Here is a 57,671-nt window from a genome sequence, read left to right on the forward strand (position 1 = left end):
GAGAGTACACTTTTCTTTTTTTTATTTGCAGCCGGTTTTCTGGTTACAGGTCTCCGAACGGCAGGTTTTCTGGCAACAGGCGTTTTATTTAATGGGGTTCTTTTCTCTGGCGGCATTTGATCGGTTTCCGGATGCAAATTTGTAAAAAATTACCCGATATTTTCTGCCGAACTTTTTTTAGTTTTTTAATGGATATTGAATTCAGATGATCAATTAATACATTACCTTTTACTATTTTTACGGCATCTAAAATAGCTAATGTTCAAACTCATTTTTAATACCTACAAAAGCTCCTTTAGCGGGTTGAGCAGAGAAACCTGGCTGCTGAGTTTTGTGATAATGTTCAACAGATTCGGCAGTATGTCTGTACCCTTTATGGGTTTGTTTGTTACCCAAAGCTTACATAGATCGGTAACGGATGCAGGTTTAATCATTATTTTATTTGGAGTTGGCTCGGTACTTGGCTCGGCAACGGGCGGTAAATTAACCGATATGATTGGCTTTCGCCCGGTACAGGTTTTATCATCCGTTGTAAGCGGCCTACTATTTATTTTATTTTCTACCCTTACTCATTTTTATAGTTTATGTGCCCTCGCAGTTGTGATTAGCTTTTTTTCTGAAGCTTTCCGCCCGGCTAATTTTACCGCAGTGGCACACTACGCCGCAGAAGGTACATTAACGCGATCGTACTCTTTAAACAGGTTAGCTACAAACATGGGCTGGTCTATAGGGATTAGTTTTGCAGGTATTATTGCTTCCATCAACTACAGGCTGCTTTTCGTGGTAGAAGGGGTGGTAAGTATTATTGTGGGTTTGTTAATCCTCTCATTTTTACCGCAAGTGAAAGGTTTTATTAAAAAAGCCAAAGAAACTGCACATAATATGGTTATTATGAAACCATGGAACGATGCTTTCTATGTAAAGTTTATTCTCCTCACCACCGTATTTATTACCTGTGCTTTTTTAATGTTCAGGATTGTACCCGTGTTTTTTAAACAAGAATGGCATATTGATGAATTTGCAATAGGTCTTATCATTGGCATCAACGGGGCCGTTATTGCCTTGTTTGAAATGGTGATGATCAATAAAATTGAAGCAAAAAGATCGCCCATATTTTTCATCATCATTGGTGCTATACTATTTTCCACTGCTTATCTCTTATTAAGTACCCCGCTAAGTTTTCATATTTTGATGGCAATACTAACTATTGTGGTTTTTACCTGCGGAGAAATGCTCACATTACCATTCATCAATACGATTGTAATTAGCAGAAGTAACGCACACAACAGGGGTTTATATGCCGCAGGATATACCTTAAGTTGGTCGTTTGCACAGCTGGCCGGGCCATATCTGGGATTTTTAGTGGCAGAAAACCTGGGTTACAATTGGCTTTGGATAGGAATTGCCTGCATGCTTTTACTGTGTGCCTGGGGATTTAATACACTAAATAAAAAGCAGGCTGAAATTTTGTTAGCAAAAAGCAAAGTTCAGCTGGAAACTGAATAAATTTCCAGCCGAACAGCAATTATTTTACTTGTTGGGCTTTAACACCCTCATTTGTAATTTTTACCGGAAGAATATTCCCATTAGCATCAAAATTCATTTCATCAATACAGGTAACACGGTGGTTTCCATCAGTTTCCGTTAACGGGCGACGGTGGTAAACGATATAATATTTTCCTTTTTTCTCATTGATAATTATAGAATGGTGACCTGCGCCGGTAGCAATTGCGGCATCTTGTTTTAAAATTTTACCCACTCTTTTAAATGGTCCAAAAGGTGAATCGCCAACAGCATAAGCTACAGAGTAATCCGGACCAGTCCAGCCGCCCTCGCTCCACATAAAATAGTATTTGCCATTTCTAATGAACATATATGGCCCTTCAACATAATTATCAGGTGTAATTTCTTTAAAGGTTTTTCCATCTTCAAAAGGCACAAAACCATTAAAATCCTTATTTAATTTGGCGATGTTACAATGTTTCCAGCCTCCATAAATTAAGTAATACTGACCATCTTTGTCTTTAAACACAAACTGATCAATCGGCTGTGCACCATTGTAAAACTTATCAACCAAAGGTTTCCCTAAATGGTCTTCATATGGTCCTTCCGGTTTATCAGCAACAGCAACGCCAATCCCTCCTACCTCATTATCGCTTTGAATATCATTTGCACCGAAAAACAGGTAATATTTTTTGTCTTTTTGTACTATTGCGGGTGCCCACATCGCTTTATTGGCCCATTTTACGGCTGCCGTATCTAAAATATGGGGATGTTTTTTCCATTTTACTAAATCGTCAGACGAAAAGGCATCTAAAAACACCTGTTCCTTGTATTTTGCAGAATAAGTAGGATAAACCCAATATTTATTATTGAAAATGGCAGCATCGGGATCTGCATACCAGCCGGGAAAGATTGGATTGCCAGATTGGTTAATCGTTTTAGTATCCTGAGCAAAAGAAGCAAGCCCTGATAAAAGTAAAAGTGAAGAGAATAGGTATTTCATGGTACCAATTTAGAAAAAAATAGCTATTAAAAAAATTTAGGTTATTCTATTTCCAGATGCAAAGAGATAGATATGATCTTCGACTACGCTCAGACTGATCATAAACGTTAAAATTATTTAGTTGTATAGGAAAGCAAAACCCGTAGCAATTCAGTTAAAGCAGTCCTACCCTTCGTTTCAAATCCCCGGCCTTATGCTTCGGCCAGCGGGTTTAACACTACGGTGAGGTTTAGGTTGCAGGGCTACCATTACTAATCAGGGCTGCAGGATGCATAATTAGCCCATCGCAATAACAAGCCTTTCAAAAAAGAACTACACTTTATCTAATAAACCCGACAAAGCTAAATAGCCCGGAATGGAGCGCAGCGAAATGAGGACTATAAGCGATGGCGGGACTACAGTACCTATAAAAAACAGAACCGCTCGTTTTCAAAAAAAATCGTCACCTCGACTGAAGTGTTGGCGAAATGGAGAGATCTGCTGAAAATAGATTTCTCGACTACGTTGCACTCCGCTCGAAATGACGATCTGTTGCGTCAGAACGCATAAATTAATCAAGCTTATTTACTCAGTTCTGCGAAATATTTATGGAACAAAGGCAAAGTTTCTATTCCTTTATAATAATTGTAAATATCATATTTCTCATTTGGCGAGTGTAAAGCATCGCTATCTAAACCGAAGCCAAAAAGTACCGATTTAATACCTAAAACATCTTCGAACAGTGCCACAATAGGAATACTTCCTCCACCGCGCGTAGGGATTGCTTTTTTACCAAAGCTATCTTCAATTGCTTTTTCTGCTGCCTGGTAAGCAACGCTGTCTGTTGGGGTTACTACAGGTTCGCCGCCATGGTGAGGGGTAACTTTAACTTTAACATTTTTAGGGGCAATGCTTTCAAAATGTTTGGTGAATATTTCTGCAATTTCTTCTGAACTTTGGTGAGGAACCAAACGCATCGAAATTTTTGCATTTGCTTTACTTGGCAATACGGTTTTGGCGCCTTTGCCAATATATCCACTCCATATTCCATTCACTTCCAATGTTGGGCGGGTTCCTGTACGCTCTAAAGTAGAATATCCTTTTTCTCCCCATACCTCATCAATATCAAGATCTTTTTTGTATTCAGCTTCATCGTAAGGTGCAGAATTTAATGCTTTTTTCTCCTCATCAGTTAATTCTAATACTTTATCATAAAATGCAGGAATTGTAATGTGGTTGTTTTCATCGTGTAAGGAAGCAATCATTTTGCAAAGTATAGTAGCCGGATTGGCCACAGCACCACCATATACACCTGAGTGTAAATCGCGGTTCGGGCCAACAACTTCTACCTCCATATAAGCCAAACCACGCAAACCGGTTTCAATAGATGGATGATCCATGCTGATCATTGAGGTATCAGAAATTAAAACCACATCAGCCTTTAAACGTGCAGCATTATCTTTTACAAAAATGCCAAGATTTGCAGAACCTACCTCCTCTTCGCCCTCAATCATAAATTTAACGTTGCAAGCCAGGGTATTGGTTTCCATCATCAGTTCAAATGCTTTTACATGCATATAAAACTGTCCTTTATCATCGCAAGCACCGCGTGCATAAATTTTGCCATCGCGTACAGTAGGTTCAAAAGGTGGTGTGTGCCAAAGTTCTAACGGATCGGCCGGTTGAACATCATAGTGGCCATATATTAATACAGTGGGTAATGAAGCATCTATAATTTTTTCTCCGTAAACAATAGGATATCCTGCAGTCGGACAAATTTCAACGTTATCAGCACCAGCATCTTTTAATTTCTGTGCAACATAATCGGCAGTTTTTAAAACATCTCCTTTATATTTCGGATCAGCACTAACCGATGGAAAACGCAATAACTCAAACAGTTCATCTAAAAAACGTTGTTTGTGCGTTTCTACATAATTTTTAATCTCTTGCATAACAAAATGAATTTGGACAAATATAGGCTTTACCAAATAAATGGCACAGTAAGTATTTACAAATTATCCGGGCCAGGGCGTAAAACTCAGCTAATAATCAAACAGTTAAAATGTTTATTTATTTTTTGCCATAGCTAAAAACCAACCCTTAATTTTTTAAAATTAAAACCGTCTTTTAACCGATACAAAAAAATAATTTAATGTTTGTAAAAAAGAATGTTGCAGCACCATTTCTATTTACTTTTTTGTAAATTGCGCCCCATAACAGATATCCTTAAATCCTGTAAGAAAGAATTTTAACAATGAAGTTTAGCGCAAAAGTATTTTTATCTCTGCTGCTGCTTCTGTTTGTCCGTACTTCTGCTTTCGCCCAGGCTCCAAATCCAACTCGGGTAAGTTGCCCCGAAGCCGCCCAATATTACGCTAAAGACAGTATTAACATTGTAACTTTTGGTGCCAGCACGGTAGAAGGTGTAAATGGAGTTGGTTTCCAAACCATGCTTCAGAATAATTTTTTAAACTGTTATACCAATAAGGTAGTCGATATTACCAATCACGGTATCGGTGGTCAAACTACTTTTCAGGGTTTACTCAGAATTGATAACGCAATAGCCAACAGAACAGGTTTTATTGTAATTGATATGGGCATAAACGATGCGTTGTCTATTGCCGCAGGTAAAGGCAGCTTGGCCCAAACGGTTTCGAACATGCGCGTTTTTATCACCTCCAGTTTAAAACAGAAGTTAGTTCCAATTATATGTACCCTTCAGTTTGTAGACGATAGAACAAATAAGAGTTATGTTGCGGTTAATACCAATATCAGGAACATTAACGCCGCCTACAGAAAATTGGCCACTGAATACAAAATTTACCTTGCAGATGTAAATGCCGCAATGAGACGCGATTTTACGCTGTATCAGGATGCCTTCCACCCCAATGCACGGGGCTACCGGTTAGTTAGTTACGTAATTTTTGATGCCGTTAACAAAGCTATTTTTGATAAGTTTTTAAAGTTTACCGTTTCTCAAAACTATCCTAACCCTGCGGCAATGCAAACGTTTATTGATGTGGTTTTGCCTGAATCGGACAAACTTAACATACAGATTTACGACATGATGGGCCGATTGGTTAAAACGGTTGTAAATGAATACCTCAATACCGGAAAACACACCTTAGAAATCAATACTTCAACCTTTGTACCGGGTATATATTTTTTCAAAATATCTTCTGATTCCGGCCAGTATAATACAGCAAAAAAGTTTATTGTAGCGCGGTAACAAAAGATTTAAATAATTGTCTACACAGTAGATTAATATGTTTTTATATCTTTAACCATGTCTGCAGCGTCCTTATTTACCAATGAAACCATTGATCTCGATCAACTACCAAAATATGAAGAGATAACGCTTAAAAAGCCGCATCCGGATTACTGGAAAATCATTTGCATTAACTTGCTAATCTTTTTCGGCATCCTGGGCATGGGTACAACTGCATTACTTCTACTTTTTAAAGAAATAAGGCCAAATGCAGTGTGGATAATCCCCGCTTATATCGTTCTGGTTGTTATTTCCTTTCTGCTTTTCCGTTTAAGCTTTAAAAAAAGGGGTTATGCAATGCGTAAGCACGATGTAATTTATAAAAATGGGATCATTGCAGAATCTACAACGATTGTTCCGTTAAACAGAATTCAGCATATTGAATTAAATGAAGGTATTTTTTCAAGAGCATACAAATTAGGATCGCTACAACTGTTTACGGCAGGTGGCCAAAGCGGCCATATCCGCATTTCAGGCATCGCCATTGATGAAGCCCGAAGCATTAGGGATTTATTGCTGAAAAAACTCGATCTGCTCGAAAAACCATTACCAGAAACTGAAGCATAATGGATAACGACTTTAGTAAACCACAACGCGAATCGGCATTTGGCATTATTATAATGGGTGCCCATACTTTTTTACAGATAGCTAAAGGAACCTTTTTTGTATTTGTTGCAGCCTTTATTAAATTACCAACCTCTACTTTTATATACCTTTTGCTGGGCATTGCTTTTATCATGCTGGTGAGTGCATTTTTTGCCTATTTATGGTACCTAAAGTTTACTTTCTTTTTAGATAAAGAAAAACAGGAATTTGTAGTGAACAAAGGGATTTTTAGCCGCGACCAGGTAATTATTCAGCTTGATAAAATACAGCAGGTTAATATTAATCAAAACATTTTGCAAAAAATTATTGGAATTTATGGCCTTAAATAGATACTGCGGGTGCTCACGGAGATGAAGTAAGCATAAGAGCTATCGACGAAATTTCTGCCTATAACCTTAAAGAACATCTTTTAAACCGAAAAGAAGAGGCAGAAACACAGTTGGAAGTAGCGCAAGACAAGAATTTAACCGCAGAAGTACCGTTTTTAAAAATCAGTGCGTGGACTTTGTTAAAGGTAGGCCTAACTTCTAATTATGGCCAAAGCATGGGATTGCTGATTGCCTTTTTTTATACAGTTATATATGAAGGCAGGCAGGTACTCGATGCTTTTAAAATTAATAAAGATGAAATTCAGAGCACTGTAACAGGCATGTTAACTATAGTAACGGTATTTATTTTAATTGCCTGCCTTTTAGTTGTGTTACTTTTGATTAACCTGATAAGAACATTTTATAAATATTTCGAACTCGAAATTAGCCAGCATAAAAACACCCTCCTACTTTCATCAGGCTTAATTGCTAAGAAAAATACGATCATTAGCCCCGATAAAGTTCAGATAACAAAATATAGTCAGAATTATTTCCAGGAAAAGATGAATATGCTGAACATGAGTTTAAGGCAGGCTCATTTTGGTCAAAGTAAAAAAGGACACGAAATGCAGGGAAATACACTGGAAATTCCTGGCTGTAACCCTACTGAGCGGGATGAACTGTTAAAAATGATTTTAGGTGAAGCACAATTACATGGAAAAACTTTTATTCCCGATTGGCGCTTTCTAAATTTACCAATTTTCTTTAAACTGGTATTGCCCGTAAGCATATTCCTGATCATTGCGTTTAATGTACCCGAAATAAAGCCCTATATAGGCATTGCCATTGCTTATTTGGCAATTGGTATATTAATGATCTACATCAGTTACAAAAGGCACCGGCTTGCAGTAAACCAAGATTTTATTATCAAAAAGAGTGGCATTTGGGATATTTCCAACGAAATTGTAAAGCCAGATAAAATTCAGGCCATTACCACTTTTCAATTTCCCTGGCATAAAGGTGTAGATGTAGGTCACCTATCACTACACACCGCTGCCGGCCAAATTCATTTTAAATATGGCAATTACACAGAAATTAAATTATTGGTAAATTATTGGTTGTATCAGGTAGAAAGCAGAAACGAAAATTGGATGTAAATCCTCACCAATAATAGCATTAAATGAAGCGTAGCGGAAAATTTTAACGCTACGCTTCAGCATAATTATTTTCAGCAATTACAGTATCATAATCCCTTTGATGTTTCCTGCTTGCTTATAAACAGCAATCACCTCATCGGCATTTTGCATTTGCTTTTTTACTGTAATCGATACATATTTACCGGTTTTTGAAGGTTGTTCAATAAACTCATCATCAGGTAAAATTGCACGTAGTTCCTGGATCTTGTCCAAACCACCAGTAATTATAAATTTAAAATTGTAAATACCAGGAAACTGCTCAACACTTTCCAATTTCTCTTTTAAATTGGCATAAATATCTGTATTTGCCCCTTCCGGGATATCAGAAAACTCAATATCCTTATTCATTTTTTTCTCGTCCATTTCTAAAAACATATCAAATTCTATACCCAAATAAATAGGATGTAATTCTGACAGCCTATCACGTTTTGATAACCTGAGAATATAGAAATTAGCAATAATCGACAGAAAATATCTTAATAGTGTTTAATCAACTCCCCATTGCATGAAAATTATATTTTGTGACCGTTTTTCTTGTGACCAAAAAAACTGTCACAAGAAAATGTGACACAAAAAATTTTGTAAGTTTTTTTGTTTGCCAATAGGTTGTAAATCTTTTTCCGATGCCAATCCTTGCATCCTTGCCTATGTAGCAAAACCAGTCTGCAATAATTACAGCAGGCTGGTTCGGTTTAAAACTAATTACTAACAACTTTGGCAAAAAGCCACAGGAATTGTTATTTTTGAACCTCAAAAAAACAGGAGCCGATTTGGATTATTTAGCAGGATTAAACCCACAACAAAGAGCAGCAGTAGAGAACACAAAAGGACCGGTAATGATTGTTGCGGGTGCGGGTTCGGGCAAAACCAGGGTAATTACGTTTCGTGTTGCCCACCTCATTCAAACCGGCACAGATCCTTTTAACATTCTGGTTTTAACCTTTACCAATAAAGCGAGTAAGGATATGCGCGAGCGTATTAGTAAAGTGGTTGGTGCCGAGGCGAAAAACATTTGGATGGGAACTTTTCACTCTGTTTTTGCAAAAATTTTACGCGTAGAGGCTGAAAAAATCGGTTATCCAAACAATTTTACCATTTATGATACCGATGATAGTAAAAGTGTAATCCGTGCAATTTTGAAAGAAATGCAGCTGGATGATAAATTATACGCCGCGAATTTTGTTTTTAACAGAATTTCATCGGCCAAAAATAATCTAATTTCATGGGGAGAATACCAGGCTAACGACCAGATACAGGCAGAAGATATTCAGAATAAACGCCCTTTAATTGGCCAGATTTACGAAACTTATGCCAAACGTTGTTTCAGGGCAGGTGCGATGGATTTTGATGATTTGCTTTTTAAAACGAACATCCTTTTAAAAGAGCATCCGGATGTATTGAATAAATACCAGCAGAAATTTAAATACCTGATGGTGGATGAGTACCAGGATACCAACTTTTCGCAATATACCATTGTAAAAAAACTGGCTGCCGCTTATCAGAATATCTGTGTTGTGGGTGATGATGCACAAAGTATTTATGCTTTCCGTGGGGCCAATATCCAGAACATTTTAAATTTTGAGCGCGATTATCCTGATTTAAAGGTTTATAAATTAGAGCAGAATTACCGTTCTACCCAAAATATTGTGGATGCAGCGAGCAGTATCATCGCGAATAACAAAAATCAGCTCGAAAAAAATGTTTTTTCTGATAACGAACCTGGCGACCGCATTAAAGTATCGAGGGCTTTTACAGATAACGAAGAGGGAAAGCTGGTTGCCGAAGCCATTATTCAGGAAAGGAGCACAAAAGGCTATCAACACAACGATTTTGCCATTTTATACCGTACCAATGCACAAAGCAGGGCTATGGAGGAAGGATTACGCAAATTAAATATTCCATATCGTATATATGGCGGCCAATCTTTCTACCAACGTAAGGAGATTAAGGATTTAATTGCCTATTTCCGTTTAACATTTAATCCTAAAGATGAAGAAGCCATAAAAAGGGTAATCAACTACCCAAAACGTGGTATTGGAGATACTTCTATTGATAAGATTATTGTTGCTGCAGATCAAAATGGCAAAACCATGTGGGATGTAATTTCGAACGCGCACGAATATGTTGATGGCCGTTTAGCAAACCAGCTTAACGATTTTGCCATGATGGTACAAAGTTTTCAGGCAGAAGCGAAAAAGCTCGACGCCTACGATACCGCTTTGTTTATTGCGCAGCATGCTGGTATTTTGAAAGAACTCTATACCGATGATAGCGTTGAAGGACGCGCGCGATACGAAAATATCCAGGAGTTATTAAACGGTATTAAAGAATTTGCAGAGCGTGAAGATATCGAAGAAAAAGGACTGGATATTTTTATGCAGGATGTTGCCCTTTTAACTAACGATGATAAAGATGGCGACAAAAATAAAGATACCGTTTCTTTAATGACGATCCACTCGGCTAAAGGTTTGGAGTTTAAAAATGTATTTATAGTAGGTTTGGAAGAAAACCTGTTCCCTTCTCAAATGTCGTTAACCAACCGGACAGATTTAGAAGAGGAACGCCGTTTATTTTATGTGGCCATTACCCGTGCCGAGGTAAAACTAACCCTTACTTATGCTACCTCGCGTTACCGTTGGGGAACATTAACCAATTGCGAACCAAGCCGTTTTATTAATGAAATAAGTCCGAAATTTTTAGAGTTAGATGTTAAACCAGCCAAATCTACCAGTTTTGAAGGCAGTTTTGATGATGAACGGAAATCATGGACATCGCAGCCTCGCGATTTCATTAGCAAACCAAAGCCAGCTGCAGGTGCAACTGCATCTGCTCCACCAGTACGACCAAAAACAACGTCCTTATTGGCAAAGGCACACGTACCCACCCCTGGTTTTACACCATCACAGGCACACGAATTTCAAGGCGGTATGGAAGTGGAACACGAAAAATTCGGTTTCGGTAAAATCATCAGTTTAGAAGGTACTTTACCAGATGTTAAGGCAACCGTATTTTTTCAGGGTTTGGGCAACAAGCAATTGCTGCTTAAATTTGCAAAACTAATGATTGTAAAATAGCCTTTTTTACCACAAAGGCACCAAGTACATTAAGAATTTCTTCGCTAATCTTTGTGATCTTTGTGTCTTTGTGGTTTATATGAAAAACCTGGGCAACCTACCCTATTCGCTTTTCTCTTTGCATACTTTGCGGTTTAAATTACCCTGGTTAAAACTTGAAAAACCATAAAATTATCCTTAATATTGGTTTCGGTTCTCCCGATCACAAACCATGCAACTTACCAGATTAGAGATTAAAGGTTTTAAGAGCTTTGGCGATAAAGTGACCATCAATTTTAATGAAGGGGTTACCGCTATTGTTGGTCCTAATGGTTGCGGAAAATCCAATGTAATTGATGCGATGCGTTGGGTTTTGGGTGAACAGAGTACCAAAGCCTTACGTTCTGAAAAGATGGAGAACATCATTTTCAATGGTACAAAAAACCGTAAGCAGGCTCAGCTTGCTGAGGTTTCGTTAAGTTTTGACAACACCAAAAATATTCTTCCCACTGCCTATTCGCAAGTTACCGTTACCCGTAAACTTTATAGAAATGGCGATAGTGAATACCGTTTAAACGATGTTCAGTGCAGGTTGAAAGACATTACCGACTTATTTTTAGATACTGGAATCGGCTCTGATAGTTATTCGATCATTGAGCTTAAAATGGTAGATGAAATTATTACCAATAAAGAACACAGTCGCCGTTCGCTGTTTGAAGAAGCATCGGGCATCTCTAAGTATAAATTACGTAAAAAACAGACTTTCAGTAAGTTAAAAGATACTGAAACAGATCTTGAACGTGTTGAAGATTTGCTTTTTGAGATTGAAAAAAACCTTAAAACTTTAGAAAACCAAGCCCGCAAAGCAGAACGTTATTATAAATTAAAAGAGCAATACCGCGAGTTGAGTGTTCAATTGGCTACACACCGGATTGCATTTTTCCGCACCGATTTAAACGCTTTAGAAATCCAGGAGCAAAACCAACAGGTAAACCGCACCGAACTCAATGCTAAAATAGATACTGGTGAAGCTGAGCTGCAAAAGCTTAAATTGGGAAGCATCAATCAGGAAAAAAATCTCTCTGTACAACAAAAGGCTACAAACGAGTTTGTTTCTAAAATCCGTGCTTACGAAAGCGAAAAAAAGGTAAAAAATGAGCAGATGCGTTTTTTACAGGAAAAGGAAACGCGTTCATCTGGCGAACTCGAAAAAGATAAGAACCAGGTTAACCACATTAAATACAACATCAAACGTTTAAACGAAGAGGTAGTAACAGAAACCGAGGTTTTTAACAAACTTGAATCTGATTTAAAAAGCTTAAAAACTACACTTAATACGTTACGCGAACAACAGCAAACTGAAAAAAACAGGATTGATAACCTGATAAAATCTGTTAACGAACTTCAAAACCAAGTGTATCAATCACAAAAAGAGATTGATATCCTGAATATTCAAAAAGATGCTTTGGTACAGGAAACCAACCGAAATGTTGATGATACAGAAACCAAAACATTAGAATTAAAAGCATTTGACCATGCTTTGGCCGAATTAGATATACAGGTGAGAGAAAAGCAGGCCACAATTAAAAACCTCACCGAGGCCGAAGAAATTTTAAAAGAAAAACTCGCCGCTTCAGAAATCAATTTAAGTTCGAACAAAGAAAAACTGGCTACCGAAAACCGGAAAAAGGATGCCAAACAAAATGAATATAACCTCACCAAATCATTGGTTGATAGCTTGGAAGGCTTTCCGGAATCTATCCGTTTTTTAAAGAAAAACAATGCATTTGCTAAAAGTGCCTTGCTCCTTTCGGATATTTTATTTTGTAATGAAGATTACCGCATAGCCATTGAAAATTACCTCGAACCGGTAATGAACCATTATGTGGTAGATCAGTATAGCGATGCTGTTCAGGCGATTAACCTTTTAACCGATGCCAGCCGTGGACGGGCTAATTTTTTCATTTTAGAAAATGTGCCGGATAAAAATCCTGTTATTGGTACTCATGAAGGTTTGATATCAGCTTTATCAGTAATAGAAGTCGACAAAAAGTACCAGAACCTTTGTAATTTGTTGTTACAAAACGTATATATAGCTGTAGCCGACCAAGAAAACCTATTTAAAACAACGCCTACCGATACTTTAACCATTTTGGCCAAAAATGGGAAATATGCACAAACTAAATTTACTTTGGCAGGTGGTTCTGTAGGGTTATTTGAGGGAAAAAGGATTGGAAGGGCTAAAAATTTAGAAAATCTCGCTAAGGAAATTAAGGCTTCAGAAGTTTTGATCAACCAATACAATACGGCAATTAAAACCGAAACTGATCATATTTTTGATTTAAAAGAGGCTTCAAAAATTAATCAGATCAGTGCTTTGCAACAAGAAATGAACCGTTTAAATAACGAACACATTTCGGTTCAAACCCGCCGCGATCAATACCAGGAATTTATCACCACCAGTGAAAACCGCAAGACAGATATTGCGCAAAAAATAGTTTCTATTGAAAAAGCATTATCAGAAAAGTTGCCCGCACTGGTTCAATTGCAAAAAGACCAGCAGGAAGCACACGTAAATTTGCAGGAACAACAACTTAATTATCAGGAAATTGCCGATCAGGTGAATGAAAGTGCAGGTAAATACAATCAGGATAATATCCGTTTTCACCAGCAACAAAATAAGTTATCAGGCTTAGAAAAAGATTTGGATTACCGTTTTGTACAGGAAGAAGCGTTAAACAAGCGCATTGCCCAAAATGATAAAGAATTACAGGAAGCACTCATCCAGATTACGGCAACATTACAACATACCGATCTTACCGACGATACACTTTTAGAAATGTATCAACAACGTGAAGAAATGGAAAAAGGGCTTGCTGAAGCAGAACAAGCATATTTTACAAGTAAAGGAAGCATTAACGAGGTGGAAAACGACCTGACTAATATCCGTAAAAACCGCGAGGAAACCGATTTCTTACTTACAGAAATAAAGGATAAGAAAAATGCTTTAAAAATTGATCTGAATGCGTTAAAAGAACGTTTGGCTGTTGAATTTAACATAGACATTAACGATCTTTTAGATACCGATACCGAAATAGAAGCTTTAGAGAGTGAATTCGATCTCCGCCAGAAAGTTGAGAAAATGAAACGGCAGTTAGACGAATTTGGTGCCATCAACTCTATGGCAATGGAGGCCTTTAAGGAAATGGAAGAACGATATACTTTTATTCAAAATCAGAAGAAAGATCTTAATGCTGCTAAAACGGATCTTTTGCAAACCATAAAAGAGATAGACGACACTGCTAAAGATAAATTTATGCAGGCCTTTACCCAGGCCCGTGAACATTTTATTGTGGTTTTCCGCTCATTGTTTAATGAAGAAGATAGCTGCGACCTGATTTTATCGGACATTAACAATCCTTTAGAAGCTGATATTGATATTATTGCCCGTCCGAAAGGTAAAAGACCGCTATCCATCAACCAGTTATCTGGCGGAGAAAAAACGCTTACTGCCACAGCGTTATTGTTTTCGCTTTACCTGCTAAAACCTGCTCCATTCTGTATTTTTGATGAGGTTGATGCGCCATTGGATGATACCAACATCGATAAATTCAATAATATCATCCGAAAATTCTCCGATCAATCGCAATTTATCATCGTTTCGCACAACAAACGGACCATTGCCAGCACCGATATCATTTATGGCGTAACCATGGTAGAACAAGGCGTTTCGAGAGTTGTAGCGGTTGATTTAAGGGAAGTGGCGGCGTAAAAGCTTAAAAGTTAAACCTGAAAGACCAAAGCAAAACCTACCATTTCTTCTATTGCGATAAGGCTTTTTAAGCCGATAAGCTGTCCCGGCACAAACTTTTATTAGTTTTTTTTATTAGAAATGAAAGCAACAGCTTTTCTCGGTCTTCAGCCCTGCTGTACACTATAGTCCCGACTTTTTGTCGGGAGCTGCCGTTTCCATCAGGTTTAAAAACGCAATGCTGTTCATTTAACAGTGTTTGAATAGCATAATGAAAAATGTATATTTGTTATAACAACTTAAGGATATGTTAGCTACAGTTAAAGGATATTACGAAAAAGGAAAGATAACGTTGAAAGAAAAAGCACCTGTACAAACAAAAACAGAGGTTATTGTTACCTTTCTTACAGATGAACAACCAGCTATCTTAAAAAGAATTCCGGGTGCGCTGAAAGGTAAAATATCAATCCCAGAAAATTTTAACGATCCTCTAGATGATTTAAAAGAGTACATGTAATGGCATATAATTACTATCTTTTAGATACTCATTGCTTACTTTGGTTTCAGGAAAACAGTGCAAAAATCCCAAAAAAAGTTTTGGATATTATTCAAAACATAAAAAATATCGTTTACTTTAGTCAAATTAGTTCATTCGAAATCTCAATAAAACAATCTCTTGGTAAACTTCCCCACTTCAGTGTAACTGTTGAGGACATTTATAATCAAGCACTTTTAGATGGTTTTACTTTTTTATCAATTGAAAATTCCCCAATTTTCAATTATAATAACGTCCCATTGTTGAATGTGCACAGAGATCCATTTGATCGGTTAATAATTTCTTCAGCGATATGAAAAGATGCTATCTTATTATCCGCCGATGAAAAATTCAAGTTGTATCCAACTATTTTAAAATTGTTTTGGCAGTAATCTATTATAACTATGAAAATTCTATATATCATTCCCTTAGCTATTATGCTAAGCAGCTGTTCATCAGTAAAAAATCAAAACACAGCAGTTTCAGGCAAACTAGATACCCAACTGCTAAAAGATGTGGAAGTATTATCTTCTGATGCTTACCAGGGTCGAAAAACAGGTACTAAAGGAGCAGAAATGGCGCGGGCCTATATTATAGAGCGGTTTCAGAAATTAGGTTTAAAATCATATCCTCAACATGTAAATTACGCACAGGAGTTTACTTTTAACGGAAGATCTGGTGCAAAGGTAAACGGAACCAATATTATCGGATACATACCGGGTAAAAGTAGCAATGTTATAGTGGTATCTGCACATTATGATCATTTGGGCGTAGTAAAAGACGAAGTTTTTAACGGCGCTGATGATAATGCATCCGGAACTGCAGGATTATTAAAAATTGCAGCCTATTTTGCCAAAAACAAACCCAACAACACGATCATTTTCGCCTCTTTCGATGCCGAAGAAATGGGCTTACAGGGTGCAAAGGCATTTGTTTCCAATCCTCCGGTAAACATCAATACAATTGCTGTTGATTTGAACATGGATATGATTAGCCATAGTGATAAAGGTGAACTCTATGTCTGCGGGACTTTCAAATATCCGGATTTAAAGAAGTATGTAGATACGACTAAAACCAACATTAAATTACTTTTCGGTCATGATGATCCAAAACAAGGCCATGATGACTGGACCAACCAGAGCGATCATGGTGCATTTAACGCTAAAAACATTCCTTTTTTATATTTCGGTGTAGAAGACCATAAAGATTACCACAAAGCTACTGACGAATATTCGACAATCACTAAACCCTTTTTTAGTAATGCCGCTGCCGCCGTACTCGATGTGGTAAAAAATATTGATAAACAAACAGGTCTACAGCAGTTATTAAAGGATAAAATGATTATGATGGATAATCCAAGAAAGTCGGAAAAGTTTTAATTTTCTGAGCGTTGCAGCGTTTAAATTCGTGTGCCAATATAAATGGAATTCATGTTGGTAAAATCGAGCTGGCATCAAATCAAATTGAAACAGCGCATTAATTATTGCGGAACGTAAACCACATATTTAGTTTCAAAGAAATCTTCCTCAAAATAAGCTGAAAGTGGATATAATTCTGCTTTCAGTTTAGATTCTTTAATTTCTTCAGCTAAATCACCACCCTTTAGGTACAAAATTCCATTAGAAATCGCATTTAATGAATCTTTTTTAAATTTACCTTGTATCCATGGATAAAATTCGCCTAAACGTGTAACCGCTCGTGATACAATAAAATTAAATTTCTCCTTAATCTGCTCTGCCCTTAAATGATCAGCCCTTAAATTTTCCAAACCCAGGGCCGAAGCCACTTCTTTCACAACTTTAATTTTTTTTCCGATAGAATCCACTAGGTAAAATTCTGTTTCAGGAAACAGAATGGCTAAAGGAATGCCTGGGAACCCTCCTCCTGTACCTACATCTAAAACCGATTCGCCCGCTTTGAAAGTGCAAACTTTCGCAATCCCTAATGAGTGTAACACATGGCGTTCATATAACTCTTCAATATCTTTTCTTGAAATTACATTGATCTGTGCATTCCAAAAGCTATATAATTCAAACAGTTGCGAAAACTGTGCAATCTGTTTTTCGCTTAAATCTGGGAAATATTTTAAAACGATATCGGGCTTTACATCAAGCATATTGTAGTTACTAAAGATTATTGAATTATTTCCAGTTTACTTTTTTCTTGCCAAACATGGCTAAAAATCCATTCAAAGTTAAAAATAAGAACAAAAGTATATCTAAAATCGGGAACCACCAACGTAAATCGCCATAGTTTAAGCGTTTTAGCAGTTTTGGGTAGATAAAACACCTGATGATGATACTCAATCCAAGAATTCCAAGGGCAATGTATTGTGCTTCGCGACTAAAAAACATACCTGCCGCAAAGAAAGCGTAAAATAAAAATTGGAACACTATCTGCAGACTTAAAATAAACTTATGCTTTGATTTATATAATTTACCCGCTCCGAAATGACGCTTTTTCTGCCTTAAATAACCTCCCCAGGTATTATTGGGTACGCTCCAAACATGGCTATCTTTGTTTATACGGATTTCCGTATTGTATTTATTGGCGTGTGCATTTACAAACAAATCATCATCTCCGGAAGGGATATGCATATGTGCGGCAAAGCCTTTATTCTTAAAAAAAAGCGATTTTTTATAGGCCATGTTTCGTCCTACACCCATATAAGGCATTCCCTTTAAAGCAAACGATAAATAATTAACAGCTGTAAAAAAGGTTTCAAAACGGATCAATGCATTTAAAAGGCTTCTTTTTTTCATGTAAGGCGAATAGCCCAAAATAATTTCAGTATTTTCATCTGCCGATGGTTGCATATCCAATAACCAACGTTGAGAAGCTGGCTCACAGTCTGCATCCGTAAAAACCAGCCAATCATACTTAGCAGCCTTTATGCCCATGGTTACCGCGAACTTTTTACCGGCAATAAATTTATCGTTATCTAAAATTTTAACCACTTTAAGGTTACTGTATTTTTTTTCCAGCTGCTCTAAAAACTCTTCTGTTCCATCCCATGAGCGATCGTTAACCACCACAACTTCAAATTCGGGGTAATCCTGGTTAAAGAGCGAAGGCAGATACTGTTCTAAATTTTTAATTTCATTTCGGGCACAAACGATTACACTTATCGGTTTTCGGGCTGATAATGGAACCTCTTCGATACTTACGGTGGCCAATCTTAAATGAACAAAAAGTACAAAATACAGCTGAACCAAAAGGCAAAAAGCCAATATAGAGAGCAGAGTAATTTCAAGCGGAGTTAATATCACGATGGTTAAATAAATAGGCGCAAATTTCTCATTTTTAATCTGTAAAACACTTTTATGTGGATAAAAAATTAAACAAAATAATGCCCTCAATTTTTGCTATTTTTGGCAGATTTTCGACGAGAAAAAACACATATAAACCATTTACCATCAAAAAAAAGTATTTGATGTGAAGTAGCTCCAATTTACAACTGGAGGAAAATAAATAGAAACAGATGAAATTTAGTTTACAGGCTAACGATCCTTTATCAAAAGCCAGGGCCGGAACAGTAACAACTGCGCATGGCGAAATACAAACCCCTATTTTTATGCCTGTGGGCACTGCCGGAACAGTAAAAGCGGTGCATCAACGCGAACTTAAGGAGGATATTGACGCAAAAATTATTCTTGGCAATACCTATCACTTATATTTAAGACCAGGATTGGAAATTCTTGAAAAAGCGGGTGGCCTACACAAATTTATAGGCTGGGACCGTCCGATTTTAACAGATAGCGGAGGTTACCAGGTTTATTCTTTAAGTAAAGTGCGTAAGATTAAGGAGGAAGGCGTTACTTTTCATTCTCACATTGATGGATCAAAACATCTTTTTACGCCCGAATATGCAATGGATATTCAACGTACCATTGGTGCTGATATCATTATGGCTTTTGATGAATGTACGCCTTATCCGTGCGATTATACTTATGCTGCTCAATCGATTAAAATGACGCACCGTTGGTTAAAACGCTGCTGTGAACGCTTTGATAGTACCGAGCCTAAATATGGTTTCGATCAAACACTTTTTCCGATCGTTCAAGGTTCTGTATATAAGGATTTACGCATAAAATCTGCAGAATTTATTGCCAGTATGGATCGTGAAGGGAATGCGATTGGCGGTTTATCTGTAGGTGAGCCTGCGGAAGAAATGTATGCCATGACAGAAGTGGTATGCAATATATTACCGGAAGAAAAACCACGTTATTTAATGGGTGTGGGTACACCGATCAATATTTTAGAGAATATAGCGTTGGGCATTGATATGTTCGATTGTGTAATGCCAACAAGAAATGCAAGAAACGGAATGCTTTTTACCCGGAATGGCATTATAAACATCAGAAATAAAAAATGGGAGAATGATTTTTCTCCATTAGATGCGGAGAGCGATCTTCATGTTGATTTAGTAACCAGTAAAGCTTATTTAAGACATTTAGTGCACAGTAAGGAGATGCTTGGCGCACAAATTGCTACCTTACATAACTTACACTTCTACTTATGGTTGGTAAAACAGGCCAGAGAGAAGATTATTGCAGGTGAATTTTACGAGTGGAAAAACAAAATGGTTAAAATATTAGGCAATAAGCTATAAAATGAGTCTGTTAAAAGGGAAAATAAAAATCATCGATCAATACATTATCGGTAAATACCTGGGTACATTTATTTATACCCTGGCCATTTTCGTAATCATTATTGTTGTATTCGATCTATCCGAAAAGATGGATGATTTTATGAAAAGCGGATTAAGTTTTTGGGGAATTCTTTCCAAATACTATGCTGGTTCCATTCCTTTTTACGTGAATATGCTTTCACCACTGATCAATTTTATTGCTGTAATTTTTTTTACGGCAAAGATGGCCGATCAAACTGAAATTGTTCCGATTTTAAGTGGTGGAGTGAGTTTTAATCGTTTCTTATTCCCTTATCTGGTATCAGCAACAATAATTTTCTCTGCCAATTTATTATCCAATTTATACATTTTACCGTATACAAATACCTTAAAAAATCGTTTCGAAAACACCTATGTTAAACGGAACGATCCTTCTACAAAGTCGAACATCCACATGAAACTGGATGATAAAACGTATATCTACATTGATAATTTTGACAACAAAACAAATTCTGGATATCGTTTTTCTTTAGACAATTTCAATGGCGATATCTTAACTAAAAAAATTATAGCCGAAAACATTAAATGGGATTCACTTAAACGCAAGTGGCAATTAAGCAATTACTCGATCCGCAAGATTGACGGGCTTAAGGAAACGATGATTTACGGTAACGGAAAACTGAAAGATACCATTCTGGACATGCGACCTGATGATTTTTCTGCTTACGACAATGTGGTTCAGAACTTAACTACAAAAGAACTGACAGAGAAGATCAGAAAAGAAAAAATCCGAGGAACAGGTGTAATGAATGATCTTCAATTTGAAAAATACAAGCGGTACCTGCATCCACTTTCGGCTTTCGTGCTAACCCTTATTGGGGTAGCTTTATCATCACGTAAAGTACGTGGCGGCGTTGGAGTATCATTAGGAATAGGAATCTTCATAAGCTTCGCTTATATCGTGTTTAATCAGTTTACACAGATGTTTTCTACCAAAGGTGGATTACCTCCTTTTGCCGCTGTAATAATGCCTACGCTATTCTTTGGTCTTTTAGGTTTTTACCTGCTCAGAAAAGCACCAAAATAACAATGGAAGCAACGAAAAAGAATTTATTAATCCTTCACCTTACCGTTTTTGTTTGGGGCTTTACCGGCGTATTGGGCAAAGTTATTTCCATTGATGCTGTACCCATGGTATGGTATCGTGTATTGATTGCAACCACTACCCTTTTTGCATGGTTTTTAATTACCAAGAAAAACATCAAGATTACCAAAAAACAATTTTTCCAGTTCTTCTTAACTGGCGGAATTGTAGCCATCCACTGGATATTTTTCTTCCATGCCATTAAAGTTTCTACCGTTTCTGTTACTTTGGTATGCCTTTCTTCATTCACATTGTTTACTGCGATATTAGAACCGCTGATTAAAAAACAACCTATCCAAATGGGCGATATCTTAATCGGTTTGTTGATTATTTTAGGCATTTATATGATTTTTAAATTTGAAGGTCAATATACTTTAGGGATCATTTTCGGTTTGCTGGCCGCAGTAGCTTCAAGTTTATTTTCGACCATAAATTCTACATTGGTACAAAAAAGCGAACCTGCTATTATTGGATTTTACGAGCTGGTTGGTGCGCTTTTCTGGATTACTTTATACCGTTTATACGACGGTACTTTACTGCATACGCACTTTAATCTGAGCACAAAAAATTGGTTCTATCTTATCCTTCTTGGTACGCTCTGCACATCAGTTGCCTACGTTGCTGGTGTTGCTGTAATGCGTACATTATCGGCCTTTAGAGTTGCGCTTATTACCAACCTTGAACCAGTTTATGGAATTATACTGGCCTTTATTTTCTTTCAAAACAAGGAGCAAATGACGGGTGGTTTTTATATCGGGGCAACTATCATTTTGGCTTCAATTTTCTTATATCCGATCTATAAAAAAAGAAAAAATCAACTGTAAACAAATCCTTCCAAAACACTATAAATTTTTATAAGAGTCATTTAATCTTTCTTAAAATAATTCAGGAAAATTACTACTTGTAATGTAAGTGATATAGACGGGATTCCTGTTTAACTAAAATCATTACTATAAATTTAGTATCAATTTTTCAATAATGATTTGCCAAAAGAACCTTGAAATTTCACTATTCTTCTTGATTAGAACCATCTAACATAGAGATTAAAAAGCATTTTATAAATAAGTTAAAAGCATTAACACAGGGCAAATAAAAGGCTTTAATATTTAATATAATCAGCAATCAAACAATTGCTAAAAAGCTAGTAATATTCCATACGCAATACACTATATTGATTACAGAATTTACTTCAATAGCAGAACTATTAAACTCACAAAAAGAGTATAAATATCAATTCACATTCTTAATTATTCATCTCAATTTGACACCAAATTCACTTAACCAACCAAGCATCATAAATTGGTTAAGTTATGAATCCTCTTTCAATCAACAACCGCATTTCGGGCAATAATTAATTTAACAAATCCTAACATTTTCCGTTTATAATTCCATTAACAAAGAAAAAATTAAGAAGAAAACTATCATGAGACTAAATATAAAAACAATGAAGATTAAAAAGTATTGCAATATTTTAAGTGTGAATCTTTAGATAATTTATAAAGAAAATTAAGATGGAAAACCTCCTTAAAACTCATCTTATAAAACTTTAAATCCAAGCCAAAATAAGCGCTAGAAAAAATAATCATCTTCAATAAATAGAGATACAAAGAAAGCTCCAAGGAAATGAAAAATATCGTAAAATTTTACCTAAAACAAACTTCATATTCATCTATTAATTTCGTTTGAAAACAAACAATTATAGTGTAAGAAAAAGGTTATTAAACCACTAAAATAAATGACAAAAAACACTCTATAATTGATACCAGAATATGTGAATAATTTGGCTCTATAGAATATTAAAATGCGCAGAATTAAGCTCCAAACCAAATGAAACAAAAGCAAATTTCAAGTAAAAAATATCTAGAATAATCACTCTACTTTTTATCTGGATTTATAGTGTTATAAAGCATCCGATTTTCGTATTATAAAATATCATCAATAAAATAACAGCGCATCTTAATCCATCCTCAGAAATTTTTGCGATGAAAAAGCAACTAAAAATATTAAAGAAATTAGCTATTCCCGACTCAATTCATCTTAAAATATTCAGGATATTGAGTGACGAAAACCTACATTTTAGCTTATTCTCATAGGCAAAACGCAAAAAGACTCCCAATTTTTGATTTTTGGTCAATTCACACTTTTTTAGTCGAAAACCCCTTTTAAATAACATTCAGAGCACTTTTTTATGTCAAAATAAAAATCTCTGTAAAACCTGAAGAATACATACTTATTCATGAATATCGTCAGGAAATGCAGTTATAAGTCTGAAAAAATACAAATAAGGGCGCCAACCATCTTAAAAAAACATACAAATTAGAGCTAAGAGTCTCAATTTAACTCAAGAAATTAAGCTTAAAAATCAACTTTTTGGCTGAAGACACATGCTATTTACAGCAAATAATCTTGTGCTTTCAAGGTTTAAAATTTATTAGAAAAAGAAAATTTTTGATATCTCAGCGCAAAATTTAATAAAATTGAGATCTAAATGATCACGTTATAATATAGACATTTTGTCATAAAAATCTACTTTTAGGTATAGGTCAGGAATTTCTAGCGTAAGATTTTTATGAAAATTTGGTGTAGAAATACACACACAAAACTTGTTTCTGTAAAGCCAAAAACGCCTTAAATTCTAGTCTCCAAGAGAGTGGTTCTTCCCCTTAAAACTCCAATCAATTTTAGATTAGCTTAAGAAATTAATAATGATGAAAAGCGGACTATCCATTCAAATTTCTTCAAGTCTTTAAACCCTTAAGCAAGTTGTTAAAAACTATACAGATTTTTAAAAAGACAATAAATTATTCAGAGAAAATCGATTAATAAGTGTAAATTAAATCAATAAAATTAGCAGCTTAAAAAAAATTAATTAAAGCCTCAATCCTCATAAAAATCAACAAAAAATAAGGTTAAAAACAATAAATATTGATATTTAAGTAAATCATATTATTAACTAATAATCAATACATTAAATATTAATAGTTAAATTAAATATCTACCAAAACAAAGATCAGCAAATTTTAAAAAACTAAATATTTTAGCAAAGAATTTAGATGAATTTAAATAAATCAAACAAAAAATTAATTATCAAGTACTTAAGTGCATTTACATTAAGTTTCACATCACTATCAGTTTTCGGGCAAATTTTCAGCACTGCACAAAACCCACTTAGTGTAAAATGGAACTACATTTCATCAGGAGGCTTCAAAATCATCTATCCTCAAGAATTAGAGAAAGAAGCCCAGAGAATGGCCAATACCCTACCCTTCATCTACCTTAAAATAGGGTTTGGACTAAGGCAGCAAAAAACCACTATTCCGCTCTTGTTACAGAACCGCGGCACCCAGGCAAACGGCTTTGTTCAGCTCGCACCTAAGAAGTCTGAATTCTATGCTACCCCACCTCAGTTTTTCGATAGTCAGGATTGGCTGAACAACCTCGCTGTACATGAACTTAGGCACATTGCCCAGTTTGACAAATTGACAGAAACGCAAGCGCACCCCTTCCCCGAGCTGGTATACTTTGCTTATTTTGGCGCGGGCATCCCAACCTGGTTTTTTGAAGGGGATGCTGTGGTTAACGAAACTGCCCTTACCCATTCGGGCAGAGGCCGACAACCAAACTGGATCATGCCTTACCGAACTTCCGTTTTAGAAGGAAAAAAATTTTCGTACAGTAAAGCTTATTTTGGTTCGAACAAGGATGTAACGCCAGGCTATTACCAAACAGGATATTTGATGGTTTCAGATATGAAGGAAAAATATGGTCAGTTCATTTCAGACAGTTTACTTGGAGATATCCGAAAGAGGCCGTTAAGACTTTACCCATTCTCCGGGAGCTTAAAAAAATTTACAGAACAAAATACCAGGCAATATTTTCTTTCTACCCAAAATAAGCTCGCAGAAAAATGGAAAATACAGCAGGAAAAATCTATACCAGAAAACTATGAAAGTTTGAATAAACAACCTGCTTTAGCTACTGATTATTTTCTTCCGGTAAGGTTAAATAAAAACCAGATTTTAGCATTGAAAGAAAGCAAGACTGATACACGTTATTTTGTTATCATTAATGAAGATAAATCGGAACAAAAATTATTCGGAATCGGCTATCAGGAACAACCTTGGTTTAGCTTAAAAAATAACATTTTGGTTTGGGATGAAATCCGTTACGACCCAAGATATAAACAGCGCAGTTATAGCGTAATCTGTTCGTATAATTTGCAGCCAAAAAAATTCAAAAAATTAAGCAGTAAGAGTAGGCTCTTCTCTCCCAGCCTTTCTAATGATGGAACAAAAATCATAGCAGCAAAAGTAGAGCTGAACAATCAATTTAACCTGGTAGAAATAGATGCCAGCTCCGGAAAGATTTTAAAAACTTTTCCAAATCCAACAAATGAAATTTTGCAAACGCCATCCTTTGATCAATCGGGAAATAAAATCGCCTACATCAGCGTTACTGAAAAAGGAAAGAGTTTGTGGTTGATCGATGGTGATCAAAAATCGGAGTTGATTTCGAACAGCAGACAACAATTAAGCCGACCGGTTTTTATCGGAAACAAAATTGTTTTTAATGCGCATTTTAACGGCATTGATAACATTTATGAAATTGATCCTGATTCAAAAAAAATCAATGCACTTAGCGCAGCTAAATATGGTGCATTTAATCCTTCCGAAAGCATGGAGGGGAAAATCGTTTTCAACAATTATAAAATCAACGGTTATGAAATTGCGGAAGCAGCACTAAGCGAAAAACCGGTTGGTGAAAATAACTTTATAGATTTTTCTGAAGCAGCAGAAAAGCAGGAAAATGTTGGAAATGTTTTTAATCAGATTCCCGAGAGCACCTACCAGTCTAAACGCTACCATCAGGCATTAAACTTGTTTAGTTTTCATAGCATTATTCCTGTTATCGATAATGAATATCTTTTCGGGCTGGAGCTTCAATCGAACAATCTGCTCAACACTATGGATTTTTACACAGGGGCAAAATACCACCGCGATTTAAAACGTTTTGAGTACACTGCAGATATCAGCTATAAGGCACTTTACCCTGTACTAAGCCTGTTATACCGCAACCGACCGAAAAGAACGTTCTACCGCGCTAAAAATGTGATACAGCAGGGCGATTGGAGAGAGAACTATGTTAAGCTTAATGCATCACTTCCACTTTCATTTAATGCAAGGAATGAGAATTATGCTTTTACCTTAAATGCAGCAACCAGTTTTACACAAAGGTACCTGCCGGAAAACATGCCTGCCAATTTTATCCGCGAACTTAAATTTCCACTGGAATATAATTTTACTTTTAACCATAGCGTGCGAACCACCGAGCGAGACATTGCTCCGAAATGGGCACAAGTGTTAAGGGCAACCTACAACCACCAACCGTTTGATAAAAATTTAAAAGGAGAGATTTTAGCTCTCGAAAGTTTCTTTTACTTTCCGGGGATCGCCAAAAACCATTCGTTTCTAGCTAGCTTCAATTACCAAAAAGCCAGCGGTGTAAACCAGTACGCCACCGAGATTGCAACTGTTTATGGATACAACAATATTTTGGCAAAAAATGTGCTGCAAAACAGTTTACTTTTTAACTACCGTTTTCCTTTTGCATTTCCTGATTGGGAATTAGGTCCGCTTGCCTATGTAAGAAATTTTAGGGCGGGGTTATTTTGCCATTATGAAAACATCGGTAAAGGAACCACTTTTAACGATCCTAAAACTTATGGTGTAGAATTGAATACAAGCGTAAACATTTTGAGGTATCAACCTGTTGTTGATTTAGGAGCACGGTTGGTTTTTGTTAATCAGATTTACAATCAAAATCCGATATTAGAGTTTTCATTTAATTATAGCTTTTAAACCATGAGTGCAAAAACAATTTCCATCATTATCCTAACTGTATTACTGACTATATTTTTGATGGTAAATACCGAGCCTGTTGATTTCGATTTTTTAGTTGCCACCGTTCCGGTATCTAAACTTTTGGTTATCGGCATTTGTATCATCATCGGTTTCATTATCGGCTTTGTTGTTGGAAGGCCGCGAAAAACATTAAGCAGTTACGATGATGAAATCGAAAAACACCAACCTGTTTCGAATAAGAAAGAATTGAGTGACGAGGACAGGGATTATATTAGCTAATGGCGAAGATTAGATAGGATTTCAAAATTTGATTTGCTATAGCAAATCATTATCCCGACTGGAACGCAGTGAAATGGAGAGACCTGGCTTGATAGATCTCTCGGCTTTATTGCACTTCGCTCGGGATGACGGGCACTCAGGATTTTGATCTTTATAAACTTTCTCTCAATCACCTTGTTTTTTTTAGGAGACAGATTACTCAATTTAAATGAGAAGTGTTTTTCTTCCTAGCTCAGCGCAGTCATAATCTCGCCATACAATAGGCCGCTACCCCCGCCATAATGTTGTATAATTTTTAGTTCCGGCCTTAATGAAAGTAGTTTATTTTTCAGTTCAGTTTCCGAACTGGGTTCAATTCCATTACCAAGTAAAACCAGGTCAACCTGCTGTTCTGCGCAAATGGAAATAGCTTCTTCATCTTTGCAAACACATAAACCCTTCCATTCGGGCCTTGCATTTAACAAACGGTTCATCACTGCAGTTATTTCGGTATCACGGCCAATATATAGTATGGTAGTTTGCATTTTTTTTAATTTAAGAAGTAATATTTATTAAAAAATCGTCAGTTCAGCTGAAGCACCAATTACATTGGCAGCAAGGTGGAGAAATGCCTGATCTCTACTTCAGGCTTTCTCCACAACAGCCGAAAAAGACGATTTTTATAATTTAATTCAATTCCATTGGAACATCCATTAATAAAACCTCTGCATCAGCAGTATTGGCTTTAAAACTGATGCTGTCTGTATCCCAAACCCCTAATCCATCTCTTTTACTCAGCACCTGTCCATTAATGGTAACTTCGCCACTGATTACGAAAGCATAAACCCCGTTACCAGCTTTTTTGATTTTATATTCGGTTTCAAAACCTTCATCAAACTTACCTAGCGAAAACCAGGCATCTTGCTGAATCCAAACTCCTGCATCATCAGCATTTGGCGATAAAATCTGCTGAAAGTTATTGTGTCTCGCAGCAAGGTCTAAAGTTTGTTGGTCATATCGCGGGGTAACGTTTTTCTTGTTCGGAAACAACCAGATCTGCAATAAATTTAACTGCTCATCAGCATTTGCATTAAATTCGCTATGACTAACACCTGTACCGGCGCTCATAACCTGAATTTCTCCATTTTTAATTACTGCTGAATTACCCATACTATCTTTGTGTGCAATTGCACCTGCCAATGGGATGGTAATAATTTCCATATTATCATGTGGATGAGAACCAAAACCCATTCCACCATCAATACTGTCGTCATTTAAAACCCTTAAAACTCCGAAGTGCATCCTTTCTGGATTGTAATAATTAGCAAAACTGAACGAGTGGTGTGCATTTAACCAGCCATGATTAGCATGACCGCGGGTGTTTTCTTTGTGCAAAATAAACTGTGACATAAATTTCCTTTCTTGTTTATGATACAAATTTACAGCAAGCAAGTTTGCTGTGCATTGACCTAGGATAAGAAGTGAGTTTGGAATGGAACGCGCCAGGTGTTAATCGTAACTAGCATTTATTAAAGTTGAATTGGTTCATTAAGTATATTAAAAATAAAGCCTTTTAAAGGAAAAAACTTTTAAATACCCTCCAAACACTATGAGGAAGCAAAACCTCTTCGCAAGGCATTGATTTATGCTTTTAACATCAACAATTTGGACAAAATGATATTTCCAACCTTAAACATAACCAATCCTTAACATTTTTTCAGTTTTAAGTTTACATCAATTCTTTAAACTTGTTTCAATTTCACCAAATAATCAGCCTTAAAAAAACCATGCAAAAAAACACAATCTGGATGCTTCTGGCCATATGCCTGATAAGCGTATCCTGCAAAAAGAATACATTGCCAGTAAATAGCGTTACTACAGCAAGTCAAAACAAAACCAGTCTGTTGGCCACAACGGCAGCAGCCAGCGCAGCTGCAAGTGTAAACGCTTATACCAATACATCAAGTTATATCAGTTCGGGCTTTTCATTTTTAAACCCAACACAGTTAGATAAAAACCGACAGGCCATTGGCGGTAGTGCTTACACGGAGGTATATGGCTTTAACATCCCTGAAGAAAACAGGGTAAGGGGCATTAGGTGGAATGAAGACGACGAAACAACATCAATTTGGCGCCCTCAGGGAATAGCGGGTTTCTCTAGAAATGGCGTGCGTTATTTATTGGTGAGCTGGTATGCTAAAGATGCAGCAGAAAGTAAAGGCTCCAGAATAACGCTTATTGACATCAGCCCAAGCTCGAGCACTTATTTAACTTACAGACATATTTTATTGGTACAGCCAACGCTGCCAACCGGCACTTTGGATTACACACAATATGGTACTTATGCACCATTAAATGTGCATGCTGGCGGACTGGCTTATTTTAATGGCAAAATTTATTTAAGCAGTACAAGTTTGGGCTTAAGGGTTTTCGATTTGGATAAAATTATTGAGGTAACTTCAGGGACTGGCACTGATGATAAATGTGGTAAAGATGCTAGTGGTAACCTATACGCTTTCAACTACCGTTACATCCTTCCACAGGTAGGTTACTATAAAATTAATGATGCCAGTCCTATTTCAACAGTACAGGTGAATTACGAAAACAATCAATTATGGACCGGTCAATATTATGCAGGAAGTGCAGATGCATCGATTGTACCTAAAATATTTGGCTTTCCGATCAGCACAGCCGGAGAATTGCAGAATTCGGGTATACAAACCGTTGTTCCAAAAAATAGTTTATTTACTTCAGATCATGCACATGGGATCCAGGGGGTATTCAGAAAAGGAAACAGGACATGGCTTTCGTGCACCGGATCACCTAGCGAATCGTACGGATCTACAGCCCGTTTAGCGAGGTATACTGATGGTGACACCAATACCGTTCGATACAGATGGCCTTATGGAGCTGAATCATTATATCTTGAAGCCCAATATGGATATTTATGGAGCTTAACCGAATTCGAACCGAATGCAGGAGCTCAAAACGGCAGTCAGGTTAACCGTTGCATATTCGCTGTAGATTTTTCAAAATACGAATAATTATTCTTCTACCTCGTTGTAAAAATTCGTCATTTCGACTGAAGCGCAGCGTAATGGAGAAATCTTTATCACAGTACAAAGATTTCTCCAATACGTTCGAAACAATATTATGCCTTAAGCCAATGCTTGCTCAATATCAGCTAAAATATCATTAATATGCTCTAAACCGATAGATAAGCGGATAGAACCTTGCTCAATACCAACTTCGTTACGTTGTTCTTCAGTAAGTTTACTATGTGTACTTGTTGCGGGATGCGTTGCTATAGAACGGGTATCGGCCAGATTTGCAGAGATGGAGAACATTTTTAAATTATCCATAAATTTACGGGCAGCATCTATCCCCCCATCAACCACAATGGTAACAATGCCACCACCCTGTTTCATTTGTTTTTTAGCAATTTCATATTGTGGGTGAGAAGGTAAAAATGGATATTTTACCAGCTTAATTTTTGGGTGTTTCTCTAAATATTCGGCCACCTTTAAAGCATTTTCGCAATGACGGTCCATACGGATGGCCAAAGTTTCTAAACTTTTAGATAAAATCCATGCGTTAAAAGGCGATAAAGCTGGTCCGCTGTGGCGCGCGAAAGCAATAACCTCGGCAATTAATTCTTTTGTACCTAAAATAACACCTCCCAAAACACGGCCCTGACCATCGATATATTTGGTTGCAGAATGGATTGAAATGTGCGCACCAAGTTCAATCGGCCGCTGTAAATATGGTGTAGCAAAACAATTATCCACAACCAATAACTGATTGTGTTTTTTAGCCAGGTTGCCTAAAAATTCAAGATCAATAATATCGATACCAGGATTAGATGGCGTTTCTACAAAAATCATTTTTGTATTTGGCTTAATCAAAGCCTCCCAATCCTGCGGTTTATCTAAATCAGCATAATCGAAAGTAACGCCCCAATTAGAAAAAACATTGGTTAGCAACTGGTGGGTAGAGCCGAAAACCGATCTACTTGAAACAATATGATCACCATTTTTTAAGAAAGCACCAAATGTTGTAAAAATTGCGGCCATGCCTGTTGCTGTGGCAAAACCATCTTCAGCACCTTCTAAGAGGCACATTTTTTCGATAAATTCTGATGTATTTGGATTTGAATAACGGCTATACACATTCCCTTCCTTTTCGTTGGCAAATAAGGCACGCATTTCTTCGGCATCTTCAAATTTATAACTCGAGGTAAGGTAAATCGGAGAAGAATGCTCTTTATGCAGGCTGCGTTCGGTTTGAGTGCGTATAGCTATGGTTTCAAAATTTTCGGATTTCATTGTATTGCTAAATATGAGTATTGAGATGTGAAATGATGGTTTTGTGATGTGAGATTTGAGGTATGAGATTTTATTCTCAACCTTAAACCCTACAGCTTAAACTGCTACTCTACACCTTGTTTATTTTATAAGTAAAATTAATTGTTGCTGAACGGCCTAAGATATTTGATACAGAGCAATATTTATCGAATGTCATTGCTAAAGCACGCTCTACTTTTGGTACGCTTAAATCGCCGAACAGGTCGAAATGAATATTGATTACATCAAAAATCGGAGGCATTTCTTCGTCTTTTCTAGTGGCATTAATTGCAATCTTAACATCATCAAGTGGTTCTTTCTGCTTCGCTAATACATTTACCATATCAATACCGCTGCAGCCACCTAATCCGATCAACAACATTTCCATTGGCCTAAAACCCTTTCCTTCGCCACCAATAGCAGCTTTTGCATCCAACTCCACAGTAAAACCGCTCTCGTTTTCTGCTTCAAAATTAAATTTACCGCTTTTGCGGATTAGATTTATATTCATTGTGTATCCTATTGGGATGTTAGATTTGAAACGCGAGATTTGAGGCATTTTAATGCCTTAAACCATCTACCTTAAACCTTTCACCGCTATTTAATTTAATACCTAATATTTTTGCCATTTACATGCTATGTGCTATGTGCTTTGCTTAAATACCATAAAATACTAAGTTATTTACTTCCAGTTCTGGCAATTTTACCGGATGGTCGAAAATTGCAAAAACCGACGAACCGCTACCACTCATTAAAGCGAATGTTGCGCCTGCATCGTATAAACTGGTTTTTATTTGATGAATTTGGGGATATTTAGCGAAAACCGATATTTCGAAATCGTTGATAACCTTATTTTTCCATGTTGTTGGGCACAAATGTATGATTTCTTTTAACGATTGCAAAGGTTTTTGAGGTTTTACATGCGCATAAGCATCTGCAGTACTTACATGTACAGGCGGTTTTACCAAAACTTTAAACCAGGCTGACAAATCTATTTCGCATTTTTGAAATTCATCACCTTTATTAAACGCATAAACAGGTTTATTTTCGATAAAAAAGGCACAATCGGCACCCAATTGACGGGCGTAATCTTCCATTTTATCAACAGACATCCCCAAACTGAATTTCTCATTTAATAACTTAATTAAAAAAGCACAATCAGCAGATCCTCCTCCCAAACCAGCACCCACAGGAATATTTTTAAATAAACTGATTTGCTGTTCTGGAATGTCATAGTCGTTTTTAACCAATTCATAGGCCTTATAACATAAATTATCATTTGCATCACCAGGAATATCAATTCCAAAAATTTTACACGATGTAATTGCGGCATCAGTAATTTCTACGGCATCTTTAATGTTGATCGGATAAAAAACAGTTTCGAGGTTGTGGTAACCATCAGCACGTTTTTCGGTGATATTTAAGCCTAAGTTTATTTTTGCGTTGGGAAAAGATAGCATGTTAGTCGTGAGTCGTGAGTTTTAAGTCGTGAGTTCATGGTGCCGAAACCAGCAGACATCTCACTTGCAAACATACAAATTTTATGCAGGTCACAGCTTTAAGCCAAGGCTGCACACCGAGATTACACACAACCGATGTTAACAATTAAAACAATAAAATGATTTATAACACCTGATAAATTTTAGATATTTGTAAATTATCAGAACAGTATGAAACAATATTTAGATTTAATGCAGCATGTGCTGGATCATGGCGCTCAAAAGCACGACCGTACCGGTACTGGAACTATAAGTGTTTTTGGTTACCAGATGCGCTTTAACCTTAAGGAAGGTTTTCCGATGGTGACCACAAAAAAATTGCACTTAAAATCTATTATACACGAATTGATCTGGTTTTTAACTGGCGATACCAACATTAAATACCTTAAAGATAATGGCGTGCGCATTTGGGATGAATGGGCTGATGAAAACGGCAATTTAGGCCCGGTTTATGGTTCGCAATGGAGAAGTTGGCCAACACCAGACGGGCAGCACATCGATCAGATTACAAATGTTATCAATACGATAAAAAACAATCCCGATTCGAGAAGAATTATTGTTTCTGCCTGGAATGTTGCCGAAATTGAAAATATGGCTTTGCCCCCTTGTCATGCATTTTTTCAGTTTTACATAGCGGATGGAAAATTAAGCTGCCAGTTATACCAACGCAGTGCAGATATTTTCTTGGGTGTACCTTTTAATATTGCCTCTTACGCATTGCTTACCATGATGGTTGCACAGGTTTGCGGTTTAGAAGCCGGAGACTTTATCCATACCTTAGGCGATGCACATTTATACAATAACCACATTGAGCAAGCAAATTTGCAGCTAAGCCGGCAGCCAAAACCACTACCCACCATGAAAATCAATCCTGATGTAAAAAGCATTTTTGATTTTAAATTTGAAGATTTTACGCTTGAGAATTACGAAGCACATCCTCATATTAAGGGTATTGTTGCGGTGTAGTTGCTTAATTGAAAGCTAGATTGCTTCACTCCCGATCTCAGCCAAAGGCTTTTGTTCGCAATGACGCGGCATTTGTCTTCATCGCCTGTAGGAACGAAGAAACAACCTCATTCAGCCATTGGCAGAGGTTGATCTAAGTAAAGTAGGTTACAAAAATATTATGAAAAGGGTCCTAATGGTTCAAAATAACGAACACGTTAGCGAAATGAACCAATAAACGATTGACTAATGACCAATGAACTAAAAAGCCCCTCACTTGCCATCGCCGTTGCTATAGGCGAAAACTTCGCCATTGGCAAAAATAACCAGCTTTTGTGGCATATGCCGGCTGATTTAAAGTTTTTTAAGCAAACCACATCAGGCCATACCGTAATAATGGGACGCAAAACGTTCGATTCTGTTGGAAAACCATTACCAAACCGCAGAAATATTGTAATTACCCGAGATACTGAATTAAAAATTGAGGGCGTTGAAGTGGTAAACAGTTTAGATGAAGCTTTAGCGATTACCAAAACGGAAGAAAAACAAGTATTTATTGTTGGTGGGGCTGAAATTTACAAACAGGCATTGCCAAAAATTACTACATTATATTTAACTACCATTCACCATAATTTTGATGCAGATACTTTTTTCCCTGAAATTGACAGGAATGAATGGAAATTAATTAGCAGCGAAGCCCATAAAGCCGACGAAAAAAACAAATACGATTATACTTTTAAAGTTTTAGAAAGGATATAATCCTTTAGTCATCTGCGGTAAGGAAGCATGAAGCAACCTAAAACCAGGTTGCCAAGCGATCTTTATATAATGTTTTGCGGCCACCTAGGGCAAAATATCCAAAACCCCACTACCTTGGCCGCCTAAACCCGATATACGTGGATGCCCCCGATTTTTTGTATCGGGGCAGAAACATTAGCGGGACGGAACCTCAGCCAAAAGCTGCTGCAATTGCTTTCCCAATCAATATCATCTGCATTTTAAACTCCTTTATGGATTATGTATGGAGAATCGTAAAGGATTATTGCCCGATAAAAATTATTGTTAATAAATTATCAATTAAGGGGTTCTATAATTTAAAAATTTAATTAGATTTGCCGACTTGTTAAAAAACAGCGAAAGACAAATTATTTTAAACAAACAATGCAAGGAAAAGGTTTTATTAAGTTTATAGCGATAGTATTGGCTATCGTTTGTGCGTACGCACTTTCTTTTACTTTGGTAGCATCCAAGGTAGAAAAAGACGCAAAAAACGCTGCGAAGGGTGATTTAGCCAAAGAAAAGGCTTACTTAGATTCGATGAGTACCGTGAAAGTTTATCCTGTAGTTGGATTTACTTATCAAGAGGTAAAAGCGAAAGAGATTAATTTGGGTTTAGACTTAAAAGGCGGAATGAACGTAACGATGGAGATATCGTTAGCGGAGTTGGTAAAATCATTAGCGGGCAACCCTACTGATGCGAACTTCAACAAAGCAGTTCAGAATGCACAGATCCAGTTAAATGCCGGTGGTAAAGATTACATCAAAATTTTTGTTGATGAATTCGAAAAATTAAGCCCTGGAGTTAAACTTGCAGATTATTTTTCTAACCAGGATAATGCATCTCAGTTAAAACCTAGCGCAAGCAATGCTGAAGTTGAAGCTTTCTTAGAGAAAGAAGCAACTAGTGCTATCGATCGTTCGTTTACAGTTTTACGTTCCCGTATTGATGGTTCTGGCGTTGTAAGCCCGAACATGCAAAAACAAGAGGGTAGCAACCGTATCTTAATCGAGATGCCAGGTGTACAAGATCAGGAGCGTATGGCGAAACTTTTACAAGGTTCTGCTGAGTTACAATTCTGGCAGGTATACCAGGTACAAGAAGTTGCGCCATTATTAGAAAACATTAATAAAATTTTAGCAGCAACATTAAAAACTGATGCTCCTGCAACTAAAGATACAACTGCTGCTCCAGCTGCTGGTGGTAAATTGGCTGGCCTTGAAAAATCGGCTACTAAAGATACCACAGCTAAAGGCGGTAAACTTGCTGGCTTAGGTAAAAAAGATTCTACAGCGGTTAGGGCCGAACTGGCAAAATCTAACCCATTATACGCTGTTCTTAATCTTCCGATTTATCAAGGCGAAAACGGACAACAACAATTAATGCCAGGTGCAGTTGTTGGTATGTCGTTACAAAAAGATACTGCAAAGGTTAACAATTACTTAAAACTTCCTGAAGTTGCTGCATCTATTCCATCAACGATGAAATTTATGTGGAGTGTTAAACCAAGGGAAGGTTCGAGAATTTTCGAATTATATGCTATTAAAGTGGTAAGTGCCGATGGCAAACCAGATTTAGGTGGTGATGCGATTAGCGATTCCAAAGATGATTTTGATCAGCACAACAAACCAGAGGTAACCATGTACATGACCAGCGAAGGTGCTGCTAAATGGAAAAAAATTACTGCTGAAGCTGCTGCTGACCCGAACAACAAAAAATCTATTGCAATTGTATTGGATAACCAGGTTTATTCTGCCCCTACTGTGCAGAACGAAATTGCTGGTGGTGTTTCTTCAATCACTGGTAACTTTACCCAAACAGATACTAAAGATTTATCTAACATCTTAAAAGCTGGTAAATTGCCTGCTCCTGCACGTATTGCCGGTAGTTATGTGGTTGGTCCAACTTTAGGTGCAAAAGCTATTCACGATGGTTTAATCTCATTCGTAATTGCCTTTATCGTAATCTTAATCTTCATGGCGTTGTATTATCACCGTGCAGGTTGGGTTGCTAACTTTGCATTGTTAATCAACTTATTCTTCATCATTGGTATTTTGGTATCACTAGGTGCAGTATTAACCTTACCTGGTATCGCTGGTATCGTGTTAACCATTGGTTTATCGGTAGATGCAAACATCCTTATTTTTGAGCGTGTACGTGAAGAACTTGCACATGGTAAAAATACCGCTACTGCAATTAAAGAAGGTTTTAAACATGCAATGCCTTCAATTATCGATTCAAACGTTACCTTGTTCATCTTAGGTGCTATTCTTTACGTTTTTGGTAGCGGTCCGGTTCAAGGTTTCGCAACTACTTTATGTATTGGTATTCTTTCATCATTATTTGCTGCAGTAGCCATTTCGAGAGTTGTTTTCGAATCGTTATTAAACCGTAAAATCGATGTTAGTTTCGATAACAGCCTAACACGTAATGCATTTAAAAACTTAGCATTCAACTTTGTTGGCCGTCGTAAAATCTATTACATTATCTCTACCATCATTATTATTGCCGGTATTGGTATGTACTTCAAAAATGGCGGTTTAAACCTGGGTGTAGATTTTAAAGGTGGTAGAACTTATTTGGTTCACTTCGATAAAGCTGTTAGTACTGAAGATTTAAAAACCAAGTTAAACCCGGTTTTCGGTAACGAAACGCCAGAGGTTAAAACTGCAGGAGAAGATAGTCAGGTTAAAATCACTACTACTTTCCACATCGAAGATCAGGACATTAAAACTGATAAAGTTGTAGAAGATGCTTTAAACAAAGGTTTAGCAGGTTCTAAATATGAAATCGTAAGTTCACAAAAAGTTACGCCTATCATTGCAAGTGACATTGTAAACGGTGCTTTTTATGCGGTATTGATCTCATGTTTATTCATGTTTATCTATATCGTAGTACGATTCAAAAAATGGCAGTATGGTTTAGGTGCGGTAATCGCATTATTCCATGATGTGTTAATGGTATTGTCTTTCTACACTATTTTAGATGGTATTATGCCATTCTCATTAGAAATTGGTCAGGATTTTATTGCAGCAATTTTAACGGTTATGGGTTATACCATGACAGAAACAGTTGTTGTATTCGACCGTATCCGTGAGAAACTAAAAGAATCTGGTAAAGAAGATTTACATGGTGAAGAACGTAACAACTTAATCAACTTCGCGTTGAACAGTACATTAAGTCGTACGATATTAACTTCATTAACCGTATTCTTCGTGTTATTGGTAATCTTTATTTTCGGTGGTGATAGCATCCGTGGGTTTATCTTTGCATTGTTGATTGGTCGTATCATCGGTACCTACTCATCATTATGCATCTCTACTCCTATCGTAATTGATTTAGGAAGCTCAGCTGAGAAAAAGTAAGATCCAAAAATCTTAATATATACAAGCGCTTCGATTTATCGGGGCGCTTTTTTTGTGCCAAAACTCGTAGGTTTAAAAACTTGCGAGGGTTAAAGTTAAAAGACACAAAGCTTTTCATTTATTTTGCAAAGCAAAACCTGGGGTTCTTCGGTTCCAACAGTCCCGCTGTCCGTTTTATTCCGATGAAGGATCGGTATGCTCACTGCCATCAGGTTTATTTAACCTGGGTAAGTGCTTCGAACCTGCAAAAACACACCTTCGTCATACCAGCGTTATATATTAATCAATCAGCTGAAATAGTAGCCAAAACCTCAATTTTTAAACCTTTTGGCCATCTTTTTGTTACATTAGCAACAGATAAACCGATAAAAAATGGATTTACAACTTCCTAAAAGCGAATACCCAAGAGTAGTTATTGTTGGTGGTGGATTTGGTGGCATTGAGTTAGCTAAACGTTTAAAAAACAAGCCTTTTCAAGTGGTTATGCTCGATAAGCATAACTATCATACTTTTCAACCACTGCTTTATCAGGTAGCTACAGGAGGACTGGAAGCAGATTCTATCGCTTTCCCACTACGGAAAATTTTTAAAGGACAAAAAAATCTCATTTTTCGGGTAACCAAAGTAACTGAAGTTAATGCAGCAGAAAATTGTTTACAAACAGATATTGGCAGGATTACTTACGATTATTTGGTAATTGCCACTGGCTCTACCAGTAACTTTTTTGGCAATAAAGAAATTGAAGCCAATTCAATGCCGATGAAGTCAATTCCAGAAGCACTTGATTTAAGAAGTTTGATTTTACAGAATTTTGAGAAATCGCTGATCGAAAAAGATTTAGATAAAAAGAATGCCCTATTAAACTTTGTGGTGGTTGGTGGCGGTCCAACAGGTGTTGAAACCTCCGGTGCCATTGCTGAACTTAAAAGACATGTAATTCCGAACGATTATCCGGAAATGGATTTAAGCAGGGTAAACATTTACCTGATCGAAAATTCGCCGGAATTGTTGGGCGTTATGTCGCCACAGGCACAAAAGAAAGCAAAAGATTTCCTTACCGATATGGGCGTTCAGATCATGAATGAAACCAGGGTACTCGGTTACGATGGACTTACACTCACCTTACAAGATAAAGCACCTATTTTAAGTTCAACAGTGATCTGGAGTGCTGGGGTTAAGGGTGAGGTTTTAAATGGTTTAGATAAAGCTGAAGTGGTAAGAGGTGGCAGATTAAAAACAGATACCCAAAATTTAATTGTAGGTTATCAGAATATTTATGCCATTGGTGATGTGGCTGCCATTGTAGATGAAGAAACGCCAAACGGTCATCCTGGGGTAGCTCCGGCGGCCATTCAACAAGGCCATCACCTCGCTAAAAACCTGATCAACATTAAAGAAAATAAACCTTTGGAGAAATTTAAATATTTCGACAAAGGCTCAATGGCCACAGTAGGTAGAAATAAAGCAGTTGTTGATATCGGTAAAATCCGTTTCCAAGGAGTGTTTGCATGGTTCACCTGGATGTTTGTTCACTTGATGACATTGGTAGGCTTCAGAAACAAAATTATAGTTTTCGTCAATTGGGTTTGGAGTTACTTCAGCTACGATCGGGGAACCCGTTTAATTATTAGAACCTTTGCAAAAGATCGAAGTGTGGATTATAGAAACGAGGTACCATCAGTAAAGGAAGAAGTTAAGGTATCTTAGTCTTTAGTCTTTAGTCTTTAGTCTTTAGTCTTTAGTCTTTAGTCTTTAGTCTTTAAGGCAACTTTAACGGTATAAAATTGTTTCTTATTTCTTTTTTTCTTTGCGAAAAACTTTGCGCATTTTGCGGCTAAATCAAAAAATATGAGCCAAAACAATTTCAAATTAGTAGAGTGTCCGCGCGATGCCATGCAGGGATTGCATGATTTTGTTCCTACGGCACTCAAAATTGAATACCTGAATTTGTTGTTACAGGTGGGTTTTGATACGCTTGATTTTGGAAGTTTTGTTTCACCTAAAGCCATTCCACAAATGGCCGATACCGCTGAGGTTTTATCACATTTGGATTTAAGTAATACCTCTACCAAACTTCTTGCGATTGTAGCCAATTTAAGGGGTGTATTAGATGCAGTAAAGCATCAGGCTATCAGTTACCTCGGTTTTCCTTTTTCAATTTCAGAAACCTTTCAACAGCGCAATACCAATTCGAGCATAGCACAATCCTTAAATACTGTTGAAGAGATGCTTTCTCTTTGCATTAAAAACAATAAAAAAGCAGTTGTTTATTTATCAATGGGTTTTGGGAATCCTTATGGGGATGAATGGAATTATGAAATTGTAGAAAAGTGGGCTGATGTATTGGTGAGTAAAGGTGTGGAGATCTTGTCATTAGCTGATACCGTAGGTGTTTCGACACCAGAAAAGATTAAAAGCATATTGCCCAAGCTAATTTCCAGGTTTAATAAAACCGAAATAGGTATACATTTACACTCCACTCCTACCGAACGTTTTGAAAAGATAGAAGCTGCTTACCATTCAGGCGTAAAACGTATCGATTCTGCACTAAAGGGCTTTGGTGGTTGTCCGATGGCTGCTGATGACCTTACAGGTAATATTGCTACTGAAGATGTAATTGTCTTTTTGAATGCTAAAGGAGAAAACCTCAACCTTGATATGGATAAATGGAATGAGGCAATGGCTTTATCGGGGAAAATATTTGGATAGAGTTGTTATGAGTGATCGTCATTGCGAGGCACGAAGCAATCCTACTACCATGGGTGGGTAAATAATTCAAATCCAGCGATCGCTTTAAGATTGCTTCGTGCCTCGCAATGACGATTTTTCGTTGAATGCGCTGTGCTTTCTGTGCCTCCTGACTAACTATCCCTAAACCTTCTTTACCATTTTAAAATGCTGTATACCAGCTTCTTCAAATTGCTCCCCTTCGGCTACGAAACCAAACTTAGCGTACAAACTCATGGCATCTAACTGCGAGTTGAGGTAAATGTAATGTGCATCTTCCGGAAGATCAGATAGGGCTTCAGCGATTAATGCACGGCCAACGCCCTGCCCTCTAAAATCTTTCAATACAGCGAAACGTTCCAGTTTGTATCCGGCATCTGTTTTACGCCATCTACAAGCACCACAAGGCTGGCCATTACTGGTAGCCAAAAAATGTATCGATTCATCTTCATGCTCCCATTCTAACTCCGGCGGGCAGTTCTGTTCGTCTACAAACACTACTTTACGTATAGCAAATACTTTATCTAAATCTTCGGGATGGTTAACCTTTTGAACGTGTAGACTCATTATCGTGTTGTTTAAAGTGTTTATTCGATTTTAATTTCGATTCGTTTAGCTCTTTGGCTACATCTATCGAATGTGAACAATGAATATCGGCCTCTTTTTTGGCAAGTGTGGCAATCGCAACGTAAAATTTATGTAACTGATCTAATTCTTTTTCGCTCAAATCTTCAATATCAACCATTCGGTTACTCGCACCTTGCTGTGCAGCAATTAGTTCATTCAACTTTAACTGAATTGCCTTACCATCTTTATTTTGCGCTTTCTGAATTAAAAAAACCATTAAAAAGGTAATGATTGTGGTACCAGTGTTAATCACCAATTGCCAGGTTTCTGAGTAATTAAATATCGGGCCCGTAACAGCCCAAATAATTACAATAGCAGTAGCTGAAATAAATGCAACAGAACTACCGGTAAACTTCGTTGCCGCATTGGCAAATTTTTCGAAAAAATTATTTTTCTTGGTGTCGGTTTTAGATTTTGCCATTACAATTTGTTTGCTTAAATATAATATAAAACAAACAAAAACGCCATAAGTTTTTTAACCTATGGCGTCTTTATTTATGAGGAAATAATTGATTTTTTGAATGATTGAATAGATATCCAATCTTCAAAATCAATCAAAATTTACAATTTATCGTTTACGTTGATACAGTTCAAATCTTCGAAAGCCGCGGTTAAACGCTTTACAAAAGTTTCTTCACCTTTACGTAACCAAACACGTGGATCGTAATATTTTTTATTTGGTTTATCATCGCCATCAGGGTTACCAATCTGGCCTTGAAGATAAGCTTCGTTCTTTTTGTAATATTCTAAAATACCTTCCCAAAATGCCCATTGCATATCGGTATCAATATTCATTTTAATTGCACCATAAGAAATTGCTTCTCTGATTTCTTCCTGAGTTGAACCAGAACCACCGTGGAATACAAAATTGATTGGTTTCTCTTCAGTTAAGCTGAATTTTTCTTTGATAAAATCCTGAGAGTTTTTTAAAATTACCGGTTGCAATTTTACGTTACCTGGTTTGTAAACACCGTGTACATTACCAAATGCCGCTGCAACAGTAAAGCGAGGAGAAACTTTGCTTAATTCTTCGTAAGCATAAGCCACTTCGCTAGGTTGTGTATATAATTTTGAGCTATCTACATCGCTATTATCAACACCATCTTCCTCACCACCTGTAACACCAAGTTCGATTTCGATCGTCATGTTCATTTTAGCCATGCGTGCTAAGTATTTAGCAGATATTTCCATGTTTTCTTCTATCGATTCTTCCGATAAATCCAACATGTGTGATGAAAACAAAGGTTTTCCGGTTTCAGCGAAGAATTTTTCACCGTGATCTAAAAGTCCATCAATCCAAGGCAATAATTTTTTAGCGGCGTGGTCGGTATGTAAAACCACGGCAACACCATAATGTTCTGCCAATAAATGTACATGTTTAGCTGCCGATACAGCACCTAGAATACATGCTTGCAATTTCTCATTATCTAAAGATTTACCAGCATAAAACTGTGCACCGCCATTAGACAATTGAATCATAACAGGCGAATTTACTGCCTTAGCAGTCTCCAATACCGCGTTAACCGTATTTGTACCGGTTACGTTTACTGCTGGTAAAGCAAACTGATGTTTTTTAGCCTGCTCAAACAATTCTTGAACGGCATCTCCGTAAATTACGCCTTTGTAGCCTTTTAAACTCATTTCTTGTTAATTTTATTAAGTCCGAAGTTATAAAAAAAAATAACATTCCAAGCTTTTGTAACAACAGAATTATTTGCCTAACAGCAAAATAAGGCCTATTTAGTGTAAAAAACACATTATCCTTAGTGTAAAAAAGACACACTTAAGTTTACAATTGGCAGTTGGCGGCAACAAAAGCCAAATTTTAATTTACGTTACCAACTCTGGCATTATTGCCAATTGGCTATCTACCAACTAACCATTGACTATTTTTACAGCCAATAAGGTTCGACTTTATTTTATTTTTCGTTTCTTTGCAATCCAATTCTTTAAAAAATTATATGGCTTGGTTTAAGAGAGAGAATAAAGGTATCATTACCACAACTGAAGAGAAAAAAGAAGCACCAGATGGCTTGTGGAATAAATGTCCAAATTGTAAAAAACCGCTACATCAGGCAGAACTTCAGGAAAACAAATATGTTTGTCATTACTGCAACTACCACCTGAGAGTAGGCTCAAAAGAATATTTCGAGGTTTTATTTGATAATAACGAGTTTAAAGAACTTTTTCCGAACTTAACATCGGGCGATCCGCTAAACTTTAACGATAATAAACCTTATACCGACAGGATTAAAGAAAGCCAGGCTAAAACAGGTTTAAAAGATGCAATCCGTGCCGGAGTTGGTAAAATTGAAGGTCAGGATCTCGTAATTGCCTGTATGGATTTCGCATTTATTGGCGGTTCTATGGGTTCTGTTGTGGGTGAAAAAATTGCAAGATCAATCGATTACAGCATTAAACATAAAGTTCCTTTCCTGATGATTTCAAAATCAGGTGGTGCACGTATGATGGAGGCCGCATTTTCATTGATGCAGATGGCTAAAACATCGGCTAAACTGGCTTTACTGGGTCAGGCTAAAGTTCCATATATCTCATTGTTAACCGATCCTACTACAGGTGGCGTAACAGCATCGTATGCAATGCTTGGCGATATTAATATTGCCGAACCTGGTGCATTGATCGGTTTTGCCGGACCAAGGGTAATTAAAGAAACCATAAAAAAAGATTTGCCAAAAGGTTTTCAAACAGCAGAATTCGTTTTAGAACATGGTTTCCTTGATTTCATTGTAGATAGAAGGGCAATGAAAGCTAAATTGGGTGCTTTTATTAAGATGATGAACAACTAGTTGGTTTCCAATAGTTCATTAAGCCATTAGTTCACTGTTCTAAGTATCAAAAACAACATAATATTTAGAAAAGCAGGGCTTGAATAACTTCGGTTAGTTCAGTCCTGCTTTTTGCTTTAAGTCCTCGCTACACTCCGGGCTTTCCACGGCAATCAGGTTTAATTAACATAGGCTGGTGGTTCTTTTGAAAGGTTTTCCTGGCTAGCACATTAAACCACCCCACCCTTTGCGCAGCCCTCAATGCGAGGGAAATATTAACAGCGATTTTTCTTATTTTTAAACTAACCAAACTAAAAATCAGATGAAAAAGCTATTATTACTCACCTTCCTGATCACCGCCATTATTTCTGTGCATGCCCAGGAGAAAAAAGCTAAAGTTCCTTATGATGAAACCTTAGCCAAAAAACTCGGAGCGGATAATTATGGAATGAAAATGTATGTCCTCGTGATGCTTAAATCAGGCACCAACACTACAGAAACAAAAGCCAAAACCGGTAGTTTATTTGCCGGACATATGGCAAACATGGGCAAAATGGTCGAAGCACAAAAACTCGTAGTTGCCGGCCCGATGGGCAAAAACGATGAAAACTACCGCGGTATTTTCATTTTAAATACAAAATCAATCGAAGAAGCCAAACAATTGTTAGAAAGCGACCCTGCAATCAAGGCTAAATTACTCGAACCAGAATTATACAATTGGTATGGATCGGCAGCATTGGCTGAATATCTGCCATTTCATGATAAGATACAGAAAAGTAGTTTTTAGGTATCCACAGAAACAAAGATGGCACGGAAAAATTTGATAGGTGAAGTCAGGTATTATCATAACTCAACTGCAACATTTCCATTAACATCTCCAACCCTACCGCTAATTCCATAAATTAGCGCATCAAATAAACAACCCTAACTTATTATGAATAAAAAAGTACTATTTTCTGCACTTCTGCTGTGCGCTTCGGCAAGCGTTTTTGCGCAAGACAAAAAAGTAATCGACAATATTGTTAAAGAAGTGAATGAAAATTCGCAATTAGAGAAACTTGCACACGAACTTTTGGATGTTGTTGGTCCGCGCTTAGTAGGTTCGCCACAAATGAAACAAGCTAACGATTGGGCAGTAAAAAAATATAGCGATTGGGGCATTTCTGCCAAAAACGAAAAATGGGGCGAATGGGCTGGCTGGGAAAGAGGTATTACCCATATCGATTTGATAAGTCCGCGGGTTAGAACTTTAGAGGGCACACAACTGGCATGGAGTCCATCCAGTAACGGGAAAGCGATTAACGCAGAGGCAATTATCCTTCCAGAAATCACAGATTCGTTATCTTTTCAAAAATGGTTACCTAATGTAAAGGGCAAAATTGTTTTAATTTCCATGAACCAACTCTCTGGCCGGCCAGAAAAAAACTGGGAAGAGTTTGCCACAAAAGACTTATTTGAAAAATTTAAAAAAGAAAAAACCGAAGCAGCGAAAGCCTGGGCAGCAAGTATAGCTAAAACGGGTTTATCTGCTAAAACTTTACCTGTAGCCTTAGAAAATGCTGGTGCTGTAGCGGTAGTGATCAATAACTGGTCGCAGGGATTTGGTGTAGATAAAATTTTCGGTGCAAATACCATTAAAGTACCCACTTTAGATTTATCCGTTGAGGATTATGGCTTGGTTTACCGCCTGGCACTAAATGGCGATAAGCCTAAATTAAGAATCGAGGCCGATTCGAAAAAATTAGGTGCTGTACCTACTTTTAACACCATTGCAGAAATTAAGGGCAAACAAAAACCCAATGAATATGTGATGTTATCGGCACACTTCGATTCGTGGGATGGCGCAAGCGGTGCTACCGATAATGGTTCGGGAACTATTTTGATGATGGAAGCCATGCGGATTTTGAAAAAAATCTATCCTAATCCTAAACGGACCATTTTGGTTGGCCATTGGGGAAGTGAAGAGCAGGGTTTAAATGGTTCAAGAGCTTTTGTAGAAGATCATCCTGAGGTTGTAAATAATCTTCAGGCTTTGTTTAACCAGGATAACGGTACAGGTCGGGTGGTTAAAATTGGCGGACAAGGTTTCGCTAAATCAAAAGATTACATTACCCGTTGGTTGGCTGCAGTACCTGATACCATTAAAAACCAGATCAAAACCAGTTTTCCGGGAACACCAGGTGCTGGTGGATCAGATTTTGCTTCTTTTGTTGCAGCTGGAGCATTAGGTTATTCATTAAGTTCTACCAGCTGGGATTACGGTACATATACCTGGCACACTAACCGCGACAGTTACGATAAATTGGTTTTCGACGAAATTAGAAGCAATGTAATTTTGGCTGCGATTATGGTATATATGGCTTGTGAAGATCCCGAAAAAACTTCTACCGAAAAAGCAACCGATTTACCTGTAAACGAACGTACCGGAAAACCATCAACCTGGCCGGTACAATCAAAATCGAATAGAAAAGGTGGATTGTAGATAATATTTTTAAACGTTTTGGTAAAGAGCATTTGGAAACAGATGCTCTTTTTTTGTTCCTTAGATTCATTATTTCGAGCGGAGTGCAACGCAGTGGAGAAATCTATTGAGGTGGATCGCTCTATTCCATTTCGCTTTCAGTAAAGATGACGCCCTTAAAGCAATATTTTGTTTTTTTTAGTGTAGTTACACCTAAATTTATTTAAAGATTTACAGGCAGAAAAGATGCTGAAATAAATTCAGCAAGCCGATCTTAAAAAATCTACTCTTCTTTCTTCTGAAACTTATAAAACAGATAACCCAAAAAAGGCAATATCAATACACTTCCCAATAAAAGCGCTAAACCCAAACTGTAAATGGTTTTTTCTGGCCCAACGGTTTCCAATAGCGAAATTGCATCTCCGCTTTTTAAACGGATAAAATTTGGAAAATGGGCATAACTTATCGCCAAGAGGATCATCGTAACCTGAAAGCCCGCTAAAATGCGTAAAATCTTCGTTTTTCCTTTAATCAACAAATACCATAGCAATACGAGTGATAAACTAGCCAAAATAATGGCAGATACGCCAACTGAACTTTTAAAAACCCAATCAATCAATGGAATTTTATCACGTTGTGCAGCTATAAATACCATTGCCCCAAAAACAACAGCGGCTATATTCATAAATTCGGCTTTTTTTATAAACCGGCGTTTATCATGTGCTTCGGTGGTTTCACCAATAAGATAAATTGCCGCCAGAAAGCCACAAAGCGCAACGGTGAACAACCCAACAGCGAGCGAAAACCAATTTAACCAGCCAGCAATATAGGCAGAGTAAAAATCTGTGGCCTGCGTATCAATATGCCCTGAAATCAGGCTTCCGGCAATAATGCCCAGAAATAATGCTGTAATAAAACTAGAATAGCGAAAAATGCGGTTATAAAGCCATTGCATATCATCTTTAACGGCATCATAATGGCGAAATACAAAGGCTGTGCCTCGTGCAATAATTCCGATGAGCATAATCGCCAACGGAATATGCAAATAAACCGACATGGTGGTATAGATATGCGGAAAGCCTACAAAAAGAATTACAATAGCAATAATTAACCACATGTGGTTGGCCTCCCACACGGGACCAATGGCCTGGTACATCGTTTTGCGGGTTTTACTCCGATTTTTTGTCGAGGTAAAAAGCTCTATAATACCTGCACCAAAATCTGCTCCACCCAGTAAAAAGTAGAGCAAAATGGCCATGCACAAAAATGTAATTACAACTTGTTCCATCATTTATTTTTTTGCCACAGCTTTACTGATAAACACAGAGTTTGGTATTTCGACTATAAGTTTCAAGCCTTCATCTGTGTTCATCCTTTTTATCTGTGGTTAATTAATTATTTTGTTCAGTTTTATTATACAATACAGGCACCATTTTTATCTGGCGGTAAAGCAAAAACGTTACGATAATACTTAAAGAAACATAAATTGCCGAGAAGATATAAAACGAATAGGCAATACCCGGCATCGGCGTAACAGCATCTTTGGTACGCATAATGCCATAAATAATCCATGGTTGCCTACCAACCTCGGTAACTACCCAGCCGGCCTCTAAAGCGAGATAACCGAGCGGAATTGCAAAAACAAATAATTTTAATATCCAGCGTTTCTCCGTTAAAGGTTTCTTTTTAAAAAGGATAAAGAAATAGATTAAGGATATAAACAGCAAGAGCGTACCAATGCCAACCATGACCTGAAAAGCATAGTGTGTTATGGCTACTGGTGGATGCTCATTTTCTGGTATCTGATCCAAACCTTTAACTTCTGCTTTAAAATCGCCATGGGCCAGAAAACTTAATGCTCCAGGAATTTTGATTGCGCCTTTTACCGTTTTATCTTTTTCGTTTACGATGCCTCCAATCAAAAGTGGCGCGGGCTTTTCAGTTTTATATAATGCTTCCATAGCCGCAAGCTTAGCAGGCTGCCTTTTAGCTACATCTTTTGCGGATATATCTCCACTTAAAGGTTGCAACAATGCACCGATACAGGCAAATATTGCAGCAATTTTAAAGGCTTTTAAATGAAACGCTGCATTTCTATTTCTCAATATCATTAAAGCATGCACACCTGCCACAGCAAAACCGGTTGCGGTAAACGCAGCTAAACACATGTGCAAAGCCTGACTAAACCATGCTTTGTTGAACATGGCCTGGATAGGATCTATATTAAGGTACTTTCCATTTACAAAATCAAAACCTGCCGGACTGTTCATCCATGCATTTGCAGCTACCACCAAAATTCCGGAAGCTAAACCACTTACCCCAACTACCATCCCTGTAAACCAATGAAACCATTTATTCAGCTTGTTCCACCCATAAAGGAAGAAACCCAGTGCTATTGCTTCAATAAAAAAAGCTGTTCCTTCCAAAGAGAAAGGCATACCAAATATCGGACCTGCATGATCCATAAATTTTGGCCAAAGCAAGCCCAGTTCGAAAGATAACATGGTACCCGATACCGCGCCCGTAGCGAAAAAAATAGCCACACCTTTACTCCAGGCTTTGGTGAGGTTTTTATATACCTCATCGTTTGTTTTAAGCCATTTATAATGCGAAACAGCCATAAAGAAAGGCATAACCATGCCGATACAGGAAAAAATGATGTGAAAGCCTAATGATAAGGCCATTTGGGAACGGGCTGCTATAAAATCATCCATATGCTGTAGATTTTGAATTGTAACAAATATAGTTGTTAAACACTAAAGCCTACGGTAATTGAGTGACGTTGAAAGGATTATTTTAAATATAGAACGTTTATAAATTGAAAAAAGATTTGGATGTTCTTGTCACATAAATACTAAATACGCTCTTTGTCATCCTGAGCGGAGTCGAAGGATTAGCCATGGATTAATGCGTTCAAAAATTAACAGCAAAAAAGTCATTTCCTAATAAATTAGGACAAGATAATATTCACCGCTTATGAGATTGCTTCTTCGGCTGAAAAAGCCTTATCGCAATGACGAAAATCTTCTAAACCCCTTTCAGCTCATCATAAGCAGCAGTTAAACTTCTTTGAATCCCTTCGCCCTGCCATTCTGGTGCATTGGGTATTGTGGTTGTTTTTAAAATATCTTCCTTGGTTTTTCCGGCCTTAATTTCATCGCCAACGAAAGTTAATAAGTTTTGAAGGTAGTTTTGATAAGCCTTTATATCTTCCTTATTTCCGGTAACTTTTTCCGGATCTAAACTATGTCCCCAAATAAATAAGGTATCTTTATCAAACTGCGCCAAAATTTTATCCAAAGCTGTAATCCAATTGCCGATATGCGCACCATTTTCTCTATCGATATATGGAAACTTGCGGTTAAAAACCAAATCGCCTACATGTGCAATATTTGCATGCTCGAAATGATAAACGGCATCTCCGTTGGTATGACCAGAGCCATAATAGTAGGCTTTAATGTTTTCATCGCCTACTTTAGCATTCCATTTTGTTCCAAAAGTAGTATCGGGCAATAATTGTTTATCGAGATTATTGGCTTTTTCTGCACCTCTTTTCTGATTTACCAAAGAATTTTGATGCGCCACAACTTTTTCGGCCAAACCTTTAAACGCAATATTACCTGCGGTATGGTCGCCATGATGGTGTGTGTTGATTAAATATTTGAAAGGTTTATCGCCAAGTTTTTTTAATTCGTCGATTACATGCGGAGCCGTGGTTGGAAATTGGGCATCTACCACAACAAAACCATTACTGGAATTTAACCAGCCAATTGTGCCACCTTGCTCGATAAATATACCCACATTATTACGTAAGGGCTTAAAGTTATAAGCACGCATTAATTCTTGCTGTGCAAAAACATCTGTTTTATAAACCGAAAGCAAGGCCATAGCCAATGCCGAATTCCTGATAAAATTTCTTCTTTCCATTTTGAGGTTAAGCTAAAAAAAACCACGGCAAATGCCGTGGTTTAAATTTAATGATTTTGATCGTGAATAAACAAAAATTATATTCCCGAACCTGGTGTGGTACCTGGCTCATGCCCCGGACCAAACGAATTATTTTTACGGTCTTTATCTTTATCAAATAAGTTAGTACCTACTTTGGATGATTTGTTTTCATCAAGTGTTCTATCTTCTTTAATATCATCTGCTGTTTTATCAAGTAAATCGTTCTCAACAACTTTACCTTTTTCTTTATTCGTTTCCATAGTAATTGTAAATTGATTTATTAAATGAACAAGCGAGAAATAAGATTGTTTTTAATAGTTGTTTTAAGAATGGGATTTACACATGCAGAATAATCACTAACCATTGAAACAGGCTTTAACGCCAAAAACAAGCATTGCAAATTAACGTCATTTCGACTGGAGCGCAGCGAAATGGAGAAATCTTTGAACGATATAGAAAGATTTCTCCACTGCGGTCGAAATGACGATTCTACTATATGTATGCTTCTTCCACCCTACTCAGAAATCAAAAAATGAAGTGCTAGTGCGAACATTTACCTTCTAATCGTAGTGTATCGTTAAAACCTTTTAAGGAGACATACTTTACGACTACTAGCCAATACCTAAAATCTAGCGTCATTTTGACTGGAGCGCAACGAAATGAAGAAATCTTTGAACGATATAGAAAGATTTCTCCACTGCGGTCGAAATGACGATTACTATATGTATGCTTCTTAGACAATCCTCAGAAATGACGAAATGATGCAATAGTGCGAACATTTACCTTCTAATCGTAGTGTATCGTTAAAACCTTTTAAGGAGCAGACATCAAGAGTGATCGCCAATACCTAAAATCTAGCGTCATCTCGACTAAAGCGCAGCGAAATGGAAAAATCTTTGAACGATATAGAAAGATTTCTCCATTGCGGTCGAAATGACGATTCTATTACATCATTGCCCCAGGCAGTTTACCCAATTCATGAATGCATCCGAAAGAATGAAATCTTCTTTTATGAATTTTATTAAAATGGTTCGAAGATTCAAAAGAAAACGGGTTCAGGATAAACTTATAAATGTGTTTCCTTTCTCCATTTAATTTTTCTTCTGGTTTTGCGTTTTCAAGGGGCTGATTGTTTTTGCTCTTTTCCATGACGATATAGATTAATGAAAACTTAGATAGTTTTCTGGTTAACAATTTTAATAATATTGGAAAGCTATTTTTAAATTTGCCTAACCTTATACCATGAGGAAATTGATAAGGTTTCGTTTGGGAATTACATTAAAATGGCGCGGACTGCCTTAATCTTAATTAAATATAAGTTTTATTTTTGAGTTCTGCAAGAGAATTTATTAGTTTAAATGGTTGTTGCAAACCTGCCATATTTTTAGGATTTTAAGGCAGTTAAGAAATTAGGCATCAAGCTATACTAACGTTAATAGCAGCACCAGCTTGGGTAACTAAACCTGATTGAAGTGTAAAGCCCACAGCGCAGCGAGGACTTGGAACGGAAAGCAGGACAAGCACTTAAAATGAAATACTGCCTTGGCTTTTCAAAAAAACACTATTTTTGGCGCATAAAAAAAGTCCCAATTAATTGAGACTCTCCTATTTGGTTAATGATATTTTTATACCAAAGCATTTTGCTTTACTACCATTTTAACTTTTTCAATAACGTAATCCAACTCTTCTTTTGTGGTGTACTTACTGAATGAAAAACGCACGGATGGACGGTTTGGATCAGCTTTAATGCCATTTAACACATGCGAACCAATATTAGAACCTGAAGAACAGGCACTACCGCCAGAAGCACAGATACCATTGATATCAAGGTTAAACAACAGCATATCGGCCATGTCCATCTCCGGGAACGATACATTTAATACGGTATACAAACTTTTATCGGCATCGGTTTCGCCATTAAAAGCAATGCCCGGAATTTCGGTAATCAGTTGTGCTTTCAAATAATCTTTTAAACCCTGAATATGCGCCTGGTGCTGGTCCATTTCGGCATAAGCAATTTCTAAAGCCTTGGCCAAGCCCACAATGCCATATACATTTTCGGTACCTCCACGCATGTTGCGCTCTTGTGCACCGCCATAAATCATCGGTGGTATTTTGATGTTACTGTTTACATATAAAAAGCCAACACCTTTAGGTCCGTGGAGCTTGTGTGCTGCACATACAATAAAATGTGCCTTAAGTTCGCGTACATTATGTGGGTAGTGGCCCATGGTTTGCACGGTATCGGCATGGTAAATGGCATTGTATTTTTCGCAGATATCGCCTACTTTAACCATATCTGTTAGTGTACCCAATTCATTGTTGGCATGCATAAGTGAAACAAAAGTCCGCTCATTATTTTGAAGCAATTCTTCTAAATGGTTGTAATCAACATTTCCTTTTTCATCGATGTTAACAAAACTCAATTTATCGATTTCGCCATTTTTAAGCATGGTATTTAAGGTATGCTCAACAGCGTGGTGTTCAATTTTAGAGGTAATGGCATGCTTTAAGCCATAAGCAGCAATGCCGCAACGGATTGCAGTATTATCGGCTTCGGTACCGCCTGAAGTAAAAAACACTTCGGATGGGGATGCATTTAATAAACCAGAAACGGTTTTACGGGCTTTTTCTACAAGCGTTCTTACCTCGCGACCAAGCGCATGAATGGCAGATGGATTACCGAAATAGTTTTCCATTACGTTTGTCATTTCTGCGATTACTGCCGCATCTAAAGGTGTGGTGGCTGCATTATCTAAATAGACCCTTTTCATTTCTACGAATATTTAAAAGTTAGTGTGTTGTAAAGCAAACTTGCTAAAGCCAGCTCTGTTGTTAAATGATCAGGGTTTAATCGTTTTATTAAACCCTGACCGGTATGCTAAAACCAATAATCCTTTTGAAGATTAAAGGTGTAATATTTCTTTAATATCAGAAATAATCTTGTTTGCTAAACTTTCTGCAATGGTTTCATTTTCTGCCTCACTGTAAATCCTGATGATCGGTTCGGTGTTGGAACGACGCAAATGTACCCAAGTTTTATCAAATTCTATCTTCAAACCATCAATTGTACTGTATGGCTGATTTTTATATTTTTCTTCTACCTGTTTCAACAGGTTATCAATATCCATTTCTGGGGTAAGGGTAATCTTATTTTTAGAAATGTGGTATTGAGGATAACTGGCCCTTAATACTGAGATCGATTTACCAAATTTAGCTAAATGCGTTAAAAACAAGGCAATACCAACCAAGGCATCTCTACCGTAATGCGATTCTGGATAAATGATTCCTCCGTTTCCTTCGCCACCAATAATGGCATTTGTAGCTTTCATTTTGTTTACTACATTTACCTCTCCTACTGCTGATGCATTATATTCTGAACCGGCTTTTTCAGTTACATCACGTAAAGCACGGGTTGATGAAAGGTTTGAAACAGTATTGCCTGGTGTATTTTTCAACACATAATCAGCAACTGCAACCAAAGTGTATTCTTCGCCGAACATACTGCCATCTTCATTTACGAAACATAAACGGTCAACGTCAGGATCAACAACAATACCTAAATCGGCATTTTGTTTCTGCACTTCTTTTGATATTTCAGTCAGGTTTTCTGGAAGCGGTTCGGGGTTATGCGGAAAATGACCATCCGGGGTACAGTACAATTCTGTTACTCTGCTTACGCCCAATGCTTTTAACAAAGCCGGGATAAAAATACCTCCGGTTGAATTCACACAGTCGATTACAACTTTAAAATCAGCTTTTTTTATCGCTTCAACATCCACCAATGGTAAGGCTAAAACCTTATCAATGTGTTTTTGAAGATAAGTATCGTTTTTAATTACTTTTCCAAGTTTATCTACATCAGCAAAATCAAAATCTGCACTTTCTGCAAGATCCAATACTTCCTTACCATCAGCATCACTGATAAATTCGCCGCTTGCATTAAGTAACTTTAAGGCGTTCCATTGTTTAGGGTTATGGCTGGCAGTTAGAATGATCCCACCACCTGCATTTTCATCAGGTACTGCAACTTCTACCGTTGGTGTGGTTGATAAACCGAGGTCGATTACTTCAATACCCAATCCTTGCAAAGTTCCTATAACAAGATTGTTTACCATTTCTCCCGAAATACGGGCATCGCGACCTAAAACGATCCTTTTATTGCCTGTTTTTTGTACTACCCAGCTTCCAAAAGCAGCTGTAAATTTCACAATATCAAATGGTGTTAAGCCGTCGCCAGCCCTTCCACCAATGGTTCCTCGTATTCCTGAAATCGATTTTATTAAAGTCACTTTATATAATTTATTTGAGGCTCAAAAATACGAAAAAAAACAAGACAGCCGCTATTTTGGCAGACTTGCGCAACTTAATTTACATTGTTTTTATATCTGTTTAAACGATCAATTTTATAGAATTGCGCAAAGCATCAAAAACAAACGTGTGTTTAATTGAACAGGTTGATTTGATTTTTTTGAAAAAAAATTCCAACTTAAATATTAACGCATGGGCTTTATGATGATTAGAGACAAAAACCAGATCATAATATTCTTGCAACTTTATTGCATAAAAGTATATTCTAACTTTACTAGCGATTGTAAAAGCTTATATTTGCATCTTTTTAAGATAAAAACGGCTTTTATATGCAGCGCAAGTGGTTTCAATATTGGTTTAATTCGCCATATTATCATATTCTATATCAACAACGAAATGATGCCGAAGCCGAGTTTTTTATCGACAAACTTACCCATTTTCTTCACCCAAAGGCAGAAGCCAAAATGTTGGATATTGCCTGTGGCAAAGGCCGCCATTCTATTTATCTCAACAAAAAAGGTTTCGATGTTACCGGAATTGACTTATCAGAACAAAGCATCAAATACGCCAAACAGTTCGAAAACAGTAAATTGCATTTCCTGGTACACGATATGCGCAGGCTTTTTTACATCAATTACTTTGATATTGCCTTAAACCTATTTACCAGTTTTGGTTATTTTGATACCGAAAAAGATCATGTTAATGCACTTAAAACGTTTAGAAAATGCTTAACAGCTGAAGGTATTTTAGTGCTAGATTATTTTAATACTGAAAAGATTGTACGCAACCTAAATTCCTGCGAAACAAAATCACTTGATGGCATCACCTTTCACATCACTAAAAATGTGGTTGATGGTAAAATTATCAAAAAGATTAATTTCGAGGACAAGCAAAAGGTGTATAATTTTGAAGAACGCGTTCAGGCTTTCAGTTTTGAAGACTTTAAGCGCATGCTTACCAAAGCCGGTATGGTGATCGAAAAAACATTTGGCACCTATGGCTTGGATGATTTTGATGAGTGCAACTCTGACCGCTTAATTTTAATCTGTAAAAAAGCATGATAGAAAGCATACAGCAATTTGATGTAGACTTGTTTTTGAAAATCCACCGTGGGCTTTCGAACAGTTTTTTTGATTGGCTGATGCCTTTAATGCGCAACCGTTTTTTTTGGTCGCCACTTTATCTCTTTATCATTATTTTTTGCATCAAACAATATAAAAAACAGGGATATTACATCATCGGCATGGTACTTTTTACTTTTGCCATGGGCGATTTAATTGCTTCAAGGGTAGTAAAACCATGGGTATCGCGCGTTAGGCCTTGTAATGATTTAAACCTCTCCAACTACATTATTCATCGTGTACCTTGCGGCAGTGGTTTAAGTTTTCCTTCTGCCCACGCCACCAACCACTTTGCCATAGCCGTTTTTCTAATCTGTATTTTTTACAGCAGGTGGAAACCCATTTTGCCTATTGGCTTATTATGGGCGTTCATCATCAGTTTTGCGCAGGTATATGTTGGGGTTCATTATCCTGTTGATGTAACTACGGGTGCTTTGCTGGGCATCACAATTGGAATTATCTGTTCAAGAATATTTAAAAAATTACAACCTGATTTTTAACTATGGAAATCTGGAAACTTTGCGTGCTCTTTTTCTGTGCCTTTTTAGGTGGAGCAGCTATCTTTTTGGTAAAAAGTGATAAATCAAAATTGCTGAAATTGATTTTATCATTCAGCGGTGCTTATCTGTTTGCCATTACCGTTTTACATTTAATTCCTGATGCTTACAGCGGTACAGACAAATCGGAAATTGGCATTTTTATATTGATTGGCTTCCTTTTGCAGATTTTTCTGGAACAATTTTCTGAAGGTGTAGAGCACGGCCACATCCATAAACACCATGATGGGCATGTTTTTCCTTTCGGAATTATGATCAGTTTATGCCTGCATGCCTTTTTAGAAGGAATGCCTTTAGCAAAAGAACAACACAACGAATTAATTTTCGGAATTTCTTTACACCATATTCCAGCGGCCTTTGCGCTTGCCAGCATATTAATGCAAAATCATTTTAAAAAAAGCAGCATTGTATTTTACCTTCTTATTTTCGCTATTATGGCACCACTGGGCTTTTATGTTAGCGTTGGCTTAAGTAACGGCACTATTGGAGGTTTAGATGCTTATTTTAATAAAATTATGGGCATTGTAATCGGTATTTTCTTACACATTTCTACTACTATCCTATTTGAATCGAGCGCTGATCATAAAATCAATACCCGCAAAATGATAGCTGTATTACTTGGAATTGGCGTAGCACTCATCGGTTTCTTCGCCGGACACTAGGTCAGTTAGCAATTTTTCAGTTAGCAGTTTTCAGTTAACCAAGTAAGTTCAGTTTTCAGTTAGCAATTTTCAGTTAACCAAGCAAGTTCAGTTTACTGTTGGGGGTATATTCAGTTAATCTATTTAAATAGCCTATAATCCGCATCATTAACCGAATAGCCGTTTTAAACGTTTAATCGCTTATAGTTTAAGCCATTACGGAGAATATACTGTATGTTTGGATATGGATGAGATTGTAAATGAACCAGCTGTAGCTTATCATAAAAGGCACTATTCCGTTGAGGAATACCTTGAAATGGAAAAAGAATCAAATTTTAAACATGAATATTTTCAAGGAGAGATTTTTGAAATGTCTGGCGCAGGAGATGATCATAACGAGATTTTCAGCAACGTTTTTGGAGAAATAGTTTACAAACTTAAAGGGAAAACTTGCAGGGCATATGGAA

48 protein-coding genes (2 of these 48 only partly in view) are annotated in these 57,671 nt (G+C 37.0%); 27 read left to right on the forward strand and 21 right to left on the reverse strand.

Annotated elements, in window-relative coordinates:
* On the reverse strand, positions 1-116 hold the 5' portion of the coding sequence (locus ASE74_RS06385; RefSeq protein ID WP_055905871.1) for a glycoside hydrolase family 25 protein. 781 nt of this gene lie to the left of the window's left edge; 116 of the gene's 897 nt are visible here — the first part of the coding sequence; it begins with the start codon at positions 114-116; the stop codon falls past the left edge of the window.
* A 142-nt stretch (positions 117-258) separates the two neighbouring features.
* Here ASE74_RS06385 and ASE74_RS06390 point away from each other — a divergent pair, with 142 nt between their 5' ends.
* Positions 259-1,506, forward strand: a complete 1,248-nt coding sequence (locus ASE74_RS06390) for an MFS transporter (protein WP_055905875.1) — start codon at positions 259-261, stop codon at positions 1,504-1,506.
* Positions 1,507-1,525: 19 nt separating this feature from the next.
* On the opposite strand, the gene ASE74_RS06395 is transcribed toward ASE74_RS06390, so the two are convergent.
* Both ASE74_RS06395 and ASE74_RS06400 read right to left on the reverse strand, forming a co-directional pair.
* Positions 1,526-2,506, reverse strand: a complete 981-nt coding sequence (locus tag ASE74_RS06395) for a glycoside hydrolase family 43 protein (RefSeq protein WP_055905878.1) — start codon at positions 2,504-2,506, stop codon at positions 1,526-1,528.
* A gap of 560 nt (positions 2,507-3,066) precedes the next feature.
* Positions 3,067-4,437, reverse strand: a complete 1,371-nt coding sequence (locus tag ASE74_RS06400; RefSeq protein WP_055905881.1) for a dipeptidase — start codon at positions 4,435-4,437, stop codon at positions 3,067-3,069.
* Between the two features lie 302 nt (positions 4,438-4,739).
* Between ASE74_RS06400 and ASE74_RS06405 the strand changes: the two genes are divergently transcribed.
* From ASE74_RS06405 to ASE74_RS06420, 4 genes are all read left to right on the forward strand, one after another.
* Positions 4,740-5,714, forward strand: coding sequence for an SGNH/GDSL hydrolase family protein (locus ASE74_RS06405; protein ID WP_055905885.1), 975 nt, complete (start codon positions 4,740-4,742; stop codon positions 5,712-5,714).
* A 57-nt stretch (positions 5,715-5,771) separates the two neighbouring features.
* Positions 5,772-6,320, forward strand: coding sequence for a PH domain-containing protein (locus tag ASE74_RS06410; protein ID WP_055905888.1), 549 nt, complete (start codon positions 5,772-5,774; stop codon positions 6,318-6,320).
* Positions 6,320-6,688 (forward strand): PH domain-containing protein, encoded by a 369-nt coding sequence (locus tag ASE74_RS06415; protein ID WP_055905891.1) that lies wholly within the window; start codon positions 6,320-6,322, stop codon positions 6,686-6,688. Before ASE74_RS06410 ends, ASE74_RS06415 begins: the two co-directional genes overlap by 1 nt.
* A 110-nt stretch (positions 6,689-6,798) precedes the next feature.
* Entirely contained in the window at positions 6,799-7,824 is a 1,026-nt protein-coding gene (locus ASE74_RS06420) for a PH domain-containing protein (protein WP_055905894.1), read from the forward strand.
* 78 nt (positions 7,825-7,902) lie between these two features.
* On the opposite strand, the gene ASE74_RS06425 is transcribed toward ASE74_RS06420, so the two are convergent.
* Positions 7,903-8,226 carry a DUF493 family protein gene (locus tag ASE74_RS06425; protein WP_235526021.1) on the reverse strand — a complete coding sequence of 108 codons (324 nt, stop codon included), beginning with the start codon at positions 8,224-8,226 and terminating at the stop codon, positions 7,903-7,905.
* A 407-nt stretch (positions 8,227-8,633) separates the two neighbouring features.
* Here ASE74_RS06425 and ASE74_RS06435 point away from each other — a divergent pair, with 407 nt between their 5' ends.
* The 4 genes from ASE74_RS06435 (at position 8,634) to ASE74_RS06455 (ending at position 16,581) form a co-directional block, all read left to right on the forward strand.
* Entirely contained in the window at positions 8,634-10,937 is a 2,304-nt protein-coding gene (locus tag ASE74_RS06435) for an ATP-dependent helicase (RefSeq protein ID WP_055906596.1), read from the forward strand.
* Positions 10,938-11,148: 211 nt separating this feature from the next.
* Entirely contained in the window at positions 11,149-14,688 is a 3,540-nt protein-coding gene (gene smc, locus ASE74_RS06440; RefSeq protein ID WP_055905904.1) for a chromosome segregation protein SMC, read from the forward strand.
* A gap of 286 nt (positions 14,689-14,974) precedes the next feature.
* Positions 14,975-15,184, forward strand: coding sequence for a hypothetical protein (locus tag ASE74_RS06445; RefSeq protein WP_055905907.1), 210 nt, complete (start codon positions 14,975-14,977; stop codon positions 15,182-15,184).
* Positions 15,185-15,606: 422 nt separating this feature from the next.
* On the forward strand, positions 15,607-16,581 hold the full coding sequence (locus tag ASE74_RS06455; protein ID WP_055905910.1) for a M28 family peptidase: 975 nt from the start codon (positions 15,607-15,609) through the stop codon (positions 16,579-16,581).
* A 101-nt stretch (positions 16,582-16,682) separates the two neighbouring features.
* On the opposite strand, the gene rsmG is transcribed toward ASE74_RS06455, so the two are convergent.
* Complete coding sequence (rsmG, locus tag ASE74_RS06460; protein ID WP_055905913.1) at positions 16,683-17,318, reverse strand: 16S rRNA (guanine(527)-N(7))-methyltransferase RsmG; 636 nt, start codon at positions 17,316-17,318, stop codon at positions 16,683-16,685.
* Between the two features lie 25 nt (positions 17,319-17,343).
* Positions 17,344-18,561, reverse strand: a complete 1,218-nt coding sequence (locus ASE74_RS06465) for a glycosyltransferase (protein ID WP_369800132.1) — start codon at positions 18,559-18,561, stop codon at positions 17,344-17,346.
* Positions 18,562-18,683: 122 nt separating this feature from the next.
* Between ASE74_RS06465 and tgt the strand changes: the two genes are divergently transcribed.
* From tgt to ASE74_RS06490, 5 genes are all read left to right on the forward strand, one after another.
* Positions 18,684-19,814 (forward strand): tRNA guanosine(34) transglycosylase Tgt, encoded by a 1,131-nt coding sequence (gene tgt, locus ASE74_RS06470; RefSeq protein ID WP_055905916.1) that lies wholly within the window; start codon positions 18,684-18,686, stop codon positions 19,812-19,814.
* Between the two features lies 1 nt (position 19,815).
* Entirely contained in the window at positions 19,816-20,919 is a 1,104-nt protein-coding gene (locus ASE74_RS06475; RefSeq protein ID WP_082458671.1) for an LptF/LptG family permease, read from the forward strand.
* Positions 20,920-20,921: 2 nt separating this feature from the next.
* Complete coding sequence (locus tag ASE74_RS06480) at positions 20,922-21,800, forward strand: DMT family transporter (RefSeq protein WP_055905919.1); 879 nt, start codon at positions 20,922-20,924, stop codon at positions 21,798-21,800.
* Between the two features lie 2,229 nt (positions 21,801-24,029).
* Positions 24,030-26,834: a hypothetical protein gene (locus tag ASE74_RS06485; protein WP_055905922.1), complete on the forward strand. Its 2,805-nt coding sequence runs from the start codon at positions 24,030-24,032 to the stop codon at positions 26,832-26,834.
* 3 nt (positions 26,835-26,837) lie between these two features.
* On the forward strand, positions 26,838-27,116 hold the full coding sequence (locus tag ASE74_RS06490; RefSeq protein ID WP_055905924.1) for a lipopolysaccharide assembly protein LapA domain-containing protein: 279 nt from the start codon (positions 26,838-26,840) through the stop codon (positions 27,114-27,116).
* Between the two features lie 227 nt (positions 27,117-27,343).
* Here ASE74_RS06490 and ASE74_RS06495 read toward each other — a convergent pair whose 3' ends face one another.
* Both ASE74_RS06495 and ASE74_RS06500 read right to left on the reverse strand, forming a co-directional pair.
* Complete coding sequence (locus ASE74_RS06495; protein ID WP_055905927.1) at positions 27,344-27,640, reverse strand: hypothetical protein; 297 nt, start codon at positions 27,638-27,640, stop codon at positions 27,344-27,346.
* Positions 27,641-27,782: 142 nt separating this feature from the next.
* On the reverse strand, positions 27,783-28,505 hold the full coding sequence (locus tag ASE74_RS06500; protein ID WP_055905930.1) for a pirin family protein: 723 nt from the start codon (positions 28,503-28,505) through the stop codon (positions 27,783-27,785).
* A gap of 377 nt (positions 28,506-28,882) precedes the next feature.
* On the opposite strand from ASE74_RS06500, the gene ASE74_RS06505 reads away from it, so the two are divergent.
* Positions 28,883-30,139 (forward strand): hypothetical protein, encoded by a 1,257-nt coding sequence (locus ASE74_RS06505; protein ID WP_157255361.1) that lies wholly within the window; start codon positions 28,883-28,885, stop codon positions 30,137-30,139.
* A 114-nt stretch (positions 30,140-30,253) separates the two neighbouring features.
* Here ASE74_RS06505 and ASE74_RS06510 read toward each other — a convergent pair whose 3' ends face one another.
* The 3 genes from ASE74_RS06510 to ispE form a co-directional block, all read right to left on the reverse strand.
* The gene (locus tag ASE74_RS06510; protein ID WP_055905937.1) at positions 30,254-31,420 is read right to left on the reverse strand and encodes a PLP-dependent aspartate aminotransferase family protein; all 1,167 of its coding nucleotides are present in this window, start codon (positions 31,418-31,420) and stop codon (positions 30,254-30,256) included.
* Positions 31,421-31,529: 109 nt separating this feature from the next.
* Entirely contained in the window at positions 31,530-31,949 is a 420-nt protein-coding gene (locus ASE74_RS06515; protein WP_055906605.1) for an OsmC family protein, read from the reverse strand.
* A 145-nt stretch (positions 31,950-32,094) separates the two neighbouring features.
* On the reverse strand, positions 32,095-32,898 hold the full coding sequence (gene ispE, locus ASE74_RS06520) for a 4-(cytidine 5'-diphospho)-2-C-methyl-D-erythritol kinase (protein ID WP_055905940.1): 804 nt from the start codon (positions 32,896-32,898) through the stop codon (positions 32,095-32,097).
* Positions 32,899-33,108: 210 nt separating this feature from the next.
* On the opposite strand from ispE, the gene ASE74_RS06525 reads away from it, so the two are divergent.
* From ASE74_RS06525 to ASE74_RS06555, 5 genes are all read left to right on the forward strand, one after another.
* Positions 33,109-33,903 carry a thymidylate synthase gene (locus tag ASE74_RS06525; RefSeq protein ID WP_055905943.1) on the forward strand — a complete coding sequence of 265 codons (795 nt, stop codon included), beginning with the start codon at positions 33,109-33,111 and terminating at the stop codon, positions 33,901-33,903.
* 228 nt (positions 33,904-34,131) lie between these two features.
* Positions 34,132-34,641: a dihydrofolate reductase gene (locus ASE74_RS06530; RefSeq protein ID WP_055905947.1), complete on the forward strand. Its 510-nt coding sequence runs from the start codon at positions 34,132-34,134 to the stop codon at positions 34,639-34,641.
* A gap of 402 nt (positions 34,642-35,043) precedes the next feature.
* Positions 35,044-38,025, forward strand: coding sequence for a protein translocase subunit SecDF (secDF, locus tag ASE74_RS06540; RefSeq protein WP_055905953.1), 2,982 nt, complete (start codon positions 35,044-35,046; stop codon positions 38,023-38,025).
* Between the two features lie 372 nt (positions 38,026-38,397).
* The gene (locus tag ASE74_RS06550) at positions 38,398-39,732 is read left to right on the forward strand and encodes an NAD(P)/FAD-dependent oxidoreductase (RefSeq protein WP_055905960.1); all 1,335 of its coding nucleotides are present in this window, start codon (positions 38,398-38,400) and stop codon (positions 39,730-39,732) included.
* Between the two features lie 141 nt (positions 39,733-39,873).
* Positions 39,874-40,734, forward strand: coding sequence for a hydroxymethylglutaryl-CoA lyase (locus ASE74_RS06555; RefSeq protein WP_055905963.1), 861 nt, complete (start codon positions 39,874-39,876; stop codon positions 40,732-40,734).
* Between the two features lie 162 nt (positions 40,735-40,896).
* Here the strand turns inward: ASE74_RS06555 and ASE74_RS06560 are convergent, their stop codons facing one another.
* The 3 genes from ASE74_RS06560 to fbaA all read right to left on the reverse strand — a co-directional run bounded on the left by ASE74_RS06560 (position 40,897) and on the right by fbaA (position 43,020).
* A complete protein-coding gene (locus tag ASE74_RS06560; RefSeq protein WP_055905966.1) occupies positions 40,897-41,319 on the reverse strand; it encodes a GNAT family N-acetyltransferase in 423 nt (140 codons plus the stop codon).
* Positions 41,294-41,800, reverse strand: coding sequence for a low affinity iron permease family protein (locus ASE74_RS06565; RefSeq protein WP_055905969.1), 507 nt, complete (start codon positions 41,798-41,800; stop codon positions 41,294-41,296). The genes ASE74_RS06560 and ASE74_RS06565 overlap by 26 nt, the downstream gene beginning before the upstream one ends.
* A gap of 140 nt (positions 41,801-41,940) precedes the next feature.
* Positions 41,941-43,020: a class II fructose-bisphosphate aldolase gene (fbaA, locus tag ASE74_RS06570; protein WP_055905972.1), complete on the reverse strand. Its 1,080-nt coding sequence runs from the start codon at positions 43,018-43,020 to the stop codon at positions 41,941-41,943.
* 320 nt (positions 43,021-43,340) lie between these two features.
* On the opposite strand from fbaA, the gene accD reads away from it, so the two are divergent.
* The 3 genes from accD (at position 43,341) to ASE74_RS06585 (ending at position 46,647) form a co-directional block, all read left to right on the forward strand.
* On the forward strand, positions 43,341-44,186 hold the full coding sequence (gene accD, locus ASE74_RS06575; protein WP_055905975.1) for an acetyl-CoA carboxylase, carboxyltransferase subunit beta: 846 nt from the start codon (positions 43,341-43,343) through the stop codon (positions 44,184-44,186).
* A 301-nt stretch (positions 44,187-44,487) separates the two neighbouring features.
* The gene (locus ASE74_RS06580; protein WP_055905978.1) at positions 44,488-44,952 is read left to right on the forward strand and encodes a YciI family protein; all 465 of its coding nucleotides are present in this window, start codon (positions 44,488-44,490) and stop codon (positions 44,950-44,952) included.
* Between the two features lie 147 nt (positions 44,953-45,099).
* Complete coding sequence (locus ASE74_RS06585; protein WP_055905981.1) at positions 45,100-46,647, forward strand: M20/M25/M40 family metallo-hydrolase; 1,548 nt, start codon at positions 45,100-45,102, stop codon at positions 46,645-46,647.
* Positions 46,648-46,909: 262 nt separating this feature from the next.
* Here the strand turns inward: ASE74_RS06585 and ASE74_RS06590 are convergent, their stop codons facing one another.
* The 7 genes from ASE74_RS06590 to glmM form a co-directional block, all read right to left on the reverse strand.
* Positions 46,910-47,914: a cytochrome d ubiquinol oxidase subunit II gene (locus ASE74_RS06590; RefSeq protein WP_055905984.1), complete on the reverse strand. Its 1,005-nt coding sequence runs from the start codon at positions 47,912-47,914 to the stop codon at positions 46,910-46,912.
* Positions 47,915-48,017: 103 nt separating this feature from the next.
* Complete coding sequence (locus tag ASE74_RS06595) at positions 48,018-49,340, reverse strand: cytochrome ubiquinol oxidase subunit I (protein ID WP_055905987.1); 1,323 nt, start codon at positions 49,338-49,340, stop codon at positions 48,018-48,020.
* 313 nt (positions 49,341-49,653) lie between these two features.
* The gene (locus ASE74_RS06600) at positions 49,654-50,553 is read right to left on the reverse strand and encodes an MBL fold metallo-hydrolase (RefSeq protein ID WP_055905990.1); all 900 of its coding nucleotides are present in this window, start codon (positions 50,551-50,553) and stop codon (positions 49,654-49,656) included.
* A 77-nt stretch (positions 50,554-50,630) separates the two neighbouring features.
* Positions 50,631-50,834, reverse strand: a complete 204-nt coding sequence (locus ASE74_RS06605) for a hypothetical protein (protein ID WP_055905993.1) — start codon at positions 50,832-50,834, stop codon at positions 50,631-50,633.
* Positions 50,835-51,519: 685 nt separating this feature from the next.
* Positions 51,520-51,723, reverse strand: coding sequence for a hypothetical protein (locus ASE74_RS06610; RefSeq protein WP_055905996.1), 204 nt, complete (start codon positions 51,721-51,723; stop codon positions 51,520-51,522).
* Positions 51,724-52,199: 476 nt separating this feature from the next.
* Positions 52,200-53,348 carry a cysteine desulfurase family protein gene (locus ASE74_RS06615; RefSeq protein WP_055905999.1) on the reverse strand — a complete coding sequence of 383 codons (1,149 nt, stop codon included), beginning with the start codon at positions 53,346-53,348 and terminating at the stop codon, positions 52,200-52,202.
* 132 nt (positions 53,349-53,480) lie between these two features.
* Positions 53,481-54,866: a phosphoglucosamine mutase gene (gene glmM / locus ASE74_RS06620; protein WP_055906001.1), complete on the reverse strand. Its 1,386-nt coding sequence runs from the start codon at positions 54,864-54,866 to the stop codon at positions 53,481-53,483.
* Positions 54,867-55,214: 348 nt separating this feature from the next.
* On the opposite strand from glmM, the gene ASE74_RS06625 reads away from it, so the two are divergent.
* The 4 genes from ASE74_RS06625 to ASE74_RS06640 form a co-directional block, all read left to right on the forward strand.
* The gene (locus ASE74_RS06625; RefSeq protein WP_055906004.1) at positions 55,215-55,946 is read left to right on the forward strand and encodes a bifunctional 2-polyprenyl-6-hydroxyphenol methylase/3-demethylubiquinol 3-O-methyltransferase UbiG; all 732 of its coding nucleotides are present in this window, start codon (positions 55,215-55,217) and stop codon (positions 55,944-55,946) included.
* Positions 55,943-56,506: a phosphatase PAP2 family protein gene (locus tag ASE74_RS06630; RefSeq protein WP_055906007.1), complete on the forward strand. Its 564-nt coding sequence runs from the start codon at positions 55,943-55,945 to the stop codon at positions 56,504-56,506. Before ASE74_RS06625 ends, ASE74_RS06630 begins: the two co-directional genes overlap by 4 nt.
* Positions 56,507-56,508: 2 nt before the next feature.
* The gene (locus ASE74_RS06635) at positions 56,509-57,225 is read left to right on the forward strand and encodes a ZIP family metal transporter (RefSeq protein ID WP_055906010.1); all 717 of its coding nucleotides are present in this window, start codon (positions 56,509-56,511) and stop codon (positions 57,223-57,225) included.
* Positions 57,226-57,448: 223 nt separating this feature from the next.
* Positions 57,449-57,671, forward strand: the beginning of a protein-coding gene (locus ASE74_RS06640) for a Uma2 family endonuclease (protein ID WP_055906013.1). Its footprint extends 380 nt past the window's final position; only the first 223 of its 603 coding nucleotides appear in the window; it begins with the start codon at positions 57,449-57,451; its stop codon lies beyond the right edge, outside the window.

The sequence above is a fragment of the Pedobacter sp. Leaf216 genome (assembly GCF_001421515.1).
In the GTDB taxonomy this organism is placed as follows: Bacteria; Bacteroidota; Bacteroidia; order Sphingobacteriales; family Sphingobacteriaceae; genus Pedobacter.

What these genes read in the sequence shown, in the direction of transcription:
- ASE74_RS06390 (WP_055905875.1), top strand. Translation starts at nt 259, where the DNA reads ATGTTCAAACTCATTTTTAATACCTACAAAAGCTCCTTTAGCGGGTTG.
- ASE74_RS06395 (WP_055905878.1), bottom strand. Translation starts at nt 2,506, where the DNA reads ATGAAATACCTATTCTCTTCACTTTTACTTTTATCAGGGCTTGCTTCT.
- ASE74_RS06400 (WP_055905881.1), bottom strand. Translation starts at nt 4,437, where the DNA reads ATGCAAGAGATTAAAAATTATGTAGAAACGCACAAACAACGTTTTTTA.
- ASE74_RS06405 (WP_055905885.1), top strand. Translation starts at nt 4,740, where the DNA reads ATGAAGTTTAGCGCAAAAGTATTTTTATCTCTGCTGCTGCTTCTGTTT.
- ASE74_RS06410 (WP_055905888.1), top strand. Translation starts at nt 5,772, where the DNA reads ATGTCTGCAGCGTCCTTATTTACCAATGAAACCATTGATCTCGATCAA.
- ASE74_RS06415 (WP_055905891.1), top strand. Translation starts at nt 6,320, where the DNA reads ATGGATAACGACTTTAGTAAACCACAACGCGAATCGGCATTTGGCATT.
- ASE74_RS06425 (WP_235526021.1), bottom strand. Translation starts at nt 8,226, where the DNA reads ATGGACGAGAAAAAAATGAATAAGGATATTGAGTTTTCTGATATCCCG.
- smc (WP_055905904.1), top strand. Translation starts at nt 11,149, where the DNA reads ATGCAACTTACCAGATTAGAGATTAAAGGTTTTAAGAGCTTTGGCGAT.
- ASE74_RS06445 (WP_055905907.1), top strand. Translation starts at nt 14,975, where the DNA reads ATGTTAGCTACAGTTAAAGGATATTACGAAAAAGGAAAGATAACGTTG.
- ASE74_RS06455 (WP_055905910.1), top strand. Translation starts at nt 15,607, where the DNA reads ATGAAAATTCTATATATCATTCCCTTAGCTATTATGCTAAGCAGCTGT.
- rsmG (WP_055905913.1), bottom strand. Translation starts at nt 17,318, where the DNA reads ATGCTTGATGTAAAGCCCGATATCGTTTTAAAATATTTCCCAGATTTA.
- tgt (WP_055905916.1), top strand. Translation starts at nt 18,684, where the DNA reads ATGAAATTTAGTTTACAGGCTAACGATCCTTTATCAAAAGCCAGGGCC.
- ASE74_RS06475 (WP_082458671.1), top strand. Translation starts at nt 19,816, where the DNA reads ATGAGTCTGTTAAAAGGGAAAATAAAAATCATCGATCAATACATTATC.
- ASE74_RS06480 (WP_055905919.1), top strand. Translation starts at nt 20,922, where the DNA reads ATGGAAGCAACGAAAAAGAATTTATTAATCCTTCACCTTACCGTTTTT.
- ASE74_RS06485 (WP_055905922.1), top strand. Translation starts at nt 24,030, where the DNA reads ATGAATTTAAATAAATCAAACAAAAAATTAATTATCAAGTACTTAAGT.
- ASE74_RS06490 (WP_055905924.1), top strand. Translation starts at nt 26,838, where the DNA reads ATGAGTGCAAAAACAATTTCCATCATTATCCTAACTGTATTACTGACT.
- ASE74_RS06495 (WP_055905927.1), bottom strand. Translation starts at nt 27,640, where the DNA reads ATGCAAACTACCATACTATATATTGGCCGTGATACCGAAATAACTGCA.
- ASE74_RS06500 (WP_055905930.1), bottom strand. Translation starts at nt 28,505, where the DNA reads ATGTCACAGTTTATTTTGCACAAAGAAAACACCCGCGGTCATGCTAAT.
- ASE74_RS06505 (WP_157255361.1), top strand. Translation starts at nt 28,883, where the DNA reads ATGCAAAAAAACACAATCTGGATGCTTCTGGCCATATGCCTGATAAGC.
- ASE74_RS06510 (WP_055905937.1), bottom strand. Translation starts at nt 31,420, where the DNA reads ATGAAATCCGAAAATTTTGAAACCATAGCTATACGCACTCAAACCGAA.
- ASE74_RS06515 (WP_055906605.1), bottom strand. Translation starts at nt 31,949, where the DNA reads ATGAATATAAATCTAATCCGCAAAAGCGGTAAATTTAATTTTGAAGCA.
- ispE (WP_055905940.1), bottom strand. Translation starts at nt 32,898, where the DNA reads ATGCTATCTTTTCCCAACGCAAAAATAAACTTAGGCTTAAATATCACC.
- ASE74_RS06525 (WP_055905943.1), top strand. Translation starts at nt 33,109, where the DNA reads ATGAAACAATATTTAGATTTAATGCAGCATGTGCTGGATCATGGCGCT.
- ASE74_RS06530 (WP_055905947.1), top strand. Translation starts at nt 34,132, where the DNA reads ATGACCAATGAACTAAAAAGCCCCTCACTTGCCATCGCCGTTGCTATA.
- secDF (WP_055905953.1), top strand. Translation starts at nt 35,044, where the DNA reads ATGCAAGGAAAAGGTTTTATTAAGTTTATAGCGATAGTATTGGCTATC.
- ASE74_RS06550 (WP_055905960.1), top strand. Translation starts at nt 38,398, where the DNA reads ATGGATTTACAACTTCCTAAAAGCGAATACCCAAGAGTAGTTATTGTT.
- ASE74_RS06555 (WP_055905963.1), top strand. Translation starts at nt 39,874, where the DNA reads ATGAGCCAAAACAATTTCAAATTAGTAGAGTGTCCGCGCGATGCCATG.
- ASE74_RS06560 (WP_055905966.1), bottom strand. Translation starts at nt 41,319, where the DNA reads ATGAGTCTACACGTTCAAAAGGTTAACCATCCCGAAGATTTAGATAAA.
- ASE74_RS06565 (WP_055905969.1), bottom strand. Translation starts at nt 41,800, where the DNA reads ATGGCAAAATCTAAAACCGACACCAAGAAAAATAATTTTTTCGAAAAA.
- fbaA (WP_055905972.1), bottom strand. Translation starts at nt 43,020, where the DNA reads ATGAGTTTAAAAGGCTACAAAGGCGTAATTTACGGAGATGCCGTTCAA.
- accD (WP_055905975.1), top strand. Translation starts at nt 43,341, where the DNA reads ATGGCTTGGTTTAAGAGAGAGAATAAAGGTATCATTACCACAACTGAA.
- ASE74_RS06580 (WP_055905978.1), top strand. Translation starts at nt 44,488, where the DNA reads ATGAAAAAGCTATTATTACTCACCTTCCTGATCACCGCCATTATTTCT.
- ASE74_RS06585 (WP_055905981.1), top strand. Translation starts at nt 45,100, where the DNA reads ATGAATAAAAAAGTACTATTTTCTGCACTTCTGCTGTGCGCTTCGGCA.
- ASE74_RS06590 (WP_055905984.1), bottom strand. Translation starts at nt 47,914, where the DNA reads ATGGAACAAGTTGTAATTACATTTTTGTGCATGGCCATTTTGCTCTAC.
- ASE74_RS06595 (WP_055905987.1), bottom strand. Translation starts at nt 49,340, where the DNA reads ATGGATGATTTTATAGCAGCCCGTTCCCAAATGGCCTTATCATTAGGC.
- ASE74_RS06600 (WP_055905990.1), bottom strand. Translation starts at nt 50,553, where the DNA reads ATGGAAAGAAGAAATTTTATCAGGAATTCGGCATTGGCTATGGCCTTG.
- ASE74_RS06605 (WP_055905993.1), bottom strand. Translation starts at nt 50,834, where the DNA reads ATGGAAACGAATAAAGAAAAAGGTAAAGTTGTTGAGAACGATTTACTT.
- ASE74_RS06610 (WP_055905996.1), bottom strand. Translation starts at nt 51,723, where the DNA reads ATGGAAAAGAGCAAAAACAATCAGCCCCTTGAAAACGCAAAACCAGAA.
- ASE74_RS06615 (WP_055905999.1), bottom strand. Translation starts at nt 53,348, where the DNA reads ATGAAAAGGGTCTATTTAGATAATGCAGCCACCACACCTTTAGATGCG.
- ASE74_RS06625 (WP_055906004.1), top strand. Translation starts at nt 55,215, where the DNA reads ATGCAGCGCAAGTGGTTTCAATATTGGTTTAATTCGCCATATTATCAT.
- ASE74_RS06630 (WP_055906007.1), top strand. Translation starts at nt 55,943, where the DNA reads ATGATAGAAAGCATACAGCAATTTGATGTAGACTTGTTTTTGAAAATC.
- ASE74_RS06635 (WP_055906010.1), top strand. Translation starts at nt 56,509, where the DNA reads ATGGAAATCTGGAAACTTTGCGTGCTCTTTTTCTGTGCCTTTTTAGGT.